Source organism: Nitrosovibrio sp. Nv6, assembly GCF_900110495.1.
In the GTDB taxonomy this organism is placed as follows: Bacteria; Pseudomonadota; Gammaproteobacteria; order Burkholderiales; family Nitrosomonadaceae; genus Nitrosospira.
This window is the reverse complement of record NZ_FODX01000004.1, coordinates 172,478-230,148: the sequence shown is the minus strand read 5'-3', so window position 1 is coordinate 230,148 and position 57,671 is coordinate 172,478. Positions and strand designations below refer to the sequence as shown.

Below are 57,671 nucleotides of genomic sequence, written 5' to 3'. Positions count from 1 at the left end.
GGGCGAGTTCCATCCGCATCGTCACCCGGCCTGACACGCAGCGCACGAGGCGGATTATGTCGACTTTCTCGGGATCATCCGAAAGCGGCATGAAGTCTACGAGGACCGCAGAGCCGTCCTCCGTCTCGAAGGTGGTCTCGAGGATTGGCGCATGAGGCACATAGCACCGGCTGGACGAGTGGGCCTGGTCAGCGGGGGTTATACGCCAATAGCCGTGCTCGGGAGTTCCCAGCAGGGCGGCAAAGCAGGCGTCGGAATCGAACCGCGGGAGGCAAAGCCAGTCCATCGAGCCGTCCCGGGCGACTAGCGCTCCGCTCAGCATGTTGCCGATGAATCCGTAATCCTCGATTGGTTTGCTCATCCCCCACCTCGAAACGCCGGGAACGTGGACATTCCGCCATCGACGAACATCGTGGTTCCGTTCATGTAGTCCGACAGGTCGGACGCGAGCCAGAGTACGGCATGCGCGACGTCGGCAGGCTCCCCGATGCGGCCGTAGGGAATAAGGCTGAGAAGGTTCTCGGTTTCCTCCTCGGTCTCCCTGGCCGAGCGATTGATTCGCGTGGGGATGGCGCCCGGCGCCACTGCGTTGACACGAATCTTGTGGGGCGCGAACTCTTGCGCGAGCGACTGCATGAGCAGGTTTACGCCGCCCTTGGACGCGGCGTAGTTGATCTCGAACGCCCAGGGGATTACTTGGTGGACGGAGCTCATGCAGATGATCTTGCCAGTCGCGCGCGACACCTCGGGCTGTGGACCCCGCCGCAAGAACTCACGGATGGCCTCGCGCGAGCACAGGAACATGCCGGTGAGATTGACGTCAATCACCTTCTGCCACTGCGCGAGCGTCATGTCCTGGAATCTCGCGCCGTTCTGGATCCCGGCGTTGTTCACGAGAATGTGGAGGGTGCCGAAGCGCGCGACACTCTCGGCGAACATCGCCGCAACCTGGTCCTCGTCGCTTACATCCGCAGCATAGGCGAAGGCCTCGCCGCCGAAGCTTTCGATCTCCTCACATACCTTGGCAGCCGCCTCAGCGGACGTGGGAAGGTGGTTGACCACAACCTTCGCTCCCCCGCAGCCGAGCAAGATTGCGCAGGCCCGACCCAGGCCGGAAGACGCGCCGGTCACCACTGCGACCTGTCCGGCGATGCCGAAGGCTTCCTTGTTGGCGGCGATCGGTTTTGCGTTCATCGGATTCTTTCGCGTGATCCTCGACGGTTATCTGCCTGAACGGCGAGGTGAATCGCCATGAAGTGATTTGCTTTGAAGTCGGCTGCTATTTTGGCGGCTACCAGTTTATCCCCAGCAGTCGTAGGTCAACGTCCCTCCCGCCTCTCTACCGGGAATTTTTGGCAAAGGGTTTTTGCCGAGCAATCCAGGTGCTTGATTTCAATGCCCTGATTAGCTCAGGCGGCCATCCGCCGGCAACTCTCGGCGCATTCGCGGCAGACTTTGGCGCAGTCTTCCATGCCGCTTATCTGTTCGCAGCTCTTGGCACAGGCATCGCAGACCTCGGCGCAGACTCTGCATAGATGATTGCTAAAAGCCGAATTGCTCAGCATGAAATTAACCGAGGTTTGACAAATCTCCGCGCAATTCATCATCAGGCGGAAGTGATCGGGCGCGACATGCTTGCCGCCCGACTCCAGGCAGTGATTCATCGCCTCGTGCAGGCACGTTTGATAACATTGATTACATGCGTCGACGCAAGATTGCACGTTGGGGTCGGTAGTGTGACTCATAGCGTCTCCTCTAAGTGGGTCAAGTTAACAACTCTGGTCTTTAGTACTGGGAGAAGGAAACTACCATGCCCTTCCTGTTCAGGAAAGTCTGTACGGTGGCGTACATCTCCACATGTTATGCAGGCCGCACAATTATTCCTGCTCCGGCCGCCCTAAACAGCAGGCTTGCGAATTAAAAATATAAGGGGGCGCAACCTCGAATAGCATCAATGGTTTTCCATTTTTCGTGGGCGCGAAAAGGCCTCTTGCAAAGCACCTGCAAAATAATTTGATGCCGATGCGTCTACGAGCAGCGATACGTAGCGATGGCGCCCAGCATGATGGGCATCACCTTGGCCGTTCCGCGGCGGCAGCGTAAGAGCGGCCATGTTACGCCCGTGAACGATGAAACCATTCTATCGAGGCATCTTCAAACCATATACGGGAAAGGAGATCGTTATGCCTATCGCTGGCTGTAGTACGCCGCAAGTTTAACGTGGCATCGAGTTTTTGAGCATGCCGATCGAGTAGATGATCGCATAGTACACTTGGTCAGCCCGGCTAGCACCGCCGTCAGCCCCGAGGCAGCCCGCCAAGGTCGATGTTTTGGCTGTCGGCTAAGCCGTTTGCTACATGATAATGTGTGCTACAGAGACATACCTATCCGAGGCAACAAGGCTCCACTAGAGTGCTGCCTGGCATCTTTGTTTCTTCCTCAGGAGTCGGCCCAGTCTATGGCGGGTCTCTTCTTGCTCATCCTGAAATTTTATCTAAGAAAGGTATTTCGGTGCAAATATACGTGTAAAGGATTTATCTGAAGCCGCCATGGAGCTAGCCGTGTCAGATGTCCATTCTTGTATGTTAGGTCTGTAGATTACAAGGTTACCATCGTTTTGCAGCACCAAAAATGACCCATTTGCACCGCTTGTTCCGGAGGCCCATAAAGGTTGATCCCTGTAGCCGTAAAGAACAAAATTCCCGTCAGACTTCATGATTGCTCGAATGGCATCCTTTGTGCTGCTCGACCATAACCCATGGGGGTAGCCCTGGCGATAGAGGACGAGGTTGCCATCGGGCTGCAGTATCAGCTGATACTGTTCATTATCTGACGTTAGCTTGTCGTTGATATCGAGCCACTCATTTGGAAACAGGATATTTGGCATGACCCTTCACTCCTTAAAGTTTGGGTACACTTAACGATCTGCAAACTTTATCCGCCGTTGACCGTGGCCTTGAGTGGAGCGCCTGGCTTGAATGCCGGAACCCTTGATGCGGCAATTTTAAGTTCTTCACCTGTCCTGGGATTGCGGCCGGTGCGCGCTGCGCGCTCACGCATCTCGAAGGTTCCAAAGCCGATCAGGGAGACGGAATCACCCTTTTTCAGGGTATCCGCAATGATTTCGGTCAACGCCGTCACGGCGTGGTTGGCCTCGGTTTTCGTGGAGCCGGTTTTGGCGGCCATTGCATTAATGAGCTGGTTCCTGTTCATGGTCTTTTCTCTTTTAAGTCTTGAGATTGTGGCCCCGTACGTGCGGCACACTCACGCACTTTGTTGAAGAGTGCTGGTTTATTGGTCGTCCAACTCAAGCGTAAAGCGCAGGAGCGAAGGTGAGTCGCCTTCGCTGGGAGGAATTAAAGTCACTACGTTACTGCCGGGCCTTGGGTTATCCAGATGATGGCACATCCCGTTGACCGTTGCCCCCCTCTGAGTTTCCATGTTTTTGTAAGACACTACTCCCGAGACCTTGGAATGGGCTTGCAGTTCAAGATACTCATCTGAATGGATAGGACCTATCACAGTACCGTTGATAATCGCGTGCGAAACCTGGATCACACCTTGAACAAACCCTCCCTCACTCATTACCAGCGTGCTGGGCTTGTCGCCTAACGCAGTAACGTTTCCGATTACACGGCCATCTATTCGCAACCCTCCCTGAAAGTTGATATCGCCGTGGACTTCGGTATCTGCACCGACGAGTGCGGTTATCTGGTTTTGCGGTTCACTGAGCTTTTTTTTCCCGAACACTTTGTCTGCTCCTAACAAGACGTTTTCATAAGTCTCAGATTAATTTCCCTATATTGATACTATTTAAGAATTGACAGGATGCCAAGCTGTAAGATCTTACAGCTATCCAAGCTGACCATTTTAGTATTCGATACGCTGTTTTGAGCTCCCGTCCAAGCTACCCATATCCATAGAAATGCTTCAGGTTTTTCTAGGAGGGATCGCGGACATTTCCGAGCCGGATGCAGGTTTATGAGGATAAGTGTTTTTACCAGACTTTTTGCGGCCCTTCTGATGCTGCTTCTCTTCGCTATCGGAATAATGGTCTTTCAAACTCTGGATATCCGAAATGACATCGCCCTCAGTCAGGATCATCGCTACCGCTCCCTGCTCCTTGCGGGTGAACTGTTCCAGACATCCGAAGACCTCACGCGTATGGCCCGAGCATACGTAATTACAGGCAAGCCAGTTTACAAGCGTCATTTTTTTGACATCATCGACATTAGGGAAGGAATCAAGCGGCGTCCACCAAGCTATCCCAACACATATTGGCACCTTGTAGACGGGGAAAAAGATCCTGCCATTAAACTGAATGCTCCGGTTTCCTTGTTCGAGCTGATGCGCAAGGAAAATTTAGACGAACAGGAGACTGCCCTGATACGGGAAGCTAAAATAAGTTCCGATAAACTGGCCGAACTGGAAAAGCAGGCAATGGGCGCTGTCGACGGGAGATACGAAGCTGGCAGGGGAAGCTCCGTCATCCATGGTTTACGTGAACGGGAATCCGCTATCGACCTATTGTTCGGGAAGTCCTACAGCGCCGAGAAAGCCAAGATCATGACGCCGATCCAGAAATTTGCAGACTTGATTGACATACGAACGCAGGCAAAGGTAAATGCGGGACAAGCTCGCCTCGACCGCCATATTTTAATAATAATGACGCTTATCATTACCGCGCTGCTTGCAATCGCGGCTTCCATCTTCCATACACGCCGAGCAATATTGCGCCCACTGGCTCTGCTTCGCAATCAGGCAATAAATATTAGACAAGCCAACTACGCGACTCGCTGCCATATTGATACACATAATGAATTGGCTGAACTCGGCGTAGCATTCAATTCCATGGCCTCGGCGATCGAGCAGGATATCGCTACTCGCAAGGCAGTCGAAGAATCCATGCGGCAAGCTAACACGATATTTGAGAATAGCAGCGAGGCGATGATGGTAACGGATACTGAAAATGTCATCGTCAGCGTAAATCCTGCTTTTACCAAGGTGACAGGCTACATGCCTGGTGAAGTCCTGGGAAAGAACTCCTCCATACTCAATGCCGATCTCCAAAGAGAGCCTTTCTTGTTAGCAGTGAGAACTTCGCTTGAGACCACCGGCCGTTGGGAAGGCCAAATGACAGGCCGGCGCAAAAACAAGGAATTTTATATTGAATGGCGCAGGACAAACGCCATCCATAACCCTGATGGCTCGGTAAAGGGATGGGTAACCTTGTTCTCGGACATCACACTACAGAAGAAATCGGAAGAATTAGTCTGGCGGCAGACCAATTTCGATTCCCTGACCAGCCTGCCCAATCGCCATATGTTCCATAACAGACTCGAGCAGGAAATCAAGAAAGCAAACCGTAACGGAGCATCGATTGCCTTGATTTTTCTTGATCTCGATAATTTCAAAGAAGTCAACGACGCCTACGGGCATAACAGCGGCGATCTTCTGCTCAAGGAGGCTGCATGGCGCCTGAGCAGCAGCGTGCGCGGGATCGATACCGTGGCGCGCCTGGGCGGAGACGAATTCAGTGTGATTCTGGGACCATTAAAAAACCTCATCAGTATCAACCGTGTCGTTCGGGATATCCTGCGCAAGATGGCTGAGCCGTTCAAGGTGGGGGATGAAGTTGCCTATGTATCCGCCAGTATTGGCGTAACGTTTTACCCACAGGATGCAATTGAGATGGAAGCCTTGGTAAGGAATGCTGATCAGGCGATGTATGCTGCCAAGAACAGGGGCCGGAACTGCTTTAGCTACTTTACGCATACGCTGCACGAAGCAGCGCAAATTCGCATGCGGCTTGCCGGCGACTTACGCGGCGCTCTCGCCGGCGACCAACTGCAATTGCACTATCAACCTATTGTGGAACTCTCGACTGGGCAAATTCATAAGGCGGAAGCATTGCTGCGCTGGCATCATCCAAAACTTGGTTTGGTAAATCCCTCGGATTTCATTTCCATCGCAGAAGAAACCAGAATGATTGTCGATATCGGCGATTGGGTATTTCGGACCGCTGTACAGCAAACCAGGGTTTGGCGTGCATTGCACGCTGCTCAGTTCCAGATCAGCATTAACACTTCTCCAGTGCAGTTTCGCAAAGATGCCGATTTACGCAAGTCATGGCTCGGCTTTTTACAGGAGATGGAATTGCCTGGACAAAGTGTCGTTATCGAGATTACTGAAGGTTTGCTGATGGATGCCAGCCCCCACGTTACATCCACACTCTGCAGCTTGCGGGACGCAGGTATTCAGGTTTCAATGGATGATTTCGGAACTGGTTATTCCTCCCTGGGTTATCTCAAGAAATTCGACATCGACTACCTCAAGATAGACCAGACCTTCGTGCAGAATCTGGGCCCGGATTCCGATGATTTGGCGCTGTGTGAAGCCATTATTGTGATGGCGCACAAGTTGGGGATAAAAGTGATTGCTGAAGGGATAGAGACGGCGGAACAACACGATCTTCTTGCTCTCGCAGGCTGCGATTACGGGCAGGGCAACCTGTTTTCTAAAGCAGTGCCCGCAGACAGATTCGAGAAACTGATGACTGAACGCCCAAAGTGGCCAACCTACCCATGTGGGCTGCAACTTCGCATTCCTGATGTTAATGAATATTAGTAACAACCTGCTGCCTGCTTGTCAACTCACTATCACGCCAGTCGAAAAACGCTATGGCAAACGAAGGAATTGATAAGTCTGACGTACAAGTTTCAGTTCTCTGGCTTGAGGAGCTTGAGCGTTCTCATCACGTTCTTAAAAGCGTTATTGCATCGCTACCCGCTGATGCTCGAAGAGAATTCATCGAGTTTCTTCAGATCCTTGCTGAAGGTGTTGGATCTCAAGAATTAGGCGATTCTGCTCGAGGCAGGGCGCATCAGATCGTAGCCGGACTTTGCAAACAAGATCAGGCTGACAACGAGTGGCTGCCAGATAAATCTGAAAGACGGGCGGGCGACCGGCGAATTCAGGACAGGCGACAGGAAGCCGGTAATTCTCATAAGCCATGGGCAGCGGAGCAGATCCAAACGTTGCAGATCCTCGCCGAGCAGAAAGTTCCGGTGCTGAGGATAGCGCGAAAGTTAGGTAGAACTTCGACCGCGATCAAATCTAAAGCTAAGGAGATTAATCTTCCCTTAAGCGAACCAAGTAGAAAGTAGGGCTGCTTTGAACAAGCGGATATATGTACTATGCTCGCTCCAGCTCGCCCTTTTGCCCAACCTGGACACTAGGCTGATCTAAAAAAGCACGCCCAACCAGCCTCTACAGTGCTTATCCCTGCGTGGCTGGACAACGCCCATGATACGCGGGATGCAGCCGCCATCAAGAGTTGTATTGAGAGTTCGATTGCTTCGTCTATTCGTTTTCATGATTAGGAGGAAGCGCTTCAGGTTGTGCTGGTGGGTGCTCGCTAACTTGGCGAGCCCCAGGGTGCTGATGTCAAATGTATTGCCTGGATGTACCCCGACGGGTAGAGGGGACGCTGAAGCCATGGCCATAACACGAAAGATGCACGCCCACACCGAAGGCGGTCATCGAAATCGAGGCAAGGGTCTATCCGCGGATCAGGCTTCGGCTGCTTCCCCAGCAGTCGCAAGCCCTGCAACAGATTCCGGGGATAGGCCACGTTTTCCGGAAACCTCCATGTCCAGGATCCGGGACTCTTCACGAATCTTCGAACAGGAAGAAAAACAGGGGATTTTTGAGGTTCTCATTCCCCGGTCACCTTAACCGAGAATAGCAGTTTGATTTCAGTGTCTTCCTCATCGCCTCGAAAGTTTTCCGGATAGACCTCCACCATCGGTCCCTCACCTGGCGAAAATCCTGATTCCGGCAACCACGAGCGATGCGCATTGTCACAAGTCTCGAATAAGGTAGAGACGGGGCCTGTATGTACGAACTCAACATAGTCGCCCGAAGGAATGGTAACCAACTCCAGGCCTTCCGGAAGATTTCTCGTATCTGCCACTTGAATACAAGCAGAGTATTTGATACACCCTGACTTATCGGACCTAGTCACGACGCCCATCGCCGGGCCGCAGATACTCTTTATCTCTGGCATTCTTGAGTTGAGTTTTGCCCAAAGCGCTGGTATCCGATCTTTATCCTTCGGTATATCAAGATCGTTGCTTAACCCGGCACAGGTCAGCGAATTCATGTTTAGCAGTCTTGGTTTCATGGCAATGCCTCCTCCTTCAATCGCTTTCGATAACGGATAACTTATCGGGGAAGATTACATGACAAAGCCGCTCCCATCCACGTGTTACGCAAGGAGGCGCGAGATTCACGGATTTCATTCATACCTCAGCGCCTCTACTGGTTTCAGCGCAGCAGCCTTTCTCGCCGGATAAAAACCAAAAAATATGCCTACCCCCGAGGCGAAGGCGAAGGCCAGTACCACGGTGCCGAACGTTATCACTACCACCATACCTACTGCCTCGCTTACGGCCCAGGCGCCGCCGATGCCAATGGCTATCCCTGCCAGGCCGCCCAGAATGCAGATGACCAGCGCCTCCAGCAAAAATTGCATGAGAATGGCGCGGCGATTGGCGCCGATGGCCATGCGGATGCCAATCTCACGCGTGCGCTCGGTTACCGATACCAGCATGATGTTCATGATGCCTATGCCGCCCACCAGGAGCGATACCGAGGCAATTGCGCCCAGCATGATGGACATTACCTTGGCCGCTCCGGTGGCAACGGCCGTGAGAGCGGCCATGTTACGCACGGTGAAATCGTTTTCCATACCTTCAGCGACGCGGTGGCGCTGGCGTAGCAGTTGGTTCATCTCGGCCTCGGCCTCCTCCATCATCTCTGCCGACTCCGCCTGCGCCATCAGGAAACGTATGGTGCCGGGAAACTGATTGCCGAAAATTTGGCGCTGCCCCGTGGTAATGGGGATAAATACCGCGTCATCCTGGTCGCGCCCATCCAGACTTTGTCCCTTGACGGCCAGCACGCCGGCAATCAGAAACGGGCTGTTCTTGATGCGTACCATTTTTCCCGTCGGGTCTTCATCGCCGAACAGATTTTTCGCGGTCAATTGCCCCAGCATGGCGATACGCGTGGCGGAACGTACATCCGCTTCGGTAAATAATGCACCGCTTTCCGCCGCCCACTCGCGCACCTCGAAATAGTCGGGCGTGACGCCGGTAACTACCGTGCTCCAGTTATTCGCGCCGTAATTCAGCTGCGCCGTACCGGTGATGAGCGGCGCGGTGGCCTTGACCGAAGGCAGGCTGGCGATAGCCTGCGCATCGGACATTGTCAGCGTTTGCACAGCACCGCTGCCGGACCGCAGCGCACCAGAAGATGTTGCACCGGGCACGACGATGAGCAGATTGCTGCCCATCGAGCTTATTGCCTGATTCACCATAGTCTGCGCACCTTGGCCGATAGCGAGCATTAACACAACCGCGGCTACGCCGATGATCATTCCAAGCATGGTCAGGCCGGTACGCAGGCGGTTGAGCCGCAATGCCCGAAGTGCTTCGCCAATGATGGCCAACAGGCTCATGCAGGCACCTCCGCATCATGCACCACCCGCCCGTCCTGCAAACGGATCAGCCGCCTGGTACAAGCGGCAATATCGTCCTCATGAGTGACAAGTACGATGGTAATGCCGTGCTCGCGGTTGAGCTGCTGAAATATTTCCATGATCTCGCGACTCGTCTGGGTATCGAGATTGCCGGTGGGTTCATCCGCAAGTATGAGCTGCGGATTGTTGACCAGCGCACGACTGATGGCGACGCGCTGCTGTTGTCCGCCGGAAAGCTGGTTTGGCTGATACGCCGCAAATTTCCCAAGGCCGGTCTGATGCAATAGCGCCTGCGCGCGCTTCCGGCTATCCGAGCGGTTCACTCCGGCGTACAGTAACGGTGTCGCGACATTATCCAGCGCGGTCATCCGTTTCAACAGATTGAATCCCTGAAATACAAAACCGATATTGCGGTTACGCACGCGTGCAAGTTCGTCATCCGAAAGCGACGCGATATCGTTCCCGTCGAGCCAATAGTGACCGCTGGTCGGGGTATCGAGACAGCCGAGTATATTCATCAGTGTAGACTTGCCCGAGCCGGAATGCCCCATGATCGCGACAAACTCTCCTCGATGAATAGAAAGGCTCACATCGAACAGTACCTGGCTGTTGACAGTTCCGTTCCCATTACCATTCCCATTACCGGCGGCACCGCTATCCAGGCTATAAATCTTGCAGAGGCTCTCCACTTTGATCAGGGGTTCGCCGGAGGCGGTATTCTGGAGGGGTGTCATCAAAACATTTTGAATTTGAGTTTACTGCTGGATTTTTCCTTGTCGGTAACTTCCCTGGTTATCACCGTATCGCCTTCCTTGATCTCGCCTTCCACGATTTCCGTGAAATTACTATCGGCAGTGCCGGTCTTGACATTGACAGCGACGGGCTTGCCTTCGTCTTCCAGTCGCAACCGGTAAAGCACATGCTTGCCGGGCTGACCCATGATTGCCCCGGCAGAATCCGGATCGGCTTCGGCAGGCCTGTAGCGCAGCGCCGCGTTTGGCGCTCGCAGCACGTCTTTTTTCTGGTTCACGGTAAAGCGGACATTTGCGGTCATGCCGGGCAGCAATACCCCGTCATCATTGGATACAGCCACAATCACATTATATGACACCACGTTTTGCTGAATGGTGGGGTTGAGGCGTACCTGTTTCACGGTACCCGTGAACTCGCGCTCCTGGAAAGCGTCCACCGTGAAATTTACCTCCTGGCCGAGATGCAGTTGGCCAATGTCCGCCTCCGCCACACTGGTGTCGATTTGCATCTCGCGCAGATCTTTGGCGATTTGAAACAGGGTGGGCGTCTGGAAGCTCGCCGCTACAGTCTGGCCGATATCCACGTTGCGTGCGATCACCACGCCGGAAATGGGCGAGCGGATCACGCTATAGTTGAGATTGGTGCGGTCGCGCGCGAGCTGCGCCTCGCTAACAGCAAGCTGGGCGCGGGCCGCTTCGAGTTGCTGCTCCACGGTATCTAGCGCATCGGGAGAGATAAAGCCCTGTTCTACAAGAGCGCGGTTACGCGTCATTTTGTTTTTCGCCAGCCTCAGCGCAGTTCGGGCATTTACCACGTTCGCATCCGCCTGGCGCAACTGCGCCTGGAACAACGAAGGGTCGAGTTCAACCAGTATTTGCCCGGCCTCGACCCGATCATTGAAATCCACATGCAGCTTGTAGGCAGTGCCGGATACTTGGGTACCGACATTGACCAGTACCACAGGGTTAAGCGTACCGTTCGCGGAAATGACTTGCACAATATCGCCTCGGTCAACCGCTTGCGTCTTGTATCGGTCCTGAGGGGATTCAGGATTTGTTGCCCAATACCACCAACCCGCCGCGGCAGCCAATAGCAGGGCAACGATGAGGGTAAGCAGTCGGGTGCGTGGACTAAGGGCCATAGATAACTGAAGTAACCGAGGTGACCGAAAAACGAAAAATAGTTATGCCAGATGAAAACAAAAAGGCAGAATGTTACCTGAGTATGAGACGTTCAGGAACTCCGGATAGGCTCCGATTTTTCCGGCCGATACGGCGCGGCGGTGGCTGATCATTGCTTTTGGAGAATGGAAAGCTGTGCAGTCGCACGAGACCGGGACGGTAGCGGCACGAATGGCAGATACACGACCCGACAGGCAGATTGTCATCCGCAAGCCCCAGCGCTTACCGAAGCTTATTTTGCATCGGTCTGGTTGGCAGCCAGCTCGCGCAACTCCTTGAGACGCGCTTCAACGCTGGACAGCTGGTAGAAATCACCATCGCCGCTTTTTAACGCAATCTGCAACTGCTCGATGGCGGCAGGGAATTCTCCCTGCCTGGTATAGACTTCGGCCTGGGCGCGGTGCTGCGCCAGAACGTTTCCAAGCGCTTGGTGCGTTTGCGCCTGTAATTTGTAGAGGCGCACATCGTTCGGGCTGTATCGCAATTGCTGATTTATGAATTCCAGCGCACTCTCCGCCCGGCCAGTTTCTCGTAGCGCGGCAGTGTAGTCATAGATCAGTGCTTTGTTTAGTGGAAATATTTGCAGTGCTGACTGATAAATGGTCAGCGCGTCCTTGGTTTGCCCGGCAGCGAGCTTGACGCGAGCCGCAAGCGTTTCGATCATGGGATGGGAGGGCGCTGCCTCACTTTCAATCTCGATGGATGCGCCGAGACTGTGGTTCTCCAGCGTTTCATCCGTGGGAACAGGCTGCAAACTGTCATAGAGACGCCCCAATTCCTTATCAGCGCGAGCGTAATCCCGGCTGCGCAACAGGGCATTGACGAGTCCGTAGCGCTCCACAGTCTCATTGGTATAGCGTCCCTCCCGCAAAACCGATTCGAAAAAATTGATGGCGTCTGCGGGCTTCTCGATGGTGGCGCGCAGCTTGGCTTGCACCAGCTGAAAATCGAGACTGTCGGGAACCTGCCGGTACGGCATGTCCTGGATGCGATTTTCGATGTCCGCGATGCGCTCATAAGTAACCGGGTGAGTGCGCAGATACGAAGGGGCGCCGTTCTCATGGAATCGCGATGCTCGTTGCATGTGCTCGAAAAATCCCGACATCCCGTGCGGGTCGAGGCCGGCGCTAACCAGTATACTCAGGCCAATGCGATCAGCCTCTTTTTCATGATCGCGGGTAAAGTCCAGTTGCGATTGAATCTGGCGCGCCTGGGAAGCCACCAGAACCGCCTGCCCCGCCTGGGGATTGGAACGCGACGCCAGAACTGCCAGTGCTACCGCCGCAAGAGAGGTGAGCATGCTGTATTTTTGCCCGGAAATCATGCGGGCGAGATGTTTCTGGGTAACGTGCGCGATTTCATGCGCCATTACCCCAGCCAACTCCGATTCGGTTTCCGCCGCGAGAATAAGGCCGCTGTTGAAGCCCATGAAGCCGCCGGGCAGGGCAAACGCGTTAAGCACCGGATCCTGCAGCGCAAAAAACTCGAACTCCTGGTCGGGATGCGCCTCATTCGAACGGCGAATCAGCCTGCTGCCGAGTTTGGTGAGATATCCCGCTATTTCGGCATCATCCAGATAGCTGCGATCGGCGCGAATCTCCGACATGATTTTCAGGCCGAGCTCTCTCTCCTGTTGTGGCGAAATGGTCGCCTGGGACACATCGCCGAGTTCCGGCAACTCGTTAGCAAAAACATCCGGCGCAAACAATTCAAGATAGCCGCGGTCGGCGCGAATCTTGGATAGGATTTCCATGCCGAGTTCTCGTTCCGGCTTTGGCAGAATGATCGCCCGACGTATATCACTGGCCTTTGAAAACCTCTCTGCGGAAGCATTCGGCGCAAGCAATATTGGCAACATAGCCGCTACATAGCGCATTTTCATGTCCGATATGATAACTCTTTCCGGGCTAAGTTCATTCCCCCTAACTCATCGACGCAATATCCTTAATACGCTCCTTCGGTTACTTTTTATTGAGGCAATTCGGTTTTGCAAATGCCCTTGTATTTTCAAAAATCCTTGCTAAGTTTTAAGTTCTCAGATGAGCACGCCGAACCAATGCACTCCTTACCTACCTCTCTTTGGAGGATCAAGCCATGCCGTGGGAAGTCGTCACCGAAAATTCGGAAATTCTTGCAATTCACGCATCCCTGCTTCCAACCAACCAGATCCTGATGTTCGGCGGAAGCGAACATAATGCTGCCCAGAATGAAAGTGGCAATCCGGCTGACCTCGACAACTCCCGTCTTTTCAATCTCACAGGCGACCCGCTGATTGAGACGATTACTTCGCCTGATACCGATGTCTTCTGCAGTGGTCATGCTTATCTCGCTGATGGCCGCCTCCTCGTTGGAGGTGGCACCAAAGAGTGGGGCGGGGAACACGAGGGGCACGGCCACGATTTGAATTTTCTGGGCGAGCACGCCTGCTGGATCTATCATCCGCGCGCCCGAACCTGGGACCGTGTTCATGACTTCAACTTCGAACCGGGTGAACCCGACGGTGGTGGCCGCTGGTATCCAACCCTCGTCACGCTCGCGAACGGCGAGGTCTTGTCCGTCGCTGGACATCCATTCAGAACCGACAGCCGCCACAACAATGATACTCCAGAACGCTACTCTCCCGGCGGCGATACCTGGTCGCTACTAACCGCTGAGCGTCTTGATGTAGGGATTCGCAGCCGTTATTACCCCAGGTTTCACCTGCTTCCAGATGGAAACGTTTTCTTTGTCAGCCCAGTAAACGACGCATGCCGTATCTATAATCCGTTCACTGGGTTAACCGTTGGTGCAACCATTCCAGCAGCGGGAGGTGGCCGCTATAACAATAGCTGGGACTTCCCCTCGGTTCTCTTGCCGTTGCTGCCGACGGATGGATACAGACCACGCGTGATGATCTGTGGAGATACGGAGGCAAAGAAGATTGATCTATCACAAGTGAATCCGACCTGGCAGGATACTGCCGCCCGCACTGGCGCAGCCGCCGGTAGACAACGCCGTTTTGCCTGCTCGGTCATTCTTCCGAATGGCGAAATATTTGTTTCTGGCGGCATCAATGGCGGCTCATCCGATACGGACGCAGTCAAAGAAGGCGAGATCTACAACCCTGGTATAGATTGGAACACCGGTCAGTTCACAGCTCCGGATAGCTGGACAACGGTAGATGCGGCAGAGGCAGTCCGTAACTATCATTCTACCGCTTTGCTCTTACCTGATGGACGGGTCTGGGTAGCGGGATCAAGCAAAAATGCGGATCAAGGGGACCCCTCTATCGTCGGCGAATTGCGTATCGAAGTTTTCAAGCCGGATTATGATGCCAACCCTAGCCGGCCCCAATTGTCGGATGTTCCGGCAAGCACAGGTTACGGCCAAACGTTCGACGTTACGATCTCCACGACTGCCGAGATTCGCCGCGTGGCAATCACCCGCTGCGGCTCAGTTACACACGCATTTGATGGCGATCAGCGGTATGTAGGACTTACCTTCACTTTGCTTGAAGATAATCGCCTGCGCGTCATCTCGCCCCCTAACAGCCGCATCGCGCCTCCAGGCTATTACCTACTCTGGATCGTTGATGCGAATGGGTTGCCTTGCCAGCAGGCCAGCTTTATTCGTATCTGTTCGCAGCGGCTGATTTTGATCACTGACCGAAGCACCTTCTCCACGCATGAGGTTCAGGCGCTCGGCACCCCCGCCACCTTTACCAACGCTCTCTATGTGATCCTTGAAGGTTTCCTTCCTAGCGAGGTCGGAAGCCCGCCAGTAACACCTGCGATCAGCTTTAACAGACCAGATGGTTCAGAGGTTCCCGGCATGAGCGCTCAGTTGAACAGCATTGACTACGAGGATGACACCATTCCGCCAGACATCGCGCAGCGGATTACCTTCGTCTTTAACATACGCTTCACCAGCCAGCAGGCATTCGACGAAATACCAGCTGCCGATCCAGCACAGAACATCACGCTCACGGTGCGGCATGGCGGCAATGCCGAGCAAGCGACACTAGTGCTCAGCAAGAATCCCAACCCCTATATGCGTGATGGGCAGGTTCACTGGCTCAGCACCGATCTCAGGGTTTTCACGATGCGGCCCGGGCTGACCCGAGCCGGGATCACACATGCTTCGGGTGACGGTGCTTCAATCAATTTCATTCAGGCGTTGATGACAAAATTCAACGAGACCCCCACCGACGAAGACCATCCATTCTTCGATATTTCGCAAGATATTGAGGAGAGCCAGCTCGAACTGGCCAGTCAAGTAAGCAGTGAGCCGATTTTCAATTTTGCCGTGGCCAAAGTCAGATATCGCGCACCGGCGACGATTAATGCCGACGATGTTAAGGTATTTTTCCGTCTTTTCACTACGGCAGCTACGGGGCTGGTATACGATGCCGCGACGTATCCGCGCGAGGGCAATGGCGCGAGTGCGGCGCCGTTGCTGGGCCTTGCGGGAGGCGAAATCGTATCTATTCCGTTCTTCGCCGAGACACGGCAGGCTGACATGCGAACCCAGGCCGATGCGACCAATAATATAGACCTGGAAGGTAACGACGCAATTGAAGTAACAGCCTATTTCGGTTGCTGGCTCGACTTTAATCAGCCGACCTCGCGATTCCCGCTGAACCCTCCGCATAACGGCAGTGGCGGCCCGTTTGAAGGAACACTTCTCAGCATCCAGCAGCTTGTGCGCAATCATCACTGCTGTCTGGCTGCGGAGATTCATTACCCGCTTGATCCAATACCCAATGGCGCCACGCCAGGTTCGCATGACAATCTGTCGCAACGCAACCTGATTATTGTTGATTCGGATAACCCCGGTTCAGCGACGACTCATACAGTGCAATCCACTTTCGAAATAAAGCCCTCGATTGTTCCCATTGTAGTGCCACAGGCGTTTGGATTTTTTCAAGATCCCCCCAAACGGAAACCCCGACCGCCTGCGGCACTGCCTGAGGATATTGTGCGTGGTCCCATAATTTCTACAGTAATGATCGAAGGCGGCGGGAACGATCTGCAACCTCAATCTCCAGAACATCTTGCGGCTGCTACGACGGTTCAACCTGCTGTGGCGGCAGGCACCAAACGGCGAATTGAGAATGACGAATTGATGATCCGCTGGCGTGACCTGCCGCGCGACAGCAGGGTAAGGGTCTATATTCCCAACATTGATCTCAAGCAGGTAGTCGCCGCCGCCGCGTTTCGCAACGGCCCCCCGGTACTCACCGCTCGCGAAGACAATTCACTGATTTGCAAAGTTGGGGATGTCACTTACATTCCAATTCCGGGCCCTCGCGCACTCAATATTCCCGGGCTGCTTTCGATCGAACTGCCCCAGACTGTGGCTAGAGGGCGAAAATTCACCATAACGGCTCATCAGGTGAGCGGATATCCGCGCCGAATAATTGGTAGTTTTCAAATTACGATCCCCGTTAAGACGGCGACTGAAATTCTTCCCAGGGAAATTCGCAAGCTTTCAGTCCTTCGGCATATTGGCGAATCGATACCAGCAACGAACCGCTGGCGCCCTGTCTGGACGCGTTATCTTGAAGAGATCGCTGATCGTGTCAAAGGGCTCGGCGGAAACCCGGATGACGTGCGGCCGTCGCCAACCGGCGAGGGAAAGCCGGTTTGCCCTGTTTGCCCTGATTCTCTTGATGAATGCGTTGTAACAGGAAAGGTCGTAAGGGTCTTGTACGACGGTGTCGGCCATTTCGATGGGTTCGTGCTCGAGGCCCGCGATGGGGAGCACGCTTTTTGCGCATGCGATAAAGGACTTGAAGAGGTTATTTATAAAGCATGCTGCGACGCTGTGATTCTGGCAGTCTGGTGTAAATTCGTGCACGGACGGGAAACACGTATCCAACGCGTGGAGCTGCTCTGTTGTTAAACGTACAGTTATCGTACCGGTATACCAAAAGCGCCGAGTTCGATGCGCATGAGAGTCATCAACATTGAGGGGAAATAATGGTGGCATAGGTACTTTTTTACACCAACATCGAGGAAATATACCAATCGATACCCGCTCATTTCAAAGTGTTGCGAGGCACACTGCACTGTCTGCGTTGAGACCGGATTATTCGCGCATTACTTGGCGGAGAGATTCGAGCATTCCAAATACTCACTAGCTAAGAGGAGCTTCCATATGAAACCGGAACCAGAATGCCAGGAATACGAAGGGCATTCAATTGAGCTTCGCGAGCGGAAAGGCAAGCTCGAACTGCTCATCGACAATGTGCCAATTCGCTACGGCCAGATGCATAACGGAATGTATTTCCTGCACGAGTATGCTTTCGACCATACGCACGATCTTATGGAACTCGCTCGCAGATTCGTTGATTATCGACGCAAGGTCGACATGATTCGGCGCGAACAGTCCCTGAAGGGAGGAAAGTGATATGAGCTGCCGGAAAAATTATCGCGATCTTACTGATGTTGAACTCGACCGCTTCGTTCAGGCGCTGCATCATCTGAAATCCACCGGGCTCGTTGACCAATTCGCTGATGAGCATGCAGCATTCTTCCACATGGGCATTCATGGAAGCTCGCACTTCCTGCCGTGGCACCGTGACTTCCTGCGCCGTTTCGAGGATGCACTCCGAACGTATCATTCCGATATTAGCATCCCATACTGGAACTCGACAGTGGATACTAGCCCATCCGATCCGCTCTGGGACAATGCTTTTCTAGGGCAGTTCGATGCAGCCTGGGGACTCGGGCGCGCACTCGGCGCGGCGATACTGCCGACGCCGGAGCAAGTACAGACCACCCTCGCGCTCGGCACCTACGACGTTTTCTGGGAGAACTTGGAGTCCACTATTCACAACTCGCCCCATAACTGGGTCAGCGGTGTAATGGCAAGTCTCGCCTCGCCAGGCGATCCGGTCTTCTATCTGCATCACTGCTGGATCGACCTGCTGTGGGCGCAGTGGCAGCTACTCAATCCAGGCGCGGAGTTTGTATCGAGCGGCGCGGGTTTCGGCCTCAATGATCCCATGACATCGGTGAGCACTACCCCCGCAGACGTCCTCGATCATCGTGCTATCAACCTTTATGATTACCCTCCGGGCTTCGAGGAAGACTTGCCGGAGGTTACCCTAGATACGCCGGTCATTAACTTTATAGAGGTGCCTGAAGGCGAGACGCGCCTAGGCGCAGCCGTGTTCAGCGTGAACGCCTGCGAGCCGGTGCACTTTACCGTGGTAAGCGGGCCAACCGTCACCTCCGGTCCAGCCGCTACGATGTTTGGTGTGCTGGCTTCGCCGATAACCGCCGATCCAGACATCGACACGAAGGGGCGCCTCTGGTTTACTTATCAAGGCACAAGCGATGGGGATATGGCAACAGGCACCGTCACTATTCGCTGTGATGAAACCGGTGGGGAGTTCGTGGTTGCTCTCACCACCAACACAATCAGGCGGCCAACTGCAGCGATCGTCATGGTACTGGACCAGTCGAACAGCATGAACTTCGACTCTGGCATCGGACCAGGGATAGAGCGCGAGGACGTGCTCAAATTCTCGGCACCTACCGCCGTTGTCGTCCTTGAGGACGAACACGCAATGGCGGTGTGCAGCTTCGACCAGGATGCGCATCCTGGCATCGGCATCACCCCGGCGGCAGGTGCAGGAAAGTTCACCATCAATGCCGCCATTGCCAGTTATTCACCCAATCCCAATGGGTGGACCTCGATCGGCGAAGGTGTGGCATTTGCGCATGGCATCCTTGATCCAGTTCCAGTCACAGATTACGATGTAAAGGCGATGGTAGTGCTCACAGACGGCCAAGAGAATCACGGGCCGCACGCGCGCCGCTATATCGCGGATGTCGCCGATCTGATCAGCTCGCTCAATGGACACGTCTTTGCCATCGGGCTCGGGCGTGCTGAGATATTAAATGCTACCGCGCTTCAGGCTCTTTGCGAGGGTAACAATGGCTACATGTCGATGACGGGCGACTTGACGCCGGATGCCACCTATCGTCTTGCCAAGTACTACCAACAGATCTTTGCCGGAGTAACGAATAACGATATCGTGCTTGATCCGGAAGGATTTATCCAACCCGGACGAGAGCATCGTATCCCCTTCTGGCTCAATGAGGCGGATATCACGATGAAGGCCATCCTGCTATCCCCAGCGCCTCGTCTCATCCGCTACATATTGGAAGCACCTGATGGAAGCATAATCGACCCTGGGGTTGCTGCAGCCCATCCCATGGCTTCATTTGAAATGGGAAGTCAAGTTTCGCTGTACCGCATTGGTTTGCCTATACCGCTTGAGTCAAGCAACGCCCATGCTGGGCGCTGGTACGCCAGATTTAAAATAGATGATGTAATTTTGAAGAGATACCTCGAATCGATCAAGAATTCGACAGAGGCTGCAACAGTTCAGGCGCATGGCATTCGCTATAACTTTAGTGTATATGCCTACTCGAATCTACGCATGAGAGCGAGGCTCGCGCAAACAAGTAATGAGCCAGGAGCAACCATAACGGTAAGGGCGGTGCTGACTGAATATGGCATGCCAGTTTCCTCGCGCGCAATCTGCCGCGCCGAACTAACGCGACCTGACAACACTGAAGCAACGCTCGCGATGGCGGAGGTCGAGCCGGGTATTTTCGAAGCGGTGACACTTGCCTCCCTTTCTGGTATTTACCGCTTCCGTATTGTTGCCGAGGGACGGACTCTTCGTGGCCGCTCCTTCTCGCGAGAGCAAACGCTGACAGGTGCCGTATGGAAAGGGGGTGACAATCCGCCCCCGACATCAAGGGACGATCCGAATGCGCGCGACGATCGCCTCTGCCGCCTTATCAACTGCTTGCTTAACCAAAAAAGTATCAACGAGTCGTTACGGAAGGCAAGCATTGACATGGAGGAGTTACGGCGGTGTTTTAAGGAGTACTGCAGAAAGCCCTCGCCAAGCCAGCCGTCACATATTGCGCAGATCAAGCTCGAGGATCGACTTCGCTCAATCATCCCTGATGAGCAAGTATTTCAGGCAGTGATGCACGAGTTAGAGCGGCAAGATGGAATAATTTAGTCATCCTTTTCCTTGAGACACGGTTAGCGCTGCCGGATATAGATTTGATCACTCGAAAGGAGGCATAAGATGAACATCATGAACATGCCAGGATTTAAAGCAGACATGATAAATGTTACTTGTTCTGTATATTGACGCCTGACTTCAAGGTGACCTTCGAGCAAGAGCAATTACGGACGAGATGGACTAGACGGCTGCCTCATCCGTCTCTCCAGTACGTATTCTCACCACCTGCTCGATGCCGGTGACGAAAATCTTGCCGTCACCAATCTTGCCGGTACGCGCAGTGTTGATAATTGTCTCGATGACGCTGTCCACCAGTTTTTCAACCACGACTATTTCCACCTTTATTTTCGGCAGAAAATCCACTACGTATTCGGCGCCCCGATAGAGCTCGGTATGGCCTTTTTGCCTGCCAAACCCTTTCACTTCGGTAACGGTCAATCCGGTTATGCCGATTTCATTCAGGGCTTCGCACACTTCGTCGAGCTTGAAGGGTTTGATGATAGCCTCGATTTTTTTCATGAAACTCCTTTAATTGGTTCTATTTTATAAATTTTTGGGACGCTTTTCCATGGACGAATACGAGAGACATTGAGAACCTGGCCGCAACTCATGGTCCATTTGCAGCTGCTAAAACTCGTCTCGATATTTTGCCGTAACAGGATAGCGCCAATCCTTGCCAAAGCCCCGGTGGGTAATACGAATGCCTATTGGGGACTGGCGCCGCTTGTGTTCGCTCTGGCGGATGAGTTGCACCACGCGGCGCGCATCGGCCTCTGAGCAGTCCGTGCTCATGATTTCCCGCAGCGACAGGTCATGCTCCACATAAGCTTCGGCGATCATGTCGAGCACGTCGTAAGGCGGCAGGCTGTCCTGGTCGGTCTGGTCTGGACGCAGCTCGGCCGACGGAGCGCGGCTGATAACTCGCTCGGGAATAACGTTTCCTAACGTGTTGCGGTAGTGGCAGAGCCGGTACACCAGGGTTTTTTTAATGTCCTTCAGCACCGCGAAGCCGCCCGCCATGTCCCCATAGAGAGTGCAGTAGCCTACCGCCATTTCGGACTTGTTGCCCGTTGTGAGCACGATGGAGCCGTACTGGTTCGACAGCGCCATCAGCAGGTTGCCGCGTATGCGTGCCTGCACGTTTTCTTCCGTGAGATCAGGACTGTTGTGATGGGGAGCCCCCGAGAACTCATCCGCCAGCGTTTGCCGGTATTGGCCAAAGATCGTGTCGATCGGAAGCTCGCTGTAACGCACACCCAGCGTCTGGGCCATCGTCCGCGCATCCGACAAGCTTATATCGGCGGTGAATTGTGAGGGCATCATTACTGCCCTCACTTTATCCGCACCCAGCGCGTCTACCGCGATCACCATCGTCAGCGCCGAGTCCACTCCGCCTGACAGGCCAAGCAACACGCCCGGGATCCCATTTTTCCCGACATAGTCCCTGACGCCAAGACATAACGCCTTATAGACGCTTGCTTCCAGAGGTCCCGAAGACGCCATTTCCCCCCTTACGGGCGCGCCATCCTGCAATTCGATCAGGCCGAGAGTTTCCTCGAATTCCTTGAATTGATGGGTCAGTTCGCCTTCGCGATTCATTGCAAAGGACGCACCATCGTGTACCAATTCATCCTGTGCGCCCGTTAGATTGGCGTAAATGATGGAAAGCCCCGTTTCGACGATACGCTGACGTACGGTCTCATAGCGCAACGCTTGTTTGCGCATGTGGTAAGGAGAGGCATTCAGCACTACGATTACGTTGGCTCCCGCTTCCCTCGCACAAGCCGCTGCGTCTTTTTTCCAGATATCGGCGCAAATATTGACGGCAAACTTTATTCCTTCCAGGTCGAATATACACGGATCGGTGCCGGGCACGAAATAACGCCGTTCGTCGAATACAGAATCGTTGGCAAGCTCATTCTTGAAATATGTCGCGATAATCTTGCCGTCGCTTATCACCGAGGCGGCATTGTAGAGTTTATCTTCGACAAGATAAGGATGGCCCACGAGCAGGGTCAGTCCGCTTATCTCCGCAGCCAGTTGCGCAAGCGTGTTGCTGCAGGCACGGCGGAATCCATCGCGCAGTAACAGGTCTTCCGGCGGATAGCCCGACAAAGCCATTTCTGGAGTAATTATGAGCTTCGCCCCGGCTTTTTTTGCCCGGTTGGCATAATCGAGAATCTTGCGGGAGTTGCCCCCAAGGTCGCCGACTGTACAGTTGATTTGAGCAATGGCGAGCTTCATTGTCAGAGGCCGGACTGGATTCCGCTTTCGCGGTGTTGAAATTGGCCAAATAATACCAGAACGAGCTACCTTGCGCGGATTGCCGGCAAGCGCGACAATCTCCATGATGTCAGTGCTTGCAATAAAAATAGTGGATTCGCTTGAGGATATTTCTGCCACGGCATGGAACGCACTCGGCGGGGATGATCCGTTCCTGCGGCATGAATTCTTCTCCGCCCTGCATGAAACCGGGTGCGCCTCAAAACAGACCGGCTGGTCGCCGAAGTTTGTCACATTGTGGGAGGGAAATGTCCTGCGGGGCGCGCTACCGCTTTATCTGAAAAGCCATTCCTACGGAGAATATGTGTTTGACTGGGCTTGGGCGGACGCTTACCGGCGCTACGGTTATGCCTATTACCCAAAACTGTTGAGCGCAATACCTTTCAGTCCGATAACGGGACGGCGTCTGCTGGCGAAGACCGCAGAGCATCGCGCACTGCTTATCTCGGCTGTGTTGAGAATGGCGCAGGACAGAAACCGGGGAGCTGGGGTTTCATCGTTCCATTGCCTTTTTCCACAGGAGCATGAAGCGCGTGAAATGGAGGCAGCGGGGATGACATTGCGGCACGGCATCCAATTTCATTGGAAAAACCGGGCGGATGTGAATTATGAGAACTTCGAAGACTTTTTGGGGGGTATGAGCCACAGCAAACGCAAGAAAATCCGGCAGGAGCGACGTAAGGTCAATGCTGCCGGCATCCGTTTTCAATGGTTGTCGGGAAATGACATCAGCGATGATCACTGGCGTTTCTTCATCGACTGCTACAACAAGACATACGACGATCACCGTTCCATGCCATATCTCAATCTGGAATTCTTCGCGCGGATTGGCAGAAGCATGCCCGAGAATGTGCTGCTGATTCTGGCATTGCGCGACGGCGAACCTGTTGCCGCCGCATTTAATTTGCATAACTCGCATACCCTTTATGGACGCTACTGGGGTACGAAAGAATTCATTTCCGGGTTACATTTCGAGACCTGCTACTATCAGGCGATCGAATACTGTATCGCAAATGGTATCAGGTTGTTTGAAGGCGGCGCACAGGGGGAGCATAAGCTTGCGCGCGGTTTTCTCCCGGTCCGCACATGGTCGGCGCACTGGCTTGCGCATCCCGAATTCTCTGCTGCGATCGGGAATTATCTGGGGCGGGAAGCGAAAGACATCGATCATTATCTGGACGAACTGAACGATAATTCGCCGTTCAGGAAAGACGTGAGAGAATAATTCAGCGAATATTCAATTCGAATATCAGCTTCGGCAGATTGTATCTTTACCCATTTACCTCATTTACCTCATTTACCGATATGGCCGCAAAATTTGTACACTGCTGCAAATATCACTTGAATATAACTGTCCGATAACCTTCCAATGAAATATTGCAGTAACTGCGGCACCTTGGTGGAGTTGCGTGTACCCGAAGGCGATACCTTGCCGCGCTATGTCTGTTCGGCATGCAGCGTTATTCATTATCAGAATCCGAAGATCGTAGTGGGCTGCATACCCGAATGGGAAGAACGGATACTGCTATGCCGCCGCGCCATTGAACCGCGGCACGGTTTGTGGACCGTGCCATCGGGTTTCATGGAAAATGCGGAGACCCTCGCGCAGGGCGCCGAACGCGAAACACTGGAAGAAGCCAACGCGCGGGTGGAAATGGGCGAGCTTTATTCCATTTATAATTTACCGCATATCAACCAGGTCCACGTGTTATTCCGTGCTCGGCTGCTGGATCTTGACTTCAGCCCGGGGATTGAAAGCCTGGATGTCGAACTTTTCCATGAGACGGAGATTCCGTGGGACACGCTGGCTTTCCGTGTTATCCACGAACCCCTGCGGCGCTACTTTGAGGAGCGGCGCCAGGGAAAGCTGGGCTTTCACATGGGTACCATAGAAGCGTTTCGCAAATGATCGCATCCCTTGCAATGCACCTGGTACTCACTTCGTGGCAACTACTTTGGAGGTTCCTCCCACGCAGTGACACGGCAGGTAGCGAATCTGGAAACCTTTGTTACTTCGTTAGCAACGACAACGTTGCAGGTAAATTTAACGCAATGACAGGAAGTAGAAGCGGCCCTAGGGCCAAGGGAGCCTCCGATTGTCCTCTGAAATCCGTCAGCAACCAGCAATAAGTTGTTGCCGAGGGAAACGTTCTACTCGATCGATACCATTTTCGAACGCGACAGCGGGGGGTTGTCGGCGAAATAACGTTTTATACCTGCGACTATGGCTTCGGCAAGTTTGTCCTGATACCCGGCATCCTTCAATTTCCTTTCTTCATCCGGATTGCTGATGAATGCGGTTTCAACCAGAATCGAGGGGATATCCGGCGACTTAAGGACGGCGAAGCCCGCCTGTTCCACCTCATTCTTGTGCAAATGGTTGATGTCGCCAATTTTGGCAAGCACCTCTCTGCCAAGCTTGAGGCTGTCATTGATCGTGGCTGTTTGCGACAAGTCAAGCAGGGTTTGTTTGAGATAGGGATCCTTGATATCCAGATTGACTCCGCCGATCAGATCGGCGTCGTTTTCCTTTTTTGCCAGCCAGCGAGCGGCAGCGGACGTTGCGCCGCGCTCTGACAGGGCAAACACTGAGGAGCCGCGCGCATGGGGCTTGATAAACGCGTCGGCGTGTACGGATACCAGCAAATCGGCATTCAACTGACGGGCTTTCACCAGGCGCATCGGCAGCGAAATGAAGTAATCCCCCTCTCGCGTAAGCGCCGCGCGCATGTTGGGCTCCTTGTCTATCCTTGCCTTGAGTTTTTTGGCGATCGCGAGGGTGATGTTTTTCTCATGCGTCCCACTCCGGCTTATTGCGCCCGGATCTTCGCCGCCGTGTCCTGCGTCAATGGCGACGGTGATGAGACGTATCATTTCCGGTTTGATCTTTTTGGCTTTTTCACTGGTTCGGGCAGACCTGGTTTTTACATTTGCATTATTGTCTGCGTTGACCTCCTCTTGTAACGCCCCCGTGGCATTTTCATTCAGGAGCGCCATGAGAGGATCGGGTGGTATTACCGGATAAATATCCAGCACCAGCCGGTGGCCGTAATTACCCACAGGCTTGAGTACGAATGCCTGCGGCAGAACCTCGGTTTTGAGATCCAGTACCAGCCGCAATACGTCTGGTTTGAACTGGCCGATACGCACGGTGCGAATATACGGATCTGTGGCGTCTATCCTGTCCGCGATTCCTTCAAGCTCCGGGGTCAATACGACGTGTTCCAGATCAATCGCCACGCGATCCGGGTTTTTTATGATGCTCAGCGAATATTGTATGGGCCGGGCGGATTCCAGCGTGAGGCGCGTATACTCGGGCGCAGGCCAGACACGGACAGAGCTGACTTTGATGTCGGCAAAGGCGGAATTGCAGGGGGACAGAAACAACGGCGCCGCCGCCGACAGCCAGATAATGAATATTGATGGGATACGAACGTTATGGAAACCGGTCGTCGCTGCTTTCAAGGGTTTTGGGACCCCTTGTTTCTTAGCGCCTGCCACTGTTTCAAACACAGTTTGCCTGCCTCCGTGTCTGCCTGAATGTCAACATCGCGGCCAGCTTCAGCCATATGGAAAACAAACTTTAAATCAGGCGTGGGCAATAAGCCGTCCGCCTTTTCCGGCCATTCCACCAGACAGATCGAGTCCGCGTTGAAATATTCCCGGAAACCTGCTTCTTCCCATTCTATGGGATCACTGAAACGATAGAAATCAAAGTGATAGAAGTATAACCTAGAAATTTTATAAAGTTCAATCAAATTATAGGTGGGACTTTTTACTTTTGCCTGATAACCCAGGCCGCGCAGGATGCCTCGCGCCAGTGTCGTTTTGCCGGCGCCCAGATCGCCGCTAAGGAAAATGACAAGGCCGGGATGCAATGTGCTCGCGATTTCAGCGCCAAGCGCCAAGGTCGCCGCTTCATCGGCCAAGGTACATTTAAACTGATGACGATTAAGGTGATGTGTAGTGACAGAGCCGGTATTATGTGAACTATGCAAGAAAAAACCTCCAAAGATCCGTTGCAAGATCCCCCTGATCGAGTTCTCGATTTCATCCAGTTAGCCGGGACGATCAAAGCCTGGGGTAAAGAACTCGGCTTTCAGGATATTTGTATTGCGGATGCCGGCGCCCAGATGACGCAGGCCGAATCCGGATTGCTTGAATGGCTGAGCAACGGTTATCACGGCGAGATGGATTATATGGCAAAGCATGGTACGCGGCGCAGCCGTCCGGCGGAGCTTGTTCCCGGCACGCTGCGTGTGATCTCAGCCCGCATGAATTATATGCCATCCTCAGCCAGAGACAGTTGGGAGGTGATCCAGGATGGCGAAAAGGCGTTCATTTCCCGGTATGCCCTCGGGCGGGACTATCATAAAGTGGTGCGCGCGCGTTTGCAGAAACTTGCCGATAAAATTGTTGCGGAAACAGGTCATTCCAATTACCGCGTATTCTCCGATAGCGCACCGGTAATGGAAGTGGAATGGGCACAGAAATCGGGTCTCGGCTGGCGTGGCAAACATACCCTGTTGCTAACCCGCGAATCGGGATCGATGTTCTTTCTGGGCGAAATCTATACAGATTTGCCGTTACCGATTGACGACCCCGTAGGGAACCATTGCGGAAGCTGTACCAAGTGCATCGATATTTGCCCCACACAGGCAATTATCGCCCCGTATCGGCTCGACGCCACGCGCTGCATTTCGTATCTTACGATCGAATTTAAGGGGAGTATTCCCGAGGCGCTGCGCCCATTGATCGGCAATCGAGTATATGGTTGCGACGACTGCCAATTGATCTGCCCATGGAATAAATACGCATCAATCACGGCTGAAAATGATTTTTCGGTGCGAAATGGGCTGGACGATACATCCCTGGTCGAACTATTTGGCTGGAACAGGGAAGAATTCGACACCAGACTTGCCGGCAGTCCAATCCGTCGAATAGGTTATGAACAATGGTTGCGTAACCTCGCAGTGGGGTTAGGCAACGCGCCATCCTCTCCGGCCGTGATCGCGGCGCTGCAGGAGCGCCGCGACGATGTTTCGCCGCTGGTGCGCGAACATGTGCGATGGGCGCTGAAGCAGCACGAAAGGCGGTCCAGTTAGCGGTTGCAGGCGCAAAAGCGCGACAGGCAATCTGGAGTTAAAAAAAGTCGCGTTGTGTACGGCATTTAACAGACAACGAAGAGGAAGCTGTACTAAGGTCCAATTTGCGGCGGCTGCCGAACTTGATACGATGTGAATACCATTCAATCAAAGAATCGTTAACTCGAATGATTTGCTCATACGCTATACCTGAAGGGGACCTTTTGGATTCGAAACCCGGAGTCATGTATGGGCTTGCTGACACTGTGTAAGATGCTATTATGCGGGCATTAAAAAGCTGCTATACATTGGCGGTTAGCATGTTGCGCTTCCAATCATGCTGTCTTGACAGAGAAATTGACTTATAGCATCTTATTTCCTGTAAAACCAATCTGTTCGCGTAACCTGGCGCATCTTCAATAAACAAAAAAAGGAAACTCAGTGAACGCTCTGCATCTCGGTACTCTCAAGTGGCTGGCTTGTTTTGCTATCGTACCTATCCTCTCCCTCAGCGGCTGCAAAACTTTTCCCCCTCTTTCTGCTGACGACAAGTATCTCGCCCACGATTACCTCATAGGACCTGGCGACAACGTGGATATTATCGTCTGGCGCAACCCGGAAGTTTCGATGGCCGTACCCGTTCGCCCGGATGGAAAAATCACGACTCCGCTGGTGGAGGATTTGCCGGCAAGCGGGAAAACATCAACCCAGCTGGCCAGGGACATCGAAACCGCGTTGTCCAAGTACATCCAGCAGCCGGTTGTCACGGTTATCGTGACAGAGTTTGTCGGACCCTACACGGAGCAGGTCCGCGTCATCGGGGAAGCTACCAAACCCCAGGCGCTGCCATATCGCGAAGAAATGACGCTGATGGATGTCTTGATCGAGGTAGGTGGCATAACGGAATTTGCCGCAGGCAACAAGGCTAGAATCGTCCGCAACGTAGATGGGAAACAGCAGCAGTTTAGCGTCCGTCTGGACGACTTGATCAGAGATGGTGATATCACGGCTAACGTTCCGGTGCGTCAGGGGGACGTTCTTGTCATCCCGGAAAGTTTCTTCTGATTTCAATCTGTTTGTATACCATGGCTCTACAAGATTCATTCGCAACAATGTTGTTCCTGGCGATTGGCAATTTTGCGCCTGTCTGATTGCCGTATTGATAAGCGTACCCCGGACTTGATAAGCGTACCCGGACTGACCACACCAGAATGAAGCAGCAAAAATAATGACGAGAATAAAGGCTATTCAGTTTCTGGAGTAGATTATATGCAAACCGGGAATATCGGAAAAACCCTTACTGCCACAAAGTCGATAACAGCATCTCTACGGACGGTGTGACAAATGGAGGAACTTACAAGCCAGCTTCTTGTTTACCTGAAAGGAGTATGGAAGTATCGCTGGATTGCGCTTGCCGCCGCCTGGATTGTCGCCCTGGCGGGATGGGTGATTGTTTACAAATTGCCCGATGATTATCAGGCCTCAGCCAGGATTTACGTCGATACACAAAATGTATTGAAGCCACTCCTGGCAGGAATGACGGTTTCCCCGGATCTGCAACAGCAGATTTCCATCATGAGTCGCACCCTTATCAGCCGCCCAAATGTGGAACGAGTCGTTCGCATGGTAGATCTGGATATCAAGGTGAACGATGTAAAGGATCAGGAAAAGCTCGTCAAGGACCTCATGGACAAAATCAAGCTTGGCGCGGCTGGTCGCGATAATCTTTTCACGATTCATTATAACAATCAGAATCCGAAACTTGCCAAAGACGTGGTTCAATCCTTGTTGACCATTTTTGTCGAAGGGGGACTTGGAGGTAAGAAACAGGATTCTTCGTCGGCAATCCGTTTTATTGATGATCAAATTCAGAGTTACGAAGAGAAATTAATTATCGGGGAAAACAACCTCAAGGCATTCAAGCAAAAGAATATTGGAGTGATGCCTCAGCAAGGCAGCGATTATTACTCTCAGTTATCTCAAGCGGTGGAAGATCTTAACAAAACAAAGCTCGATTTGCGGGAAGCGGAACAGGCAAGGGATGCGATCAAAAGGCAAATAACGGGTGACGAACCCGTTCTCCTGGTGGACCAGAGCGAGTCTCCCTCATCCATCGTCAATGTGGAGCTTGACTCTCGAATTGAGGGATTGAACAAGAATCTGGACACCCTCAGGCTTAACTTTACGGAATTGCATCCCGATATCATTGCAACAAAGCGGCTGATTGCTCAGCTCGAGGAACGCAAGATGGAGGAAGCCAAGCTGACCAGGTATAGCGCTGATCCGGGAAAAAACTACAGCCCGATGCTGCAGCAGCTCAACGTGGCGCTAGCGGAAGCCGAAGCTGACGTGGCCTCAATGAACGCGCGCGTGGAAGAATACAACGCACGATACGAGCGCCTTAAGTCCCTGAGCAACGCAGTGCCTCAGGTTGAAGCAGAGCTTGCTCAACTCAACCGTGACTATCAGGTGAACAAGGCCAATTATGAGAAACTTCTTGAACGCCGCGAATCAGCCAAGATATCGGGAGAACTGGGTTCTCAGACTGATTTGATGTCGTTCAGGATAATTGATCCGCCCGTAGTTTCGGACAGACCCGTGGGCCCGGATCGCGGCAAATTTTTCTCGATTATCTTCCTTGGGGCTTTATTGGCGGGAATTGGAGTAGCGTTTGCCATCAGCCAGATACGGCCGACGTTCCATAGTCAGATGAGTCTGCGTGAAATTTCCGGCAAGCCGATACTGGGTTCGATTCCCATGATCTGGACCAATCAGGAAAAAGTAAAACGCAGGAAGCGTCTTTATGCATTTGGTCTGTCTCTGCTGTCTTTGCTAGGTTTATATGGTGTACTGATGCTTAAGATAGCGTAACCCAGCATGTCTGGAAACTGATGCATCCTCATTGTTAATGATTATGGGATATTTTGAATCCCGAACTCTTGCTCGTAGTATATTCCCATCGAACTGCAAACTCTGGTAACCCTCAATCCAGACATTGGAGAAAGCGTGAGCATTATTGAAAAAGCCGCAGGTAAACTCGAGAAAGAAGCAAAATCCAGCGTTCCGCAAGCACCACCCGCTTCCGTGAATTCCGACCATGAGTCCGCGAGCGAAAGCGACACGTCTCGGAACGAGATCCGCCAGGATCCCTCGCCAGCGTTTGCTTCGACCCCCAAACGTATTACGCTCAACCTCGCAAAAATGCGGCAATATGGCATCGTCACGCCTGACGAGGGGAGAACGCAAATAGCCGAGCAGTTCCGCGTAATCAAGCGTCCATTACTTACGAATGCGTTCAACAAGGGGCCGGGGATGATCAAGAATGGCAATCTGATCATGGTTACGAGCGCGCTGGCGGGAGAAGGCAAAAGTTTTTGCACTGTCAATCTCGCTATGAGCATAGCAATGGAAATGGATCGCACTGTATTGCTGGTCGATGCCGATGTGGCCCGCCCTTCGGTACCAAAAATCCTTGGTCTTGGAACAGAAAGAGGTTTGCTGGATATTCTCCTCGATGAAAATCTCGAACTGGGGGACGTCCTGATTAAAACCAATATCGAAAAACTCACTCTCCTTACGGCGGGCAGGCGGCATTCTCATTCAACCGAACTACTTGCGAGTCAGAGCATGGGCGAGCTATTAAAGGAGCTAGCTGAACGCTATTCGGACAGAGTCGTTATTTTTGACTCCCCGCCGTTGTTACTGACCAGTGAGGCTCGCGTTCTGGCGACGCAGATGGGGCAAATTGTCCTGGTTGTGGAGGCTGAAACGACATCACAACAGGCCGTGAAGGAAACGCTGCGGCAGATCGAATCATGCGACGTCGTAAATTTGATTTACAACAAAGCCAGATCTTTTTCTGGTGGAGAATACTACGGTTATTATTATCATGAGAGTGCCTGAGAATAAGCGCTACCGTAGCGCGTTGTTCCAGGCTGGTTACTCTGCCGTCATAGTAATGCTGTCGCTGCCGTCTTACGCAGACGCTGCCGAATGGGCAGTTCGTCCGAGGCTGAATTTGAGGGAAACCTACACCGACAACGTGACGTTTAGGCCAGAAGGCTCTGAGATAAGTGATTTCGTGACTCAGATCAATCCGGGATTTTCACTGACCGGTGTAGGGCGGCGTTTCAATGTCAGTGCAAATTACTTGATGAACAATCTAATCTACGCGGAGGCTACCAACTTCACCAGAACGAGGCACCGGTTGAATGCCAGAGCAAATGCTGAGTTGGTAGAAGATTTTTTTTTCGTGGAGGGAAGATCGGCAATCACCCAGCAAAACATATCAATAGCGGGACCTCAGGCAATCGATAATGTCAATGTAACAGGCAACAGGGCTGACGTCAGAACGCTCAGTGTCAGCCCTTATCTTCGTCATCGTTTTAAGAATTTTGCCGTAGCCGAGCTGCGTTATGCTCATAGTATAGTCAGTTCAAGCGCGAATACGCTTCGAAACAGTCAGGGAGACAGCTTTCTGGCACGTCTCGACAGCGGTAACGACTTTAATAAATTCAAGTGGGGCGTGAACTACAGCAATCAGATGGTCCATTTTGACAGGAGCGACCGAACAATAGAATTGGAGCGGTCGATTGTCAATGTTCAGTATATGTTTACGCCTCAATTCGGCTTGACAGGCACGGGCGGTTACGAGAGGAATAGTTTTATATCAATCAAGGGAAGCCCCTCGAGCCCGATCTGGACAGCAGGATTTACATGGACACCGAGCGAAAGGACAAGCGTGGTAGCTAATGCTGGCCAAAGATTTTTTGGCGATACCTATTATGCCTTGGCCAGACATCGCACGCGCTTATCAGTGTGGGATCTGAGTTATAACGAAAACATAACCACTTTCAATCAGCAAGCGTTGTTTGGTTCCGGATTCAATGTCGGGGATTCCCTAAGTCAATTGCTTGCGGCCCAAAACCCAAACCTGAATCCCGGGATCATTCAACAACATAGTGACGCACTTCTCGGTCCCGATTTCTCGGGTTCCTTTTTTGGACCCAGCAATTTTTTGACTAATCGGCTCTTTCTGCAGAAACGGTTACAGGCCTCCGTTGCTCTGAATGGCGCCAGAAATACTATCGTACTGAGAGGATTCAATATGACGCGCGAGGCATACTCACCAGAAAGCGCGGATGCTGAACTGATCGGGGAGACGAATGCCGCGTTACTCAGACACACACGACAAACTGGTGGTAACGCAACATGGATTTATAGAATTTCACAGCTTACCAGCGCCAATCTCAATCTCGGCTATACAAGGTTCGCCTTTCTTAATACCGACAGAGAGGACGATCTCAGGATACTCAGACTCAGCATAACAAAGCGGTTCCCGCATATCCTGCCTAACCTCAACGGCATGATTCAGCTGCGGCGTAATGAACGGGATTCCAATCGAGTGGGGGCAGACTACCGGGAGAATGCCATTATCGCTTCCCTGAACATGAGCTTTTAGCATCGGAAAATAGACGGATGTATTCATCATTCTACGGTTTCAGGGCCAAGCCGTTTCAACTGAAGCCTGACCCGAATTTTTTCTTTGGCAGTAAGGGCCACAAACGTGCCATGGCCTATCTTGAATATGGGTTATCGCAGGGGGAAGGCTTTATTGTCATTACGGGCGAAGTCGGCGCCGGCAAAACCACACTGGTGCGCAATCTTTTCCGCAAGCTGGAGTCCGAGAAAATTGTTGCCGCTCAAATCGTCAATACCAATCTGGACTCTGACGACACCTTGAGAATGGTTGCCGCGGCGTTCGGATTGCCTTTGCCCCATGGCAATTCCGGCAAGGCTTCGGTATTGATTGGACTCGAACAATTCTTTTGCCAATGTGACAAGCAAGGGAAGCGCGCGCTGCTGGTAGTGGATGAAGCGCAGAACCTCTCTCCGCGCACTGTTGAAGAGTTGAGGATGCTTTCCAATTTTCAAACAGATGACAGGCCGCTGCTACAAACATTTCTGCTTGGACAGCCGGAGTTCAGGAAAACGTTGCTTAGCAGCGATATGCAGCAATTGCGGCAACGAGTTACAGCATCTTATCACCTTGGACCCATGGATCCAGCGGAAACAAGATCCTATATCGAACACAGGCTAAGGACGGCAGGCGGAGGCGAAGACCCATCGTTTGATGAGGACGCCTTTGCGGCCATACATGACTATACGGGTGGAATTCCCCGGAAAATCAATGCACTGTGCGATCGTCTTTTACTGATGGGCTATTTGGAGAAACTGCACAATTTCGGCAGTTCGGAAGTCAGCGAGGTAATCCGGGATATTCAGCACGAGTTTGACCTGTCAGTGGCATCACTTCCGATAGCGGGCATGTCAGACGAGGGCAAAACCGTGACTGATCCGGAATGCGCAGAGGCCGTGCAGCGCTTTGAGGAAATGGCCGCACGGGTTGCAAATCTTGAAGAGTCCGTCGTCTCTTTAATGGGGTTGGTCAAACAGATTCTGACCTTGGCTGATGTGAACAAGAGGCTTCGGTAGACAGGGCTCATGCGCATCGCCCACGCCAGTTATGCTACTTGGTCATAACATTTACGGTCGGTTATCCGCAGGATTCGCCGGGCTCTACCCACAAACGCCTGAGCCGCAGACTGCAAAGCCGGTCGTCTTGCCTGGACAGCACGAGGTGTTCAAATGAATCCGTTACCGATACGCAACGCGATGACCGTCGACGTGGAGGACTATTTTCAGGTTTCGGCTTTTGCTTCTCATATTCCGAGGGAATCGTGGACGTCCATATCCTGCCGGGTGGAATTCAATATTGATCGAATCCTCGCCTTGCTGAATGAGGAAGGTACTCAAGCGACTTTTTTTACCTTGGGATGGATCGCCGACCGTTACCCCGCCATGGTCAAACGAATCGTCGCAAATGGCCACGAACTTGCAAGCCATGGATGGGCTCATCATCGGGTTTCGGATCAGGAACCCCATGAATTCCGTGACGATATAACCAGAAGTAAAGCGATTCTTGAAGATATCGGTGGTCAGGCGGTACTTGGTTACCGGGCGCCGAGCTTTTCCATAGGCCGTCATAATCAGTGGGCTCTGGACCTGCTTGAGGAAGCTGGTTACCGCTACAGTTCCAGCATTTATCCGATTCAGCACGACCATTACGGCATACCCGATGCGCCGCGCTTCGCCTATTATCCGCGCCGCGCCAACGGCTTGCTCGAGGTGCCGATCACTACAATGCGCGTGTTCAAGCGGAACCTTCCTGCTGGTGGCGGCGGCTATTTCCGGTTGTGGCCCTACCCGGTTTCACGATGGTTCCTGCAGAGATTGAATCAGCTTGAAAAACAATCCGCGATCTTCTATTTTCACCCTTGGGAAATCGATCATCAGCAACCGCGGCAAACGGGTATCAGCATGAAGACACGCTTTCGCCATTATTACAATCTCAATCGTATGGAGGACCGGGTAAGGACACTTATCCGCGATTTCAAGTGGGACCGTGTGGACCGTATTTTTCTGGAACAGGATGCATGAGTGCTGTCATCGATCTGGTCCAGGACGATCACAGGGATTCCTCTCTTCAGGTCGGCATGCCATCGGTACATCTGTTGCAACCACAAGAGACGAAACGATGGGATGAATTCGTACTCGCCAGTCCCGAAGCCACCTTCTTTCATCGTGCCGGCTGGCAGACGGTGATCGAGCGTGCATTCGGGCATAAAACCTGGTTTCTATACGCTGAATCAGGCGGGCAGATTCAGGGAGTTCTGCCTCTGGCAGAAATCAACAGTCGCCTTTTTGGTCATTCCCTGAGTTCCCTGCCATTTTGTGTCTACGGGGGAATCGCCGCAATATCGGACCCCAGCCGGGAAGCGCTTGACCACGCCGCTCAGGCGCTTGCTTCACGGCTTCGCGTGGATCACCTTGAATACCGGAACGTGAAAATGCTGCACGCGGACTGGCCGACCAAGGACCTCTACGTGACTTTCCGCAAAGAGATAGCGCCGGAAGTGGACCAGAACATGCAGCAGATCCCACGCAAGCAGCGCGCGATGGTGCGAAAGGGTATCAAAAGCGGACTGGAGAGTACCATAGACGAGGATACGGGACGCTTTTTTTCGGCCTATTCCGCCAGCGTACACCGCCTTGGCACGCCTGTTTTCTCGAAACAATATTTCCGCCTTCTCGAAGAGGTTTTCGCGGACGATTGCGAACTCATGATTATCGTCAAAGGGGGGCGTACTATCAGCGGCGTGATGAGTTTTTATTTTCGCGACGAAGTCCTGCCTTATTACGGGGGCGGGACCAGTGAGGCGAGAGATGTGGCAGGAAACGATTTCATGTATTGGGAATTGATGCGGCGCGCATGTGAAAGAGGCTATAAAACCTTTGACTTCGGTCGTAGCAAACGTAATTCCGGCTCTTTCGATTTCAAGAAGAACTGGGGATTCGAGCCGCAACCGCTTCACTACGAATACCAGCTCCATCGGTCCGAAGTGGTGCCCGACCATAACCCTCTTAACCCCAAATATCAGCTCTTCATCAAGGCGTGGCGGAAACTCCCCCTTTCGCTCGCGAATCTTGTCGGCCCCCACATAGTAAGGAATCTGGGTTAGGTCAATGCAGGAACTTCTTTACCTTGTCCACCGAATTCCTTATCCGCCGAACAAGGGAGACAAAATAAGGTCTTATCATCTGCTCAAGCATTTGAGCGAACGCTATCGGATTCATCTCGGCACGTTTATTGATGACGAGAATGACCGGAAGTATCTGGAGAAGGTCAGAAACCTTTGTGGGGAAACCTGTTTTCTCGATCTTCACCCCAGGATGGCACGTCTACGTAGTCTCCGCGGCCTTTTTTCCGGGCAGCCTCTAAGCTTGCCCTATTATCGGGACAAGCGGTTGCAGGCATGGGTAAACGATATGCTTGGAACACGGCCTGTTAGAGACGTCCTGATCTTCTCATCGGCGATGGCGCAATATGTCAGTCATGCCAGTCATGTCCGCCGAACCATGGATTTCGTGGATATCGATTCGGATAAATGGATGCAATATGCGGCGACCACGAGCTGGCCGATGAGCTGGATCTACCAGCGTGAGTCGAGGTTGTTGCTCGGCTACGAAAGACAGGTCGTCAGGGATTTTGATAGCGCAACCTTCGTTTCCGAGGCGGAGGCCGATCTATTCAAGCAACTTGCTCCGGAAGCCGCAGCAAAAGTCACTTATTTCAATAATGGTGTCGACGCAGGCTATTTCTCCCCGCAAAATATTTACCCTAATCCGTACCCAGCCGGAACGAGTATCCTGATCTTTGTCGGCGCTATGGATTACTGGGCCAACGTTGATGCGGTGGAGTGGTTTGCACGCAGCGTCTTCCCGGCTATTAGCGCTCAACTGCCCAAGGTTGAGTTCTATATTGTTGGCGCCCGTCCGACGGCAACGGTAACGGCTCTTTCTGCTCTTCCCGGCGTGACGGTAACCGGGTCGGTGCCGGACGTCCGGCCGTATCTTGCCCATGCGTCGCTGGCCGTTGCGCCGCTGCGCATCGCTCGTGGAATACAGAATAAAGTGCTGGAAGCCATGGCAATGGAAAAGATCGTAATCGCGTCTCCTCAAGCGGTGGAGGGAATAAGCGCCTCGCCTGATCAGGAACTGGTAGTCGCCAACGATGAAAGCGAATTTGTCAGCCGAATTATTACGCTGCTGCAGTGCGCGCCAAACCGTGCCATCGGCTGTGCCGCCAGAGCTCGCGTTCTAAAAGACTACAGCTGGAATGAAAGCCTGGGCCGAATCGACACGCTCCTGTCACAACCGCAGACAAGTTGATTAACCGGAACCATTTACATACCTTGCAAAAGAAAATACGAGCCGCGGGAGATGACGGGGTATGAATGTGCAAATGCCGCAACAGGTCACGCATGATTCCACGGCAGCACCGGATCAGCAGAAGCTGAGGGTGGCCGTCGCTCTGCTCACTCTCACCACTATTGCAGCAATCCTCATCGGCTACCGCGAAACCACTTGGTCCATGATTTCAATCTGGATGCGGTCCGAAACGTTTGCCCATGGCTTTCTCATTTTTCCCTTCAGCGCCTACCTGATCTGGGGACAACGCAAGCATCTCGGTAAACTTTCCTCTCAGCCCAATCTCCTGGCTCTGCTGGCGCTTGCCAGCCTCGGTTTTTGCTGGCTGCTGGCAACGCTGGCCGGCGTCCAGGTATTTGCGCAACTGTTACTGATTGCGATGGTTCCCGCCACAGTTTGGGCAATGCTGGGAAGCCGCATCGTCTGGGCGCTCGCTTTTCCGCTGGCTTATCTCCTGCTCGCGGTACCTTTTGGGGATGGATTGATTTCGCCACTGATCGATTTTACCGCCGACTTTACCGTAACGGCGCTTCAATGGACCGGTATTCCTGTTTATCGGGAAGGCAGTTTTTTTTCCATTCCGAGCGGAAATTGGTCCGTTGTGGAAGCCTGCAGCGGCTTACGTTATCTGATCGCCTCTTTTACACTAGGTACGCTTTATGCATACATGACATACCGTAGCCTGAAGCGTCGTCTGGCATTCATTGCCTTATCCGTGATTGTGCCTATTGTTGCCAACGGCATCCGCGCCTATCTGATCGTAATGACCGGCCATCTGAGCGACATGCAGTTGGCTGTGGGGATCGATCACCTGATCTACGGCTGGTTATTCTTCGGCGTCGTGATGTTGCTGTTATTCTGGATCGGCTCCTTCTGGCGCGAGGATGACAACGAATACGATATCGATAACAGGACCGCCAGCAAACATGAAAACGGGTCAGAACCGGCCAGCAAGCCTGCGCTGAGGAGCACCGTTTTCGCTGCTGCCGCTGTCCTTGCCGTGGCATACATTTGGCCACTGTATGCCGATCACCTGGAGCGCGAGTATTTCGGCGCCTCAGCGTCCGGGTCCGAAATTGAAATCCCCGGTATTCGTGGAAAGTGGCGGATCAGTTCAAGCCAGGTTTCCGACTGGAAGCCTGAATATGTGGGCGCTACTGCCCAATTGCTGCAAACCTACCGGAATAGAGAAGGAGCGGTGGATCTTTACATCAGTTATTACCGCAATCAGCAGCAGGGAGCGGAATTGATCAGCTATCAAAATGTACTCGCTGGAGAAAACGGATCCAGTTGGCACGACATCAAACAGGATAAGCGAAGTGTATCCTTCGGGCCTCAGGAGGAAACCGTTAACCAGAACTCGCTGCGCTCGTCCTCGAAAAAGCTGCTTGTATGGCGCTGGTATTGGCTCGGCGATGAGATCACCGCCAGTCCCTACTTGGCCAAATTCATCCTGGCCAGAAATAAGCTCCTGGGCAGGGGCGGCGATGGCGCAGAGATTATTATCGCCGCTCAATACGAAGAGACACCAGACGAAGCTGTGCCGGTACTTCAGGCTTTTCTCGGCGATATGTTGCCCGCCATTGCAGACGTGGTTCGGAATGCAGGCAATCGCTAGTCATCGGCAAGGCCCGATAAAACCTGCTGGAAGTGCTCAGCAGCCGCCACTTATCGTTCATGTAATCCACCATTTGGGTGTAGGTGGCCTGGAAAATGGGCTTGTAAACCTGATCAATCATATCCCGCCCGAGCGCTATCGCCACGCGATCGTGTGTTTGAAAGGATACTCGGATTTCCGGCGGCGGATAACCAGGGAGAATGTCGAAATCGTGGCGCTGCATAAGCGCGAGGGGCAGGATTTCAGCGTTTATCTCAATCTCTTCAAGACATTCAGGCGGCTGAGGCCGGACATCGTACATACTCGCAATCTCGGGACCATGGAGGGTCAGGTAATTGCCGCCTTTGCAGGAGCCCGGGCACGAGTGCACGGCGAGCACGGCCGGGATGTTTTTGACTTGTACGGAAAAAATCGTAAATACAATCTCCTCCGAAAGGGAATTCGCCCTTTTGTAAATCATTTCATCACGGTCAGCAAAGATCTGGAAGGCTGGCTCATCAATACCGTGGGAGCCACGCCAGATCGAATTAACCAGATCTACAATGGGGTTGACAGTCTCCGTTTTCATCCCCGTAATAGCGAAGGCATTGGCGCTGCACTTTCTGGCGACCTGCCGGAAGGATTTTTCACGAAAAATACTTTCGTCATTGGCAGTGTCGGCAGAATGACCGAGGTTAAAAATTTTCCCAGCCTGATTCGGGCTTTTCTGTTGCTGGTGAAAGAAGTGCCGGAGGCTCGGGAACGCGTTCGGCTTCTGATTATTGGTGAAGGAAACTCGCGGCAAGCATGCGCCGACATGTTGCGCCAAGCGGGAGCAGAGGCTCTTGCGTGGTTTCCAGGCGAGCGTGCCGACATTCCGCAACTGATGCGCGCCATGGATCTGTTTGTGCTCCCTTCCTTGGGCGAGGGCATATCAAATACGATACTGGAAGCGATGTCTACTGGTTTGCCGGTAATCGCGACAAACGTTGGTGGAAATGCGGAACTTGTGAGAGAAGGGCGTACAGGAATGCTCATTCCCCCGGACGTACCGGCGGCAATGAAGGACGCGATATTGAAATATTATCGAAACCCGGTTTTGATCGCCAATCACGGCAAAGCAGCACGGCAACAAATCGAGGCAAGCTTCAGTCTCGAGGCCATGACCCAAGGCTATCTCGGGGTCTACGATAAGGCTTTGCGCCTGTAGCGTTCCGAACAACGAGGAAAGAACACCATGTGTGGGATCGTCGGGCTATTTGATACTCGCGGGAAAAGGGAAATCGACCGGGCACTGCTGGGTCGAATGAACCAGATTCAGGTCCACCGCGGACCGGATGAAGGAGAGCTGTATACAGAGGCGGGCGTAGGCTTGGGCCACCGCCGACTTTCGATTATGGACGTCTCCAGCGGGCAGCAACCGCTTTTCAACGAAGATGGCAGCGTAGTGGTGGTTTTCAACGGCGAAATCTACAACTTTCAGGAGCTCGCCAGAGAGCTTGCCGCCCTGGGGCACGTTTTTCGCACCCATTGCGATACAGAAGTCATCGTCCACGCCTGGGAAGAGTGGGGCGAGCATTGCGTGAACCGTTTCCGTGGCATGTTTGCATTCGGCTTGTGGGATCGTAACCAACAAGTTCTGTTTCTTGCGCGCGACCGGCTTGGTATCAAACCGCTCTACTATAGCCTGCTAACGGATGGCACCCTCATTTTCGGGTCTGAGCTCAAAGCGCTGCTTGCTCATCCGGATTTCATCCGCGATATGGATCCTCATGCAATCGAGGATTACTTTGCTTATGGCTATATCCCTGAGCCAAAAACAATATTCCGCCAGGCTTTTAAACTTTCCCCAGCCCATACCCTGAAACTCCACAGCGGAAAAAGTATGCCCGAGCCGCGCCAGTACTGGGATGTGCCGTTTATACTGCATGATTCCATCACTGAGCAGGAAGCGCAGGAAGAACTGATAGTCCGGTTGCGCGAATCGGTAAAGATCCATCTCATGACCGAGGTGCCGCTGGGTGCTTTCCTGTCGGGTGGGGTCGATTCAAGTGCGGTAGTCGCCATGATGGCCGACATCGCGGAAGAACCGGTTAATACATGCTCCATCTCTTTTGGCGATCCTGCCTTCAACGAATCGGCGTACGCGCAAAAAGTAGCCGACCGCTATCACACCCGGCACAATGTAAGTCAGGTGGACCAGGATGATTTTGACCTTATAGACAAGCTGGCCTCCCTGTATGACGAACCTTTCGCCGACAGTTCGGCCATGCCTACCTACCGGGTTTGCGAGTTGGCAAGAAAGCGTGTAACGGTAGCATTGTCGGGCGACGGTGGCGATGAAAATCTTGCCGGCTACCGGCGCTACCGCTGGCACGTTTATGAGGAGCGGATGAGATCCGCGCTGCCGCTGGGATTGCGCAAGCCCCTGTTCGGCCTGCTTGGAAGCCTGTATCCCAAGGCTGACTGGGCGCCAAAAGTTTTGCGCGCAAAGTCCACCTTTGAAGCTCTGGCCAGGGATTCGGTGGAAGGCTACTTCCATAGCGTTTCGATCATGAAGGATAAGATGCGCCAGTGCCTGTTCAGCGATTCCTTCAAGCGCAGTCTCCAGGGGTATCAGGCCGTGGAAGTGCTGCGCATGCATGCCGGCAAATGCCCCGCACAGGATTCGCTGTCCCGCGTGCAATACGTGGATATGAAAACCTATCTCGCAGGCGATATCCTGACCAAAGTGGACCGGGCAAGCATGGCGCATGCCCTGGAAGTGCGAGTGCCGTTGCTGGATCATAAGCTGGTGGAATGGATCTCGGGCCTTCCTGTCTCTTTCAAGCTCCATGGTCAAGAGGGCAAGTATGTATTCAAGAAGTCGCTGGAACCCTATCTTTCAAATGACATCCTTTATCGCGACAAGATGGGATTTTCGGTGCCGCTGGCAAGCTGGTTTCGCGGTCCACTTCGACAGAAATTGAACAATGCCTTGATGGGCCCCGTCCTGGCCAATACCGGAATCTTCAACCAGGCTTTTCTGAAAGAGATGCTTGACCAGCATCAATCGGGACGGCGTGATTACAGCGCTTCCCTGTGGTCACTGCTGATGTTTGAATCATTCCTGCGCAATGTGCTCCACGCGGAGCAACCGCGCTCATACAAGAATGATCTGAAGGTGGCATAACATGTGTAATCGCACACCCGGAAATAACAGGGATGCCGCTGATATCGAGGGTTGTTGGAGAAAAACAGGCTCTCATCACTTCCAGAGGCGCCGGGGTGACAAATAATGATCGACGTATTTCTTACCGTTGACGTCGAAGTGTGGTGCGATGGCTGGAAAGACATTGATGCCAAGTTTCCGAGCGCATTTCAGCGATATATCTACGGCCCCACGTCCCGAGGTGATTATGGTTTACCGTATCAATTGCACCAGTTGCAGGAGCATGGCCTGACGGGCGTATTCTTCGTTGAGCCGCTCTTTTCGACCCGGTTTGGGCTGGAACGGTTATCGGAGATTCTTAGCCTGATCCGTGAGAAGGACCATGAAGTACAGCTTCACATGCATACCGAATGGGTCGATGAATCAAATGAACCTTTGCTGGACAACATCCGCGGTAAAAAACAGTTCTTGCGTTATTTTTCTTTGGAAGAGCAGACGATTCTGATTCGAGCAGGGATGAATTTGATCGAATCAGCTGGAGGCCCAAGTGTGAACGCCTTTCGAGCAGGAAGCTTCGGCTTCAACACGGAAACCCTTCAGGCATTGGCTGCGAATCGCATTGCCTTCGATAGCAGCTACAACGCCAGTATGTTTGGACTGGATAGCGGGGTCAGTCCGACGGTTCCACTTGTAGAGCCCGCCGAGTGCGAAGGCGTCTATGAATATCCCATGACGGTTTTTCATAGCGGGACGCGCTCGTTGCGGCATGTACAGATAACGGCATGTTCTTCCCGTGAGATGGAAGGTCTGCTCTGGCAAGCGCTGGAGTCGGAGCGTAAGGCGTTTGTTATTCTCTCTCATAATTTCGAACTGCTTGATAGCGCGATGAACCGGCCGGATGAAATCGTGGTGGGCCGCTTTCGCCGGCTCTGTTCTTTTCTGGACCGCCATCGGGATTGCTTTCGCGTCCGGGGTTTTCACGGTTTGATCCCGGCGCCTGTACTTTCACAGCCCGCACCCCTTACTTCGCCAATCTGGAAAACTGGACTCAGAATGATGGAGCAGGGTTTGCGCCGGGGGTTTCGTTGAACCAAAACTGGCATTATTACCAAGTGCCAATAAAGATACAGTTCGGTGACAAGACGTTGCTCGCGCCCAAGTTGTGGTTACAAGTGCGGGAAATAGGGTTGGATGATGAAATCCCGCCAGTAGCAGAACTGGTACCGCCAACCGATCCTCTTCAAGAGCGCAGCCAGGGCTTTTTGATACGATCATTACCCATTATCGGGAAGCAGCCAGCGATTAGCAGGCGGAATGATTACCTCTGCTACGTATCGTCCCAGTATCCGCACTATTACATCGATATGCGAGGGATGCCATTTTCAGAATACACGAGCAAGTTCTCGTCCAAAACGCGCTCAACCCTCAATCGTAAAGTTAGAAAATACGCAGAATATTGCGGCGGTAACATCTCCTGGAAGGTTTACAAAGCTCCCGGGGAGATGCTGGAGTTCTTTCGATTAGCTCGTGCTGTGTCCAAAATAACGTATCAGGAAAGGCTGCTTGATGAAGGCTTGCCCGACTCTGATGAATTCCGCCAACAAATGGAGCAGCTTGCTCACCAGGATCGGGTTCGCGGGTTCATTCTTTTTTATCAAGATAAGCCTATCTCATATCTCTATTGCCCGGTTACAAACGGAGTGCTGATCTATGCCTTTCTCGGATACGATCCTACCTATATGAATTTCTCAGTGGGCACCGTTTTGCAGTGGCTTGCCCTGCAGCATTTATTCGAGGAGCGTACATTTCAGTTTTTTGATTTCACGGAAGGACAATCAGAGCACAAAAAGCTATTTGCAACCCACAATATTCAGTGCGCGAATGTTTTTTTTCTGCGTGCCAATATGCGGAACAGGTTTCTGCTGCATAGTCAGAGGACCGTCGACAATATCAGTGCTGTAATCGGCGGGAAGCTTGATCAGTTCGGACTTAAGTCAAAAGTAAAAAAAATGATGCGATTTGGAATTTGATGACTTGCCTTCGTCGCTCCATTTCAAGGGAAAAGTCGTGATGCACTGGTGTCGGGCCAACATTTCAGGCAATGCCATTGACCTCTCTCCGCTAGGCTCCGTACCGCTTGAGCTTGACCCGCGCTGGCTGAGCAGCCGTGTCGACAGCTCGGATAAATCGATACATTATTTCCTGCAGGGCGATCGACAACATCCTTGTGGTTATGCTCCCTTTTTTGTTCATCCAGGTATGCTCACCTATTGCTTTGGCGAGGCAACCCTATTTCGCGTTCCCGTGCGAAGGTATGCGATGCAGGGCGCACCGCTATGCAAGGACTCGTCGTCGCTTGCTGGATTATTCAAGCCACTCCGCGAAGCAATAGGCGCACGTGGTGTTGTATTTTTCGAGAGCGTACGAGCAGATTCGCCCCTGGCCAACCTGCTGACATTACCGGGCAGTTCGATTTACAAACTCTTTCACGTGGTGCCCTACGGCCCGATCTATACCAGACGCCTCATCGAGTTGCCGACGGGAGCGCAATTTGAGGATTATCTCCGGACATTGGGAAGCGAAAGCCGTAAGGATGCCCGTCGCACGCGCAAGAATTTTAACGTGAAGGCAGGGGGGGTGGTAACGCTGGTTCGCTACACCGAACCGGAACATGTCGGCGAGCTGGCAGCGGCTTTGGCGCAGGTATCCCGGAAGACCTATCAGTATCATCTGCTTGGCCTTGGTCTTGAAGACACGCCCGAACAGGTCGCATACCTTCAGAAGATGGCGGTACATGGTTGGCTTAAAGCATATGTTCTTCAGATCGACGATAAACCCGTTGCTTTCCAGCTTGGTTATCACGACAGGTACACCTATTATGCACATCATGTAGGGTATGACCCAGCCATATCCAAGCTGCAACCAGGTATTTACCTACATACAGAGGTTATGGCCGATCTGCTGGCAGACGGCATTTGCCGATTTGATTTCCTGGCTGGAGACAGTTTGTATAAACAGAGAATGTCCAACACATCACGAGAGGAGAGGCATTACTACTTGATCCCGCGGGGATGGCCCGGCACATTTTATGCGGGCACCTTGGTCGCGGTAAATTTCCTTTCCGAGAGAATCGGATACTGGCTTGAAGCGAGCGGCCTGAAAGAGCGCATAAAACGATTTGTCCGTACGGCCGCCGTAAAGCGTTCTTCAGGCAAGAGCTAAGGTTATACTAGGGCGAGACTGGGACTCTTTTGAGATATGAAAGATGCAAGAGGTTTTCAATTTAAAAATTATGGATGGATTGAGATATTCTTCAGGAAGATAATGCGCTTCAATAAGCCGCCATTTATTGTTGCCGTTCGAACTGGAATTCCGGCATGGTGATGTTAACGCCGACCTGGACTACAGCCGCGATCTGGAAGAAATTGGAACTGGAGCAATTGTTCATTGATGCGATGCGGCTCCACAGCCCTTGCGGAAGTATGTCTCTGCATCAGGACCCGCGCTGGGTGGCAGCACTCGCCGATGGCGGCGACAAGCACGTGGAGGGATTTATTCTCGAACAGGCTGGTATACGTGCTGGCTCGGCGGTATTTCTTGTACATCCATCAGCGTTGCGCATTGCGCTTAGCGACTGGACGCTGTATTCCCATCCGATCCGCCGCTATACATTATTTGCCCCGCCTCCGATGGAGTCCGATCTTGTTACGAATGAATCCGCAGGCCTGCTAACTCTGTTTGAGCAATTGCGAGATCAACTGAACCCCAACGAGGCACTATTCCTGGAATCGGTAGCTGATGGATCACCCTTGGCGGAACTACTCGCCGAGGGCTCGCCGTTACGCAAGCAGTATCATATCCTTCAATATGGCGAACGGTACGCCCATCGTTACATAGACTTTACCGGTGATTATGCCCACTACCTGGGACAACTCAGTGCCAGCACCCGCGGCGATCTCAAACGCACCCGAAAGCGATTCATCGCCGAGACCGCCACGTACCGGACTGTGTGCTATCGAGGCTCGGACGAGGTAGGCGCATTTCTGGATGCTGCCATGGCGGTGTCGGCCCGCACTTATCAATACAGACTACTAGGGGGTGGACTACGCAGCCGGACACTTCTAGAGGGTCGCTATGGAACAACTGCTGAGCTGGGTTGGTTTCGCAGCTATGTCCTGTTTGCAAACAACCAACCCATTGCCTTTCAGGTAGGTCACTTGTACCAAGGCTGCTATCATGCTCAGGAAATCGGCTATGATCCAGATTGGGCAAAATTGCAGGCAGGCATATTCCTTCATACCGAGATCATTCCCGATCTTCTCGCCACGCCGGGCCAAGTGCAGCGCTTCGATTTTGGTAACGACGACAACCTCCATAAGCAACGGCTCAGTAATGCTGCAACAGTCGAGCGCTATTTCTATCTCATACCACGCTACTGGCGCAGCAGCCTCATCACTCATGCCATGCATGGTTGCAACCAGATATCCATCACTGCCGGCCGATTCCTCGAGCGTTACGGCCTGCGCAAACGCATGCGCAAACTATTGTGGAAGCTTGGCGTCGTCCAGTAGGTGCGGAATGCCAAAACCGGCACACACAGTATCGATATTTCCGGTCATGCCGCTCGAATGAAGCATGACAAAATCATTCAGCTGCTGGATTACTGCGGTCTCAAGAAACCGCTGGCGCTTGCCCATTTCCATCTCCGCACTCATGGCCTGCCCAAGGTGATACCCCAAGTCAAGCGTATCCTGCCGCATGATTCAGGGGCGTACACGCAGGGGCTCGCCTTTCATGACAAACATCTCTACGAGAACACCGGCCTTGTTGGCGCTTCACGTCTACGCTGCCTCGACCCCGAGAGTGGCGACGTGCGTTGGGAAATCAGAATTGAAAACGAATGGTGTGAGGGTATTGCCGTCCTCAATGGCTGCCTGGTGCAACTCACTTATACTTCTGGGCGTGCCATTGTCTATGATCTTTACAGCTTGAAACCCTGCAGTGAATTCACTTACGAAGGTGAAGGATGGGGTCTGGCGCGCTGCCGCGGATTCTTTCTGATGAGCAACGGTTCCAATAAGCTGACGTTCAGGGACGCGCAATTTTCCGTTATTTCCAGCCTTTCGGTTCATATGAATCGAAGGCCGCTGGAACGCATCAATGATCTCGAATGTGTCAATGGCAGGATCTACGCAAATGTTCAATTCGATAGCTGTATCTATGAAATAGATAGTACAGATGGGCGCGTTCTGCGGGTGATCGATTGTCGTGCCATCGTTGCTCAGTCTGGCCGGAGGGATTTTCACGACATGATTAATGGCATCGCCTACTCGCCTTCCACTGAAACCTTTTACGTGACCGGCAAACGGTGGCCACGCCTGTTCGAGATTTTCATCCCGCTTCACCCCCATAAATAATGGCCAACCTGGAAGGATCATCAGATATGCCTCAACCATGTTGCCGCTCTGCTGGTTGGAGCACCGGTGCTCTGTTACGCATATGATGCGCCGAGTTTTATTGATTGCTTTACTTTCCGGTAATGCAAGCCAGAGTGTTCGCTCCGTTATGCGCTGATATGATGAATGATCCGCGGGTCAGAACCGAAGTGTTCGTTGAATGAATAATATTCATAGAACGAAAGCTGTCATAGCTGAAACTTTCAGCACTCATTTTTTGGTCGCAGATGATATCTCCGGGGATGACATGACCCAACGCCATAGGGGATATTGCACCATTGTGGTTGCCATCATGACAAAACCGTATAGTGTGGTGTACCGAATTATCAACTCATTCGGTCCGGCCAAATGCGCACGATCGCTGCTCAGCAAAAACTGCATTGCGGAAAAAACCTGCCCATACTTGACGATTACCTGTTCCAGGCCAAAATAAAGCGTCAGGTAGGCCAGAATTCCTGACAAAAGCATCCACGCCGCTGCCCTCAACCTTTGTGCCGCGCCGGGAACGGATGCAAGCGCCGCTTTGGCTCCGCCAAAAGTGATCAACGTGACAGCCAGGCTGATCAGCAAGAACGAGCCTATGCTGCCATTGCCGGCCATAAGCTCGACCAGATTATCAGTGGATGCCTCACGAACGACGACATAATACGAAAGTGGCATAATCAGGCAGGCGGCAGCTGCCCAGCCCAGTAGGGCAATTTTGGGATTGGGAAGAAACCGCCACCCTGCGATAACGCTTCCTCCTACCGCCGCTACGCTCCAGACGCTGAACAATGCTACGAAACGGCCGAGCAATTCCCATTCCCACGGCCATCCAAGAACAGGTGATCCGACCACATCGTGAAGACTCTCGGTTGGTACAGCTGACCACAACAGTATCCATGCAATCAAGCCATGCAGCAATACCAGGGGCGGCAAGCTGAGCAGATACAACTCACCCCGCGCCAGCCATTGTGAAATCAGTACCGGAAAACCAATCGCCCAATACAGCAGTGTTGCAAGCAATAGGAGCGATCTGAAGGGGTGGCCTTCATACACCAGTTCTCGAACATTATAGGGGGTTAAAGCCGACTTCGTGATTAACCACGCAATTGCCACCGTTATCGCAATCCCCGCCGCTACCAGACCAAGCATACGCATTCCACTCATTTCCGCGCTTATTTCTGTTCGGACCGCACTGACAGGGAACGGCTCTGTTGCCAGCACTTGCGTACTGTTTTTGCGTCCGGAGCGCGCCTCCTGGCTTTGCATTTCGGGAAACACCCAGCCAATCAGCAGTAACAAGATCGGCTCTGTCACGTCTGCAGTGCGGCCCAGCAAGCCCATCTGTAACAGCTCGATCAAGCAGGTCAATATGACGAGTCCACCTACCGTTTTTCTGATACCAAGCCCCGCTTTTTGCCCAAGCCACAGCAGAGCCGTATAAACAAACAAGGACCGGGCCAATCCCCGCGCAGCGGTTTCCACGGATCCCTGAAGCATAGTGGCAAAAGGAACGCCATTAAAGGTTCCACCCGGTGCGGGAGAGAAAGGCGTTACCCCGGTAATGGTCCAGGCTGCAAACAGTAGCAGGAAGGCTGCTTCAAAGATCATCTTTGAGCTGCCGAGGCGCGGCACCAACAGGCAACCCGCATAACCCGCCAGCATCCCTATCACGACCGATGCATCCAATGCCAGATTCACGACAGCGAGTTTCCCCGCCATAACCAGCAATAGGGCGGCCCCCAACCATGAAGCTGGTTGGCGCCCCAGCGCCACGAAAGCGCAGCCAGCGACAAAGACCCCGGCCGCATGCATGATCGTTTCCGGGAGGGAAAAGCGGAGCTCGAGGAGGAGCGGCTTCAGCGCATCCTTGAATTTTTGCAAATCCAGAGACGGCACCAGCGGCAATAGCTCGGTGAGCAGCCATAACATCAATACTGATAGCGGTATCAGCGAAGCGTAATTGAACAATTGCACGTTTCCCGGGGAACGCTTTGCGACAAGACCTGCCGCCGCCATCCCCGAGATCATGCCCGTCATATTCCAGACCACATCCGCCAGCGCGGCAGAACGGGAGGGCAGCCAAACCTGCGCTAACTGAAGGGCAAACGCGTACACAAGCGCCAGAAGAAGATATCCGGCAATACGACCCCGGCTATCGAGTCTGTCCGGCGAAAATATAATAGACGCCATTCCAAGAGGAAAAAACAGCGCGATATTACCTAGCACATCCCCCCGCGAGGTGAACCAGCGGAAATCGGTGAGGAATGTTTTTACGGCGCCTTCCGGTGGCGCGGAAAAGTCGCCAGGATACAACGACCCATAAGCAATCAGTAATAAGATAACCGCGAGAATTCTCATTTTATGAATGTCTTCTGTTGAACCTGAATCCGGCAGTCGACCGCTTATTTTTCAGTTTGGCGTTATGATCCACAATGACTTTTTGTATCGCCTGGCCTTCATCTTTTTGGTGAGTTCGCTGCGGTGCGGCTTGAGCAGTTTTTGCGGCACATGGCTGCGTTGCAACTCCTTGGAATGGGGCGTCCCGGAGCGTAGCATGCAGGAGCCCCGCGAAGCGGATGCCGCGACCGCGTTTCATAGCGCCCGCATCCCGCTCCGGGGTCGCGCCATTCCGCACCATCGCGCCTTGCCCTGCACCCAAAAACCGCACACTCCACTCCGTCCAACTACCGGATTCAGGTTGAAGAAAGCAGAGATGCTTCTTATCGCGCAGGAGGCGCTGGCTTGATCTCCAGCGCCGGCAGCCAGCGGGGCTGGTCTTTATCAAGCGAATAAGCGCCTATCCTGTCTGCGCCAATCAAACCCCCGCCGTCGAAGTCCATGCCGGCGTCCGGGTAAATAGCAAAGCGCGCGCTGTTTCCGGCATGTTTTCGCACCTTGATGCCCGCAGATGCCAGGTTCATTTCACCTAAAGGTGCGAATGGCCGGGCAAGATGATTCCGGGCCTCGTCGAAACCACCCGTCAGATTGCTTTCCGTGGAAGCGCCGCGCAACGGTGACAGGGCGAATATGATATTACCCGAGACGAGTTGCTGATATACCGGATCCTGCCAGCGGCGCAAGATAGTTATGCCGGATCCCTTCGCTATGACAGTATTGTAGAACACGCTTATCGTGCGTGTAGTGCCGTGGTGTGGTTGAATGCGAGCCCCATCGCCGAAATGATTTACAAACAGGTTATTGTACAGCGCGATATTCCCTTCTCCCTGGAATAACGATTCGTGCGGATTCTGGTAAAAGAAATTATCGTAGACGAGATACATGTCATCTGACCCCGGTCCGGAAAGCGGCCAGTGCCCTACCAGCACATTGGGCCTGGGCATCGTTTTGGCTCCGAAATGATCGTAGTGCTGGGCTCAACCGGTATTTCCGGAAGAACCGGCCGAAGTTGCTGATGCTTGATCTGCAGATTGTAGCCCAGCGTATCGACGATCAGATTGTGCTCAATCAATCCGTTAATAAACGGGGCGCGACCATCCGAATCTCCGAGATAGAGGCCGGTTCCGGCATCTGTGATCACATTGTGGCGTATTACCCAGCCCCAGGCCGGGCATTTGGTTGAAATGGCGACTGTTTGCTGATCATTGCCGTGGCCATATACGCGTAATCCATCAAGCGTAATATGATGGGCCCAATCCGCGTGCCCTTCGCATTTCACGCCATCCACCGTAAGCTGACGCCCGTCGATATCCAGATTGCGGATAGCGATGTAACTCGAATTCACGATGCTCACCGTGTTATGGCCCGGCCGTGCCACAAAAATAGCACGCGGGCCTTTGTCCGGTCCCGAGATCATAATCGGTGCGGGGGACGTGCCATGAAGATAATGGATCGGCAGGCCATCCTTGTACTCTCCCGGCATGAGCTGTAAGGAATCTCCCGGCTCCAGTATCTTGAGTCTGACACGATAGGTATCGGGGGTTGCCGTATAGACCTGACCGGAAAAGCTGGGCGATGAGCCACGCAAATACCGGCCAGCATCATGACCAACTGAAAAGGGGTGCGCGTGGATCTGGCCATTTTAAAAACGTAGAGACCGGCGAGTCATCAGCAGTTCATCCTTGAATACTTCCCACATTCCTGTTACTGAAAAAGGGGGGATTGCGCGTGCGCGTTTATCCGGATATAGTAGATGCAACTTTGTTGCAAAATCCAACATTCATATTCATGTCGAATCTTCAGAAGCAGGCAGAAGAGATGATCCGCCGCCGCGGAGAACGAGTGACATCCAGTCGAGTTCAAATTCTTGCCATGCTACTGGCGGAACAGCGCACTGTCACGCACCATGAAATCGAGGAGCGCTTGCGCAACACAACGCACAGGCTGGACCGTGTAACGCTCTACCGCGTGCTTGAATGGTTGAACGACAAATGTTTTGTGCATAAAGTGGTGAGCGACGACCGTACGTGGCGTTTTCGGGCAAATACCCATATATACCCGCATCAGCATGCGCATTTTGAATGTATGCGGTGCACTACGGTAATTTGCCTCGATGAAATGAAGGTTGAGTATGATCGCCCGTTGCCCGCCGGTTACCGGTCTCAGGAAATCGAACTGACGGTAAAGGGATTATGTGCCGAGTGCGCGTAATGGGAATTCAGATAACCGATTTTATTCGAGAACAACAGGCTTGGTTTTGGTGAAAGCGTTACTCGATGTTGCGTAAGATATTATTTTTGATTTTAGTGTCCGCGTTGGCATTCGTCCCGGTCCTGCAGGCGGCGCATGCGCTTACGCACGTCGGCGAAGCCGATACCGGCGGCATGGCTCATGCCGATGGCCAGCAGGAAGAGAGCGAAACCGATACCGATGCGGGTATCGACAGCGACCGTATCTGTCTTGACTGCCTGGCTCTAACAGGCTTCAGCGTTATTTTCGCCGTCCTGGCGATTTTCTTCCGTAATCGAATAAGCCATCAGCCCCTGCCGTATTTCAAATCGGGGCTTGTCCTCCTCAATTTTTCCTCTCTCTATCTCACCCGCGGGCCCCCGCAAGCGTAATTCCATTGCTTTCTTAATCAGTTGGCCTCCATCGGAAACCTGTTGTCCGGCGTTTCCGATGATTTGGGTTGCGCCCATCCATAAAACCCGTTGTGCCGATGTGGCGCACGGCGCAACTGGGCTGCATGAAACTTATCGCTCATCAAGTTGCATCTTTCAAGAAGTTAGCATGAATCGTCCAAGCTGTAATATCCCGGGCACGCCTTCGCGCAGCGCTGGAGCATGTTTTGTCATTTGCATATTAATCCTTGACCTGTTAGGCATATCACTCGTTCAAGCCCAAAATACCGTCAAGGACAGTATGCTGCCAGCTGTAGTAGTGACCGGCGCGCCATTTGAGGATCGCAGCGAGCTTGATATGGCTCAGCCTGTTTCAGTATTGCGGGGCGACGATCTGCGCCGGAAGCGGGAAGCAAGCCTCGGCGACACGCTATCCCGCGAGTTGGGTGTGGCGTCGAGCTCCTTTGGTCCAGGTGCGGGCCGACCGATCATCCGCGGCCTGGATGGTCCTCGTATCCGTGTGCTGGAGAATGGCATCGGCACGCTGGATATCTCTTCGATCAGCCCGGATCATGCAGTAACCGCTGAATCGCTTAATGCTTCCCAGATCGAAATCCTGCGAGGTCCGGCCACCTTGCTCTATGGCAGCGGGGCTTCGGGCGGGGTTGTCAACGTCATAAATACCCGTATTCCGAACCAACGATTCAAAACAGTAAAAGGCGACTTCGAAGTGCGCGGAAATACCGCGACCGAGGAACGCACCGGCGCTTTCAATGCGAACGGCAGCGTTGGGCGCGCATCCTGGAGTATAGGTGGCTTCAGGCGAAAAACCGGTGATTACCACATTCCCGGACGGGCGAACGAGAGCGACCCGAATAGTCGAAAAGGCATCGTCGAAAATAGCGCAGTCGATTCCGGAGGCTTATCTGCGGGCGGATCGTTCGTAGGCGAGAGAGGCTTTATTGGTGGATCATTCTCTCGCCTCGAAAGCGAGTATGGCATACCCAGTCCGGAAGGGTCGAAGGTCGATCTCAAGCAGACGCGCTACGACTTGTCGGGAGAGCTGGATAGGCCGATCATGGGTTTTGATAAGCTTAAGGTGCGTATGGGTTATAACGATTACAAGCACAATGAAATCGAAGGAACCGGGGAGATTGCGACACGCTTTAAAAATAAGGGATTAGAGAGTCGCGCCGAGCTTTTGCATGCGCCAATACGCGGCTGGAAGGGAGTATTCGGAGTCCAATTCCGGGACCGGAATTTTTCCGCTTTGGGCGAAGAGGCTGTGATACCTGTCACGAAGTCCCGTTCCACTGGCGTATTCCTGGTCGAAGAGCACAACTGGGATCGCTGGCGCCTGGAAGTCGGCGGGCGCGGTGAGCATGCCACGCAGGACCCGATCAGTGACCTGCCGTCACGCACATTCAATCTTTATAACGCATCCGCTGGCCTTTTGTGGAAATTAATGGATGGCTATGGGCTGAGCCTGTCCGGCACACGAGGGCAACGGGCGCCGTCTACGGAAGAACTGTATATAAAAGGCGCCCACCATGGAACAGCTACTTTTCAGACTGGCGATAGCAACCTGACCAGTGAGACCACCAGCAACATCGACCTCGCCCTACGCAAGACTACCGGTCCGGTGACATGGAAGGTGAATGTATTCCATAACTGGATTGGCAATTATATTTTTGTCCGTAGCGCCGACATCAACGGGGACGGTATCGCCGATCGAGCCGACGATACCGGAGCGCTGGATCCTGATGGAGAATTTCTTGTGCAGAATTTTGCGCAGGGCGGAGCAAGGTTTTACGGCGTGGAAGCGGAAGCAATCTTTACATTGAAGCCCGACGAAATCGATCTGCGCCTATTCACTGATTATGTCCGCGGAAGACTGGATAACGGCGGCAACGTACCCCGTATCACGCCACTGCGCTTTGGGCTGGAATTCAATCACAGGACGGGTCCGTGGACATCCAACGTGAGCGCGACTCGCGTGATGCGTCAAAATGATCTGGCAGAGCTTGAAACCAGCACACCCGGTTATACCCTGGTGAATATCGAAGTAAGTTATCGCATCAAGGAAACCAGATCGAATGGCATCAAAGTCTTCCTGCAAGGCAAGAATCTGCTTAATGAAGAGATGCGTGTGCACAACTCTTTTCTCAAGAATTTTGCTCCGTTGCCGGGAAGGGCGCTGGTGGTCGGCTTGAGAGGCGAGTTTTGATGCTTCCAGGCAGGGTAATCCCCGGCGGAATCACAGAAGCATTTTCCTGCCACAGAGATGTATTTGCTGCCGATTCAATATTCAGTTGTCTATTAAGCCCAGAAGGAATGTGGCACACTTCGGGATTCCGTTTTGTATCCAGGTATGCTGATCCGTGTCGCCTTACGAACTCTTTATCGGTTTGCGCTATACCCGCGCGAAGCGCCGTAATCACTTCATCTCTTTCATTTCCCTGATTTCCCTGCTGGGTATTACGCTCGGCATGACAGCGCTTATCACTGTCATGTCGGTCATGAACGGTTTTCAGAAAGAAGTCCGTTCACGTATCCTCGGTGTGGCGTCCCATATCCAGGTGAGCGGCATAGACGGCAGGCTGACCGACTGGCGTCAGGTAGCGGAGGAAGCGCTCAGACATCCTGAGGTAGAGGCTGCCGCACCTTATGTCAGCGCGCAAGGCATGGTGTCGTTCGATCAAGTCGTCAGCGGCGTTGTGGTAAGGGGCATCCTGCCGGGGACCGAGGACAACGTAGCCGATCTTGGGCGGATGATGATAGACGGCAAGCTGGATGACCTTGTGCCGGGTCAATTCGGCATTGTCATCGGGCGGGAATTATCACGAGTGCTCGGTGTATTTACCGGCGACAAGATTGTTCTGATCTCGCCTCAGGGACAGGTAACGCCAGCAGGCATATTGCCGCGCCTCAAACAGTTCACGATTATCGGCATCTTTGAAGCAGGACATTTCGAGTACGACTCCGGCCTGGTGCTGATTCACATGGCGGACGCACAGAAACTGTATCGAATGGGAGATGATCAGGTATCGGGTGTGCGATTGAAGCTGCACGATCTGTTCCAGGCGCCGCAAGTGGCGCGAGAGCTTGCGCCGATGATTTCGGCAGATATCCATATCACCGACTGGAGCCGCCAGCATGCCAACTATTTCCGCGCAATCCAGATCGAGAAGCGCATGCTGGGGCTCATTCTTGCCCTCATTATCGCGGTGGCGGCATTCAATATCGTTTCCACCCTGGTCATGACCGTAACCGACAAGCAGTCGGATATTGCAATACTGCGCACGCTGGGCGCCAGCCCGCGCAGTATCATGAAAGTCTTTATCGTGCAGGGCACGCTGATCGGCATCCTGGGAACAACACTGGGCGTTATAGGCGGCGTACTGCTGGCCTACAACGTGGAGGCAGTGATAGCGCTGATCGAGCGCGTGTTCAGCGTGCAATTCCTTTCACGAGAGGTCTATTACATCAGTGAAATTCCGTCAGACCTCCAGCTCGCGGATGTGATCACGGTGGCCGTGGTATCGTTTGTGCTGACCTTGCTGGCGACACTTTATCCAAGTTATCGAGCGTCCAGAGTCAATCCCGCAGAGGCGCTGCGATATGAATAAAAACATCATTTCCTGCCAGAACCTGCGCAAGAGTTATTACCAGGGCAAGCTGGAAGTGCCGGTGCTGATGGGAATAGACCTGAATGTGGAAGCGGGGGAAACCGTTGCCGTTGTAGGCTCATCAGGTTCCGGAAAAAGTACGCTGCTGCACCTGCTGGGGGGATTGGATGCGCCCACGGCTGGGCAGATACGCATCATGGGACAGGATATCGCTACCATTCACGAGGAGGAAAGGTGCCAACTGCGTAACAAGTCGCTCGGCTTCATTTATCAGTTTCATCATCTGCTGCCGGAGTTCAGCGCGCTTGAAAATGTTGCCATGCCGCTCCTCATTCGACGCATGAGCAATACGAAAGCATATGCCAGCGCGGCAGAAGTACTGAAGCAGGTGGGTTTGGGCCATCGCCTTACCCATACGCCGGGCGAACTCTCCGGCGGCGAGCGCCAGCGGGCGGCGGTCGCGCGCGCGCTGGTTACGCGGCCAGCTTGCGTTCTTGCGGATGAACCAACCGGCAACCTCGACCGGCGCACGGCGGGAGACGTATTCAATTTGATGCTCGAACTCAACCGCAGCATGGACGCGAGCCTCATCATTGTCACGCACGATCCCGATCTGGCGAGAAAGGCCGGACGGATACTGCATCTGGAAGACGGCCTACTGGGCGGATGAAGCTATAACACTCGTTGCGAGTGCGGCATTTCCGCAGCCTGGAGCTTGATTTCATCCATCTTGTAACGAGTTGATGAGATCTTGACGAGCTTCCTTTCGCTTATTTCATCCGAAGCGATTCACCTGGTTTTATCCGCGTCGTTTTGTCTGCGTCGTTTCGCCCGCTTTCGCCATTCGTAAATCGCGTATAGCCGCCATCCTCCGCGCACCACGAAATAACCCACCAGAGAAAGCAGCAGCGCCAGCAGACATATACCCACGAGTAAAGGCTTGCCGAGCGAAATCACCCAATCCATCAATGCGGGAATCCATTCGCTGATGCTCTTGTCCATCAGGTGCAGCTCCATTTGGGGCATGCTGCCCGTGCCCTCGCCTGTCACGAATGCACCAATGGCGTAGGCGGCAACATAGATTGGCACGATGGTAAAGGGATTGGAATAGAGTGTCGTAAT

General features: G+C 53.1%; 50 protein-coding genes (2 of these 50 running past the window's edge). 31 read left to right on the top strand and 19 right to left on the bottom strand.

Features of this window, described 5'->3' with window-relative positions; translation table 11 throughout:
- The 3 genes from BMX66_RS10910 to BMX66_RS10900 all read right to left on the bottom strand — a co-directional run.
- Positions 1 to 361 carry the beginning of a glycoside hydrolase family 15 protein gene (locus tag BMX66_RS10910; protein WP_090882053.1) on the bottom strand. It extends 1,526 nt beyond the left edge of the window, so 361 of the gene's 1,887 nt are visible here — the first part of the coding sequence; its start codon is at positions 359 to 361; its stop codon lies off the left edge, out of view.
- Complete coding sequence (locus tag BMX66_RS10905) at positions 358 to 1,194, bottom strand: glucose 1-dehydrogenase (protein ID WP_090882051.1); 837 nt, start codon at positions 1,192 to 1,194, stop codon at positions 358 to 360. The genes BMX66_RS10910 and BMX66_RS10905 overlap by 4 nt, the downstream gene beginning before the upstream one ends.
- Positions 1,195 to 1,409: 215 nt before the next feature.
- A complete protein-coding gene (locus BMX66_RS10900) occupies positions 1,410 to 1,745 on the bottom strand; it encodes a four-helix bundle copper-binding protein (RefSeq protein ID WP_090882049.1) in 336 nt (111 codons plus the stop codon).
- 317 nt (positions 1,746 to 2,062) lie between these two features.
- Here BMX66_RS10900 and BMX66_RS15695 point away from each other — a divergent pair, with 317 nt between their 5' ends.
- Positions 2,063 to 2,203: a hypothetical protein gene (locus tag BMX66_RS15695; protein WP_158593405.1), complete on the top strand. Its 141-nt coding sequence runs from the start codon at positions 2,063 to 2,065 to the stop codon at positions 2,201 to 2,203.
- 291 nt (positions 2,204 to 2,494) lie between these two features.
- Here the strand turns inward: BMX66_RS15695 and BMX66_RS10895 are convergent, their stop codons facing one another.
- From BMX66_RS10895 to BMX66_RS10885, 3 genes are read right to left on the bottom strand one after another with little or no spacing between them, the layout of a single operon-like run.
- On the bottom strand, positions 2,495 to 2,887 hold the full coding sequence (locus BMX66_RS10895) for a hypothetical protein (protein WP_090882047.1): 393 nt from the start codon (positions 2,885 to 2,887) through the stop codon (positions 2,495 to 2,497).
- Positions 2,888 to 2,934: 47 nt separating this feature from the next.
- Complete coding sequence (locus BMX66_RS10890; RefSeq protein ID WP_255398920.1) at positions 2,935 to 3,240, bottom strand: HU family DNA-binding protein; 306 nt, start codon at positions 3,238 to 3,240, stop codon at positions 2,935 to 2,937.
- Between the two features lie 51 nt (positions 3,241 to 3,291).
- Positions 3,292 to 3,750, bottom strand: coding sequence for a bactofilin family protein (locus BMX66_RS10885; RefSeq protein ID WP_090882101.1), 459 nt, complete (start codon positions 3,748 to 3,750; stop codon positions 3,292 to 3,294).
- Positions 3,751 to 3,981: 231 nt separating this feature from the next.
- Here BMX66_RS10885 and BMX66_RS10880 point away from each other — a divergent pair, with 231 nt between their 5' ends.
- Both BMX66_RS10880 and BMX66_RS10875 read left to right on the top strand, forming a co-directional pair.
- Positions 3,982 to 6,627 carry a putative bifunctional diguanylate cyclase/phosphodiesterase gene (locus BMX66_RS10880; RefSeq protein ID WP_090882043.1) on the top strand — a complete coding sequence of 882 codons (2,646 nt, stop codon included), beginning with the start codon at positions 3,982 to 3,984 and terminating at the stop codon, positions 6,625 to 6,627.
- Between the two features lie 53 nt (positions 6,628 to 6,680).
- Positions 6,681 to 7,166, top strand: coding sequence for a hypothetical protein (locus BMX66_RS10875; protein ID WP_090882041.1), 486 nt, complete (start codon positions 6,681 to 6,683; stop codon positions 7,164 to 7,166).
- 551 nt (positions 7,167 to 7,717) lie between these two features.
- On the opposite strand, the gene BMX66_RS10870 is transcribed toward BMX66_RS10875, so the two are convergent.
- The 5 genes from BMX66_RS10870 to BMX66_RS10850 all read right to left on the bottom strand — a co-directional run bounded on the left by BMX66_RS10870 (position 7,718) and on the right by BMX66_RS10850 (position 13,360).
- Complete coding sequence (locus tag BMX66_RS10870) at positions 7,718 to 8,185, bottom strand: GyrI-like domain-containing protein (RefSeq protein ID WP_090882039.1); 468 nt, start codon at positions 8,183 to 8,185, stop codon at positions 7,718 to 7,720.
- Positions 8,186 to 8,299: 114 nt separating this feature from the next.
- Entirely contained in the window at positions 8,300 to 9,523 is a 1,224-nt protein-coding gene (locus tag BMX66_RS10865) for an ABC transporter permease (protein WP_090882037.1), read from the bottom strand.
- Entirely contained in the window at positions 9,520 to 10,278 is a 759-nt protein-coding gene (locus tag BMX66_RS10860; RefSeq protein ID WP_090882035.1) for an ABC transporter ATP-binding protein, read from the bottom strand. The genes BMX66_RS10865 and BMX66_RS10860 overlap by 4 nt, the downstream gene beginning before the upstream one ends.
- On the bottom strand, positions 10,278 to 11,438 hold the full coding sequence (locus BMX66_RS10855) for an efflux RND transporter periplasmic adaptor subunit (protein WP_090882033.1): 1,161 nt from the start codon (positions 11,436 to 11,438) through the stop codon (positions 10,278 to 10,280). Before BMX66_RS10855 ends, BMX66_RS10860 begins: the two co-directional genes overlap by 1 nt.
- Positions 11,439 to 11,710: 272 nt before the next feature.
- The gene (locus BMX66_RS10850; protein ID WP_255398915.1) at positions 11,711 to 13,360 is read right to left on the bottom strand and encodes a M48 family metalloprotease; all 1,650 of its coding nucleotides are present in this window, start codon (positions 13,358 to 13,360) and stop codon (positions 11,711 to 11,713) included.
- A 212-nt stretch (positions 13,361 to 13,572) separates the two neighbouring features.
- On the opposite strand from BMX66_RS10850, the gene BMX66_RS10845 reads away from it, so the two are divergent.
- The 3 genes from BMX66_RS10845 to BMX66_RS10835 all read left to right on the top strand — a co-directional run bounded on the left by BMX66_RS10845 (position 13,573) and on the right by BMX66_RS10835 (position 20,509).
- Positions 13,573 to 17,361, top strand: coding sequence for a glyoxal oxidase (locus BMX66_RS10845; RefSeq protein WP_090882031.1), 3,789 nt, complete (start codon positions 13,573 to 13,575; stop codon positions 17,359 to 17,361).
- A gap of 255 nt (positions 17,362 to 17,616) precedes the next feature.
- A complete protein-coding gene (locus BMX66_RS10840) occupies positions 17,617 to 17,868 on the top strand; it encodes a hypothetical protein (protein ID WP_090882028.1) in 252 nt (83 codons plus the stop codon).
- A gap of 1 nt (position 17,869) precedes the next feature.
- Entirely contained in the window at positions 17,870 to 20,509 is a 2,640-nt protein-coding gene (locus tag BMX66_RS10835; protein WP_090882026.1) for a tyrosinase family protein, read from the top strand.
- Positions 20,510 to 20,695: 186 nt separating this feature from the next.
- Here BMX66_RS10835 and BMX66_RS10830 read toward each other — a convergent pair whose 3' ends face one another.
- On the bottom strand, positions 20,696 to 21,034 hold the full coding sequence (locus BMX66_RS10830) for a P-II family nitrogen regulator (RefSeq protein WP_090882025.1): 339 nt from the start codon (positions 21,032 to 21,034) through the stop codon (positions 20,696 to 20,698).
- Between the two features lie 108 nt (positions 21,035 to 21,142).
- Positions 21,143 to 22,759 carry an NAD+ synthase gene (locus tag BMX66_RS10825; RefSeq protein WP_090882097.1) on the bottom strand — a complete coding sequence of 539 codons (1,617 nt, stop codon included), beginning with the start codon at positions 22,757 to 22,759 and terminating at the stop codon, positions 21,143 to 21,145.
- A gap of 103 nt (positions 22,760 to 22,862) precedes the next feature.
- On the opposite strand from BMX66_RS10825, the gene BMX66_RS10820 reads away from it, so the two are divergent.
- A complete protein-coding gene (locus BMX66_RS10820) occupies positions 22,863 to 24,023 on the top strand; it encodes a GNAT family N-acetyltransferase (protein WP_369826977.1) in 1,161 nt (386 codons plus the stop codon).
- Between the two features lie 144 nt (positions 24,024 to 24,167).
- On the top strand, positions 24,168 to 24,707 hold the full coding sequence (locus tag BMX66_RS10815; protein ID WP_090882021.1) for an NUDIX hydrolase: 540 nt from the start codon (positions 24,168 to 24,170) through the stop codon (positions 24,705 to 24,707).
- 242 nt (positions 24,708 to 24,949) lie between these two features.
- Here BMX66_RS10815 and BMX66_RS10810 read toward each other — a convergent pair whose 3' ends face one another.
- Positions 24,950 to 26,263 carry an N-acetylmuramoyl-L-alanine amidase gene (locus BMX66_RS10810; RefSeq protein ID WP_090882019.1) on the bottom strand — a complete coding sequence of 438 codons (1,314 nt, stop codon included), beginning with the start codon at positions 26,261 to 26,263 and terminating at the stop codon, positions 24,950 to 24,952.
- Positions 26,260 to 26,796, bottom strand: a complete 537-nt coding sequence (tsaE, locus tag BMX66_RS10805; protein WP_090882017.1) for a tRNA (adenosine(37)-N6)-threonylcarbamoyltransferase complex ATPase subunit type 1 TsaE — start codon at positions 26,794 to 26,796, stop codon at positions 26,260 to 26,262. The genes BMX66_RS10810 and tsaE overlap by 4 nt, the downstream gene beginning before the upstream one ends.
- Between tsaE and queG the strand changes: the two genes are divergently transcribed.
- The 17 genes from queG (at position 26,791) to BMX66_RS10720 (ending at position 47,878) form a co-directional block, all read left to right on the top strand.
- The gene (gene queG, locus BMX66_RS10800) at positions 26,791 to 27,903 is read left to right on the top strand and encodes a tRNA epoxyqueuosine(34) reductase QueG (protein ID WP_090882015.1); all 1,113 of its coding nucleotides are present in this window, start codon (positions 26,791 to 26,793) and stop codon (positions 27,901 to 27,903) included. The two genes, tsaE and queG, sit on opposite strands and share 6 nt — an antisense overlap.
- A 420-nt stretch (positions 27,904 to 28,323) precedes the next feature.
- On the top strand, positions 28,324 to 28,947 hold the full coding sequence (locus BMX66_RS10795; protein WP_090882013.1) for an XrtA/PEP-CTERM system exopolysaccharide export protein: 624 nt from the start codon (positions 28,324 to 28,326) through the stop codon (positions 28,945 to 28,947).
- 279 nt (positions 28,948 to 29,226) lie between these two features.
- On the top strand, positions 29,227 to 30,753 hold the full coding sequence (locus BMX66_RS10790) for an XrtA system polysaccharide chain length determinant (RefSeq protein ID WP_090882011.1): 1,527 nt from the start codon (positions 29,227 to 29,229) through the stop codon (positions 30,751 to 30,753).
- Positions 30,754 to 30,888: 135 nt separating this feature from the next.
- Positions 30,889 to 31,785, top strand: a complete 897-nt coding sequence (locus tag BMX66_RS10785) for an XrtA-associated tyrosine autokinase (protein ID WP_090882010.1) — start codon at positions 30,889 to 30,891, stop codon at positions 31,783 to 31,785.
- Positions 31,772 to 33,343, top strand: a complete 1,572-nt coding sequence (locus BMX66_RS10780) for a TIGR03016 family PEP-CTERM system-associated outer membrane protein (RefSeq protein WP_090882008.1) — start codon at positions 31,772 to 31,774, stop codon at positions 33,341 to 33,343. The genes BMX66_RS10785 and BMX66_RS10780 overlap by 14 nt, the downstream gene beginning before the upstream one ends.
- A 17-nt stretch (positions 33,344 to 33,360) precedes the next feature.
- Positions 33,361 to 34,377 carry an XrtA/PEP-CTERM system-associated ATPase gene (locus BMX66_RS10775; protein ID WP_090882006.1) on the top strand — a complete coding sequence of 339 codons (1,017 nt, stop codon included), beginning with the start codon at positions 33,361 to 33,363 and terminating at the stop codon, positions 34,375 to 34,377.
- A gap of 153 nt (positions 34,378 to 34,530) precedes the next feature.
- Positions 34,531 to 35,382 carry an XrtA system polysaccharide deacetylase gene (locus BMX66_RS10770; protein ID WP_090882005.1) on the top strand — a complete coding sequence of 284 codons (852 nt, stop codon included), beginning with the start codon at positions 34,531 to 34,533 and terminating at the stop codon, positions 35,380 to 35,382.
- 56 nt (positions 35,383 to 35,438) lie between these two features.
- Complete coding sequence (locus BMX66_RS10765; protein ID WP_369826983.1) at positions 35,439 to 36,464, top strand: FemAB family XrtA/PEP-CTERM system-associated protein; 1,026 nt, start codon at positions 35,439 to 35,441, stop codon at positions 36,462 to 36,464.
- A 4-nt stretch (positions 36,465 to 36,468) separates the two neighbouring features.
- Complete coding sequence (locus tag BMX66_RS10760) at positions 36,469 to 37,674, top strand: TIGR03087 family PEP-CTERM/XrtA system glycosyltransferase (RefSeq protein ID WP_090882000.1); 1,206 nt, start codon at positions 36,469 to 36,471, stop codon at positions 37,672 to 37,674.
- Between the two features lie 61 nt (positions 37,675 to 37,735).
- On the top strand, positions 37,736 to 39,331 hold the full coding sequence (xrtA, locus tag BMX66_RS10755) for an exosortase A (protein ID WP_090881999.1): 1,596 nt from the start codon (positions 37,736 to 37,738) through the stop codon (positions 39,329 to 39,331).
- A complete protein-coding gene (locus BMX66_RS10750; protein WP_090881997.1) occupies positions 39,315 to 40,520 on the top strand; it encodes a TIGR03088 family PEP-CTERM/XrtA system glycosyltransferase in 1,206 nt (401 codons plus the stop codon). Before xrtA ends, BMX66_RS10750 begins: the two co-directional genes overlap by 17 nt.
- A 27-nt stretch (positions 40,521 to 40,547) precedes the next feature.
- Positions 40,548 to 42,482 (top strand): XrtA/PEP-CTERM system amidotransferase, encoded by a 1,935-nt coding sequence (locus BMX66_RS10745; RefSeq protein WP_090881995.1) that lies wholly within the window; start codon positions 40,548 to 40,550, stop codon positions 42,480 to 42,482.
- Positions 42,483 to 42,587: 105 nt separating this feature from the next.
- Complete coding sequence (locus BMX66_RS10740; protein WP_090881993.1) at positions 42,588 to 43,550, top strand: polysaccharide deacetylase family protein; 963 nt, start codon at positions 42,588 to 42,590, stop codon at positions 43,548 to 43,550.
- Positions 43,547 to 44,491: a GNAT family N-acetyltransferase gene (locus BMX66_RS10735; protein ID WP_090881992.1), complete on the top strand. Its 945-nt coding sequence runs from the start codon at positions 43,547 to 43,549 to the stop codon at positions 44,489 to 44,491. Before BMX66_RS10740 ends, BMX66_RS10735 begins: the two co-directional genes overlap by 4 nt.
- A 4-nt stretch (positions 44,492 to 44,495) precedes the next feature.
- Complete coding sequence (locus BMX66_RS10730) at positions 44,496 to 45,683, top strand: GNAT family N-acetyltransferase (RefSeq protein ID WP_143058229.1); 1,188 nt, start codon at positions 44,496 to 44,498, stop codon at positions 45,681 to 45,683.
- 155 nt (positions 45,684 to 45,838) lie between these two features.
- Positions 45,839 to 47,032, top strand: coding sequence for a GNAT family N-acetyltransferase (locus BMX66_RS10725; protein WP_090881988.1), 1,194 nt, complete (start codon positions 45,839 to 45,841; stop codon positions 47,030 to 47,032).
- A gap of 57 nt (positions 47,033 to 47,089) precedes the next feature.
- Positions 47,090 to 47,878: a glutaminyl-peptide cyclotransferase gene (locus BMX66_RS10720; protein ID WP_143058228.1), complete on the top strand. Its 789-nt coding sequence runs from the start codon at positions 47,090 to 47,092 to the stop codon at positions 47,876 to 47,878.
- A 249-nt stretch (positions 47,879 to 48,127) separates the two neighbouring features.
- On the opposite strand, the gene BMX66_RS10715 is transcribed toward BMX66_RS10720, so the two are convergent.
- Positions 48,128 to 50,260: a VanZ family protein gene (locus BMX66_RS10715; protein ID WP_090881984.1), complete on the bottom strand. Its 2,133-nt coding sequence runs from the start codon at positions 50,258 to 50,260 to the stop codon at positions 48,128 to 48,130.
- A 196-nt stretch (positions 50,261 to 50,456) separates the two neighbouring features.
- Between BMX66_RS10715 and BMX66_RS15390 the strand changes: the two genes are divergently transcribed.
- Entirely contained in the window at positions 50,457 to 50,648 is a 192-nt protein-coding gene (locus BMX66_RS15390) for a hypothetical protein (protein WP_143058227.1), read from the top strand.
- Here the strand turns inward: BMX66_RS15390 and BMX66_RS16035 are convergent.
- Together BMX66_RS16035 and BMX66_RS16030 are read right to left on the bottom strand one after the other, a co-directional pair.
- Complete coding sequence (locus BMX66_RS16035; protein ID WP_255398913.1) at positions 50,623 to 51,243, bottom strand: hypothetical protein; 621 nt, start codon at positions 51,241 to 51,243, stop codon at positions 50,623 to 50,625. The two genes, BMX66_RS15390 and BMX66_RS16035, sit on opposite strands and share 26 nt — an antisense overlap.
- The gene (locus BMX66_RS16030) at positions 51,219 to 51,887 is read right to left on the bottom strand and encodes a right-handed parallel beta-helix repeat-containing protein (RefSeq protein WP_255398912.1); all 669 of its coding nucleotides are present in this window, start codon (positions 51,885 to 51,887) and stop codon (positions 51,219 to 51,221) included. The genes BMX66_RS16035 and BMX66_RS16030 overlap by 25 nt, the downstream gene beginning before the upstream one ends.
- A 254-nt stretch (positions 51,888 to 52,141) precedes the next feature.
- Between BMX66_RS16030 and BMX66_RS10700 the strand changes: the two genes are divergently transcribed.
- The 5 genes from BMX66_RS10700 to lolD all read left to right on the top strand — a co-directional run bounded on the left by BMX66_RS10700 (position 52,142) and on the right by lolD (position 57,219).
- Positions 52,142 to 52,510, top strand: coding sequence for a Fur family transcriptional regulator (locus tag BMX66_RS10700; protein ID WP_255398911.1), 369 nt, complete (start codon positions 52,142 to 52,144; stop codon positions 52,508 to 52,510).
- Between the two features lie 65 nt (positions 52,511 to 52,575).
- Entirely contained in the window at positions 52,576 to 52,920 is a 345-nt protein-coding gene (locus tag BMX66_RS10695) for a hypothetical protein (protein ID WP_090881980.1), read from the top strand.
- A 301-nt stretch (positions 52,921 to 53,221) separates the two neighbouring features.
- The gene (locus BMX66_RS10690; protein WP_255398910.1) at positions 53,222 to 55,147 is read left to right on the top strand and encodes a TonB-dependent receptor; all 1,926 of its coding nucleotides are present in this window, start codon (positions 53,222 to 53,224) and stop codon (positions 55,145 to 55,147) included.
- A gap of 154 nt (positions 55,148 to 55,301) precedes the next feature.
- Entirely contained in the window at positions 55,302 to 56,549 is a 1,248-nt protein-coding gene (locus BMX66_RS10685) for a lipoprotein-releasing ABC transporter permease subunit (RefSeq protein WP_090881978.1), read from the top strand.
- On the top strand, positions 56,542 to 57,219 hold the full coding sequence (lolD, locus tag BMX66_RS10680; protein ID WP_090881976.1) for a lipoprotein-releasing ABC transporter ATP-binding protein LolD: 678 nt from the start codon (positions 56,542 to 56,544) through the stop codon (positions 57,217 to 57,219). The genes BMX66_RS10685 and lolD overlap by 8 nt, the downstream gene beginning before the upstream one ends.
- 119 nt (positions 57,220 to 57,338) lie before the next feature.
- Here lolD and BMX66_RS10675 read toward each other — a convergent pair whose 3' ends face one another.
- Positions 57,339 to 57,671, bottom strand: partial view of a DUF2062 domain-containing protein gene (locus BMX66_RS10675; RefSeq protein ID WP_090882091.1) — the 3' portion only. 243 nt of this gene lie beyond the right edge of the window; only the last 333 of its 576 coding nucleotides appear in the window; its start codon lies beyond the right edge, outside the window; the stop codon is at positions 57,339 to 57,341.

What these genes read in the sequence shown, in the direction of transcription:
- BMX66_RS10775 (WP_090882006.1), top strand. Translation starts at nt 33,361, where the DNA reads ATGTATTCATCATTCTACGGTTTCAGGGCCAAGCCGTTTCAACTGAAG.
- queG (WP_090882015.1), top strand. Translation starts at nt 26,791, where the DNA reads ATGCAAGAAAAAACCTCCAAAGATCCGTTGCAAGATCCCCCTGATCGA.
- xrtA (WP_090881999.1), top strand. Translation starts at nt 37,736, where the DNA reads ATGAATGTGCAAATGCCGCAACAGGTCACGCATGATTCCACGGCAGCA.
- BMX66_RS10875 (WP_090882041.1), top strand. Translation starts at nt 6,681, where the DNA reads ATGGCAAACGAAGGAATTGATAAGTCTGACGTACAAGTTTCAGTTCTC.
- BMX66_RS10750 (WP_090881997.1), top strand. Translation starts at nt 39,315, where the DNA reads ATGCAGGCAATCGCTAGTCATCGGCAAGGCCCGATAAAACCTGCTGGA.
- BMX66_RS10780 (WP_090882008.1), top strand. Translation starts at nt 31,772, where the DNA reads ATGAGAGTGCCTGAGAATAAGCGCTACCGTAGCGCGTTGTTCCAGGCT.
- BMX66_RS10830 (WP_090882025.1), bottom strand. Translation starts at nt 21,034, where the DNA reads ATGAAAAAAATCGAGGCTATCATCAAACCCTTCAAGCTCGACGAAGTG.
- BMX66_RS10790 (WP_090882011.1), top strand. Translation starts at nt 29,227, where the DNA reads ATGGAGGAACTTACAAGCCAGCTTCTTGTTTACCTGAAAGGAGTATGG.
- BMX66_RS10850 (WP_255398915.1), bottom strand. Translation starts at nt 13,360, where the DNA reads ATGAAAATGCGCTATGTAGCGGCTATGTTGCCAATATTGCTTGCGCCG.
- BMX66_RS10760 (WP_090882000.1), top strand. Translation starts at nt 36,469, where the DNA reads ATGCAGGAACTTCTTTACCTTGTCCACCGAATTCCTTATCCGCCGAAC.
- BMX66_RS10725 (WP_090881988.1), top strand. Translation starts at nt 45,839, where the DNA reads ATGGTGATGTTAACGCCGACCTGGACTACAGCCGCGATCTGGAAGAAA.
- BMX66_RS10905 (WP_090882051.1), bottom strand. Translation starts at nt 1,194, where the DNA reads ATGAACGCAAAACCGATCGCCGCCAACAAGGAAGCCTTCGGCATCGCC.
- BMX66_RS10865 (WP_090882037.1), bottom strand. Translation starts at nt 9,523, where the DNA reads ATGAGCCTGTTGGCCATCATTGGCGAAGCACTTCGGGCATTGCGGCTC.
- BMX66_RS10720 (WP_143058228.1), top strand. Translation starts at nt 47,090, where the DNA reads ATGAAGCATGACAAAATCATTCAGCTGCTGGATTACTGCGGTCTCAAG.
- BMX66_RS10820 (WP_369826977.1), top strand. Translation starts at nt 22,863, where the DNA reads ATGATGTCAGTGCTTGCAATAAAAATAGTGGATTCGCTTGAGGATATT.
- BMX66_RS10770 (WP_090882005.1), top strand. Translation starts at nt 34,531, where the DNA reads ATGAATCCGTTACCGATACGCAACGCGATGACCGTCGACGTGGAGGAC.
- BMX66_RS10815 (WP_090882021.1), top strand. Translation starts at nt 24,168, where the DNA reads ATGAAATATTGCAGTAACTGCGGCACCTTGGTGGAGTTGCGTGTACCC.
- BMX66_RS10715 (WP_090881984.1), bottom strand. Translation starts at nt 50,260, where the DNA reads ATGAGAATTCTCGCGGTTATCTTATTACTGATTGCTTATGGGTCGTTG.
- BMX66_RS10840 (WP_090882028.1), top strand. Translation starts at nt 17,617, where the DNA reads ATGAAACCGGAACCAGAATGCCAGGAATACGAAGGGCATTCAATTGAG.
- BMX66_RS10835 (WP_090882026.1), top strand. Translation starts at nt 17,870, where the DNA reads ATGAGCTGCCGGAAAAATTATCGCGATCTTACTGATGTTGAACTCGAC.
- BMX66_RS10690 (WP_255398910.1), top strand. Translation starts at nt 53,222, where the DNA reads ATGCTGCCAGCTGTAGTAGTGACCGGCGCGCCATTTGAGGATCGCAGC.
- BMX66_RS10845 (WP_090882031.1), top strand. Translation starts at nt 13,573, where the DNA reads ATGCCGTGGGAAGTCGTCACCGAAAATTCGGAAATTCTTGCAATTCAC.
- BMX66_RS10695 (WP_090881980.1), top strand. Translation starts at nt 52,576, where the DNA reads ATGTTGCGTAAGATATTATTTTTGATTTTAGTGTCCGCGTTGGCATTC.
- BMX66_RS10740 (WP_090881993.1), top strand. Translation starts at nt 42,588, where the DNA reads ATGATCGACGTATTTCTTACCGTTGACGTCGAAGTGTGGTGCGATGGC.
- BMX66_RS10860 (WP_090882035.1), bottom strand. Translation starts at nt 10,278, where the DNA reads ATGACACCCCTCCAGAATACCGCCTCCGGCGAACCCCTGATCAAAGTG.
- BMX66_RS10895 (WP_090882047.1), bottom strand. Translation starts at nt 2,887, where the DNA reads ATGCCAAATATCCTGTTTCCAAATGAGTGGCTCGATATCAACGACAAG.
- BMX66_RS10870 (WP_090882039.1), bottom strand. Translation starts at nt 8,185, where the DNA reads ATGAAACCAAGACTGCTAAACATGAATTCGCTGACCTGTGCCGGGTTA.
- BMX66_RS15695 (WP_158593405.1), top strand. Translation starts at nt 2,063, where the DNA reads ATGATGGGCATCACCTTGGCCGTTCCGCGGCGGCAGCGTAAGAGCGGC.
- BMX66_RS10765 (WP_369826983.1), top strand. Translation starts at nt 35,439, where the DNA reads ATGCCATCGGTACATCTGTTGCAACCACAAGAGACGAAACGATGGGAT.
- BMX66_RS10855 (WP_090882033.1), bottom strand. Translation starts at nt 11,438, where the DNA reads ATGGCCCTTAGTCCACGCACCCGACTGCTTACCCTCATCGTTGCCCTG.
- BMX66_RS10745 (WP_090881995.1), top strand. Translation starts at nt 40,548, where the DNA reads ATGTGTGGGATCGTCGGGCTATTTGATACTCGCGGGAAAAGGGAAATC.
- BMX66_RS10880 (WP_090882043.1), top strand. Translation starts at nt 3,982, where the DNA reads ATGAGGATAAGTGTTTTTACCAGACTTTTTGCGGCCCTTCTGATGCTG.
- BMX66_RS16035 (WP_255398913.1), bottom strand. Translation starts at nt 51,243, where the DNA reads ATGCCCAGGCCCAATGTGCTGGTAGGGCACTGGCCGCTTTCCGGACCG.
- BMX66_RS10825 (WP_090882097.1), bottom strand. Translation starts at nt 22,759, where the DNA reads ATGAAGCTCGCCATTGCTCAAATCAACTGTACAGTCGGCGACCTTGGG.
- lolD (WP_090881976.1), top strand. Translation starts at nt 56,542, where the DNA reads ATGAATAAAAACATCATTTCCTGCCAGAACCTGCGCAAGAGTTATTAC.
- BMX66_RS10900 (WP_090882049.1), bottom strand. Translation starts at nt 1,745, where the DNA reads ATGAGTCACACTACCGACCCCAACGTGCAATCTTGCGTCGACGCATGT.
- BMX66_RS15390 (WP_143058227.1), top strand. Translation starts at nt 50,457, where the DNA reads ATGCAGGAGCCCCGCGAAGCGGATGCCGCGACCGCGTTTCATAGCGCC.